Origin of the sequence: Paractinoplanes rishiriensis (assembly GCF_016862375.1) — a bacterium.
Taxonomy (GTDB): domain Bacteria; phylum Actinomycetota; class Actinomycetes; order Mycobacteriales; family Micromonosporaceae; genus Actinoplanes; species Actinoplanes rishiriensis.
On sequence record NZ_BOMV01000102.1, the window covers coordinates 1 to 57,671 of the forward strand.

The window sequence follows — 57,671 nt, forward strand, 5'->3', positions numbered from 1 at the left end:
TATCCGATCGCTACGGACGGTCGCGGTTCCGTTGGTCGACGTCGGCCCAGCACCGAGGCGAGTCGCCGTTACAGTCTTGCGGTGATGCCAGCGCGAACGGGCCGAATCCTGCTGCTCAACGGCGCCTCCAGCTCGGGCAAGAGCAGCATCGGCAGGGCGCTGCTGCCGCTGCTGCCTGACCCGTGGTTCCTTGTTCCCGTTGACGCGATCGGGGCCATGCGCTCCACCGTTCACACGCGGATGCTCGACGACGCGGAGATCACCGAGATGCTCCGGCGGACTCGTCTCGGCTACCACCGGGCCGTGGCTGCGCTCGCCAGCGCCGACAACGACGTGATCATGGACTATCCGCTCAGCGAGCCCTGGCGCGTGACGGACCTGCTCGAGACGCTGGACGGATACGACGTCACCCTGGCCGAGGTCCGCTGCGCACCGGAAGAACTCGCCCGACGTGAGATCGCTCGCGGAGACCGGCCGGCCGGGCTCGCCAGGTCCCAGACGGCGGTCTACGAAGTCGGCGAGGCCGACATCGTCGTGGACACCACAAGCACCAGCGCCGACGACTGCGCTAAAGCGATCGCGCACGCACTCGACACGCTGTCGTACCCCAAAGCGTTCGACCGGCTCCGGAGCCGCCTCCATTCCTGAGCGCATCTTTACCATTCCGCCAGGCCAAGATCGAGTGCGCTCTCATGCCGCGATCCGTCCGCTACGGAGCGTGATGCCGGTTCGCCGGCTCGACTCGCGGACAAGTAGCCGATGAGCGCGAGCGCAGTCCGGGCCGGCCGGAACCGGCGGATGTTCCTCGATGCGCGGATCGTGGTGGGCGGCCGGATCGCGCGAATGCCGGATCACACTGGCGGGCCGGGCGAAACTAGGCGGGTGAGATCGGCAAGGATCGTGGTGGCGCTGGTGGCGGCGCTGTCGGTGGCGGCGTGCACTGGGCTGGCCAGGGAGCCGGCCGCGGGGCCGGTTCCGTCCGCGGCTGCGCTGCCCGCGGGGTGGCGGTGGGAGTCGTACGGCGGGATCGAGGTGGGGGTGCCCGCCGAGTTCGGATACGACAATGGCAGCCAGCGGCTGGGCCAGTGGTGCGTCGGGCAGCGGCGGGCGGACGCCGGCTCACCGCCTGTGGTGGGCCGCCCCGGGCTCGCCACCGCGGCCGGGTGCCCGGAGAGCGTGGACATCGACGACACCGGGCCGCTGGTGTCCTTGGAGCGGGCACTGGACGAGCCTGCCGACGGGGTGACGCGACGCGGCGACCGGACGACCGTGCGGCTGCGCGGCGTCGCGGTGGTCGTGCAGGTGGGGGCGGAACTGCGGGGACGGATCGCGGGCACAGTGCGGGTAGTCGACGGCGTCGATCACCACGGCTGCCCGGTGCGGCATCCGATCACGGAGCATCCCGGGTACCGGCCGGTGCGGGCGCCCGCCGAGGACGCGGTCACGTCGGTGTCGGCGTGCCGGTACCCGCTGGTGGCGGGCGAGTCGATCATCTCCTCGTTGCGGCTGGACGGCGCGGCGGCACAGCGGGCGTGGGCCGCGGTCCGCGTCGAGCCGGTCGGCGGCGGCCCGGACGAGCCGCAGAACTGCGCGCCGGAGGCTTCCTATGGCGACGAGGTGGTCGTGCTGCTGGCCGCAGGTGGCGAGGTCGTGCTGCGCTACTCGGGCTGCGATCACCGGGGCTTCGACGACGGCCGAACCGTGCGACGCCTAGGCGTGACCACGGCGAAACTGTTCCTGACTGGCGCGAACACCGTGTTCGCGGGCGCCGGTGTGGCGCTGTTGCCCGGCGAGTGAGACGGCGAGAGTGAAACGGCGACGGGACGCGGGGGTTGAGGGCCCCGGGGCGCCGCCGACCGACCGTGCCGGGTCAGCAGATGCGGATCCGCATCGCGGTGCCCTACGTGCTGAGCACGCGGACCTTCACGCCCACCGTCGGCAGCTTCACGTCGAACAGCGGGCCGTCCTCGTACCAGAACTGGGTTTTCTCGAACAGGGGCTACTCCAGGCTGGCGACGAGTTCAGCCACACCGTCGACCTCGGCGACAAACTGGCGGCACCAGTGCGCGGTCGACGGCCAAAAGGTGCCCTCGCACGGTGCCGGACCGGCCGCCTTCCTGCACTGTCCGGGTCACTACACCCGGACGAGGATCACGCGATCGGCCGGCACGACATGTGACAGCTCCTTCGCACCGGGCCGGTGGGTTACCGTTTCGCGTGGAAGGCCTCGACGATCGTGGTGGGGATCCGGCCACGCTCGGAGACCTCGTAGCCGTTCTTGACCGCCCATTCCCGGATCGCCTGGTTCTGGTCCCGGTTCGACCTGGCCGGCTGCACCGGACGGGAACCAGTACGGCCGGTGCCGCCGGTCCGGCCGACACGGGTCGCCACCGCCAGATAGGGGTCGAGCGCCTTGCGGAGCTTGCCGGCGTTCTTCTCCGACAAGTCGATGGTGTAATTCACGCCATCGAATCCGAACTCCACGGTCCGATCGGCGTCACCGCCGTCGAGATCGTCGGTGATAACCGTGATTACCTGCTTGGCCATACTGTCGCTCCCGGAATGTCGCCCACCACTACGCACAACTACCTTTGGGCCAACCATAGACACGAATGGCAGACGGTTTCAGCGCACCGACCACGCCACACCGGCACGTTACCGGCGCCGGCTCGCGGTTTCACAGACCGTCACGACATCAAGCTTCCGGGATGCCGGGCGCCGTGCGAGACACCAGCAGGCCAACATCGAGCCAGCCGCGGAAGTGCCACCCGCCGTTGACCGCCGCCGGCAGCAACCGCACGGACATGCCGATGATAATGCGCAGTCAGCCGACGAAACTTACTATGGATACCTCCTCTGACGACAATTTGGCCGTCGCTGCGGTTAGTCGATTGCCGGCATCGCCGAGTCCTCCCACGCTCGGACTGCGGTCGCGACAACTACGTAGCGGGCGGGGGTCTGTCAACGGCAACCGCATATCAAGGACACGGCATGGACGACAAGGTGCTGCTGATCCCGCCGCCTCGGTGGTAGCTCAAGCGATCGATCTGCACACCAGAGCGACCGTCAGCTCCGCATCACCTGCCGCCAACGCAGAACCTATCGGCGTGATGTTAATCACGTTCTCCCGCCGTTCGCGCTGCCGGAGAGCCGCTAGGACGCCGGCCATGCGCCACCAATGCCCAGGAAGAGCGAGCCCCCAGGAAGATCATTCGGCCGCAGCCATCGTCATGACAATAACGATCAACTTCAGAGTGGCGATGGATGACACTTGACATCGAATCGATATAGATCTACAACATTAACCGGTACGAACCGACGGAAATCGCCGCGCGGACGCGGAGAAGATTTCAATGTACCTCTACGGGTCGAGGAACGTTGATGCGGTGACATGCCAACTGCGGCATTCATGGCCTGGGATGAGGCATCCGTAACGAGGCCGAGAGTGAGGCGAATCGGCTGTTGATGAAATCACTTGCAGTTGCTGCACTGAAGCGACACTGATTCCATCTGTCATGCACGGGGAGGTTCCATGACACAGGAATTGCTATATGATCCACTCGAACCCGCCACTCTCGAGGATCCATATCCGCTCTATGCAGAAATGCGAGATAAGGCGCCGGTTCTCTGGCATCCCCAGATGAAGTCATGGATTCTGACCCGCTATCGCGATTGCCGGAATGTCCTGCGCGACCACGATCTGTTTGCCCGGGACCGGCGGCGGGTCGGCGAGGAGATACCCGAGTTCCGACAAAGTCTTCAGTCGCTGGACCCCCCGGAACAGGGACCACTGCGAAGCCTGCTCATGAACTCTCTCCACAGCCGCGACCTCGACGGTATCGGCGTCGGTGCGCGTCAGCAAATCGCGGCCATCTTCGAACGACTCGCCGAACGCGAGGTGTTCGACTTTATGAGCGAGATTGCCGCGCCCATTGCGTTAACCATCACAGCTGACCTCATCGGTGTGCAGGAGCCTGATCTGCAGGCCTATGTCGCGATCTCCGAAGGGATCGCGCAGCGCATGGACGCTGGGCTGCGTCCTGAGGCCGCAGCCTTAGGTGACGCTGCTCGCCGCGAGCTGAATCAGTTGGTGGACAGGTGGTTCGCCGATGTTGAGCGTCCCGGTTTGCTTAACGATGTTCGCCGTTCTGCGCCCCGGGTGGACGTGCCCGACTATTACATCCGCAACACCACTGGCGTCATGTTCAACGCAAGCTACGGCACGGTCTTCGCCACTGCTGGAAATGTCATGAGTACCTTCCTGCACCGCCCTGGAGCGCTTGAGCAACTACGCGACGAGCGGCTGCTGACTACAGGCGTTGACGAGCTGATCAGGTTTGATGGACCGGCACAGGGCACCACTCGGGTGGCGACGAGGCGGACGATGATCGGTGACACGGTCATCGAGCCTCGGCAGCTTGTGCTCACCCTGATGGCAGCCGCAAACCGTGATCCCGAGCAGTTCGCAACCCCCGACGAGCTGGTCCTAGACCGTTCGCCCAACCAGCACCTCGGCTTCGGCTGGGGCCCCCATTCCTGCGTTGGCGCATTGTTCGGGAGAATTGCGATCAGGGAGCTCATTGTCGGTCTGCACGCCGCGCCGACAACGCTTCGTCTCGCGGGTGAGCCGACGCGCCGTCGGACCGCCACAGTGCGCTGCATCGATGTGCTGCCTGTGACTTTTCGAAACTGATGCGGACGGCGCCTCGTCGTCTGGCCTCAGCGGAGGGACTTGTGTGGCCGGTCGTCGACCAAGGTCCAGGTCCCGTGGAGTGCCAACGCGCGGAAGGAGGCAACCATGAGCTACGACCACTGAATGAAATAGTAAACGACGGGTCGGACTCGTTTCATAGCGGGTCCGACCCGCCGCAGAGCGTGCAACATCTATAGGCAGCGAGGTCGCATGTCCACCGTCCCCAGCCGGCAGAGTCCCGATTCGCGCGAATCCACACGCGGTAACCCGCTTCGGCAGCCTGCTTTCCGGTGGTACTTCACCGGTATCACGGTGTCGCTACTAGGCAGCGCCATGGCGCCTGTCGCGTTGGCGTTCTCCGTGCTGGAGCACAGTGACCAAACGCTAGACCTCGGCTGGGTGCTTGCGGCACGCAGCATCCCCCTAGTGACGTTTTTGCTGGTCGGTGGCGCGGTCGCCGATCGGTTCTCGCGCAGCGCCGTTCTCTGGATCGCAAATCTCGGCGCGGCCACGACCCAGGCCATGGTCGCCTGCATCCTGCTTACTGACAATTACAATTTGGGCTTGATCGTCGCGCTGGAGTTTCTGAACGGGACTCTTACCGCATTCACACAGCCAGCCATGCGTGGCATCGTCCCACAGCTCGTTGCCGAGGAGGATCTGCGACGGGCAAATTCACTGCTGGGGTCGGCCCGGAATGCCATCATCGTTCTCGGCCCCACCGTCGCAGGCGTCGTCTTCGTGACAGTCGGAGGCGGCTGGGCGATCGCGGCGGACTCGGCGACCTACCTCGTCGCCGCCTTCTGTATGAGCCGACTCAGCCTGCCTGCGACGACGATGGACCGCGGTCGGCGCGTTCTGACGGACATACGCGACGGTTGGCGCGAGTTCAAGTCGCTTACCTGGGTATGGGCGATCGTAGCGTCGTTGAGCGTCACAAACCTTCTGCGTACTGGGATCTTTAGCGTTCTCGGCCCGATCATCGCCGTCGGCACTATCGGCGCCGCATCGTGGGGCGTGGTACTCAGCGCCCGAGCCGTAGGTGTCCTGGTGATGAGTGTGGTGATGTACAAGCTCGTAGTCAGGCGACTCATCACGTTCGGTCAGCTCTGTCTGGGGCTGGGATCATTGCCGTTGATCGCGTTGGGCACGGACACGGGACTGTGGACACTCATCCCGGCCGCAGTGCTCGCCGGTATGGGCTCGGGCGTCTTCGCTCCGGCTTGGGAGACGACATTGCAGGAGAACGTGCCCAACGCGATGCTGTCCCGGGTTTCGTCGTATGACGACCTTTTCTCCTACGTCAGCGTGCCGGTCGGCATGATCGTGGCGGCTCCGGCTGGTATTGCGTTCGGCAATGAGCGAGTTGCCCTTGTCGGCGGGTTCGTCTTCCTCCTAGCCACCCTACTGCCGCTGCTGTCGCCTTCAGTACGCCGGCTCCGGCACGGGTAGGCGCCGTCGAGGTCAGATGCGGCAGTTTCGCGCGACACCACGACCAATCGAAAGCGACGGGTGATGACCAAGAAGATCCTTATGGTGGGCCTGCATCAGGGCTACGCTGACATGTTTCGCGAAGCCGACGATCTGGCCCTCTACGTGCTGGAGGAAGAGGACCTGTATCAACGTGATCCTGAGGCTTACGCGCAGGTCCACGATGACGGGCTGTTGCTGACGCAGTACCAGCAGAGCGATGCCTATCGGGACGCAGCTGTGGCCTGGCACCGCCAGGTCGGGTTCGATGCGGTCGTACCGGCCTGGGAGTACGGCGTGGACGCAGCCTGGACGCTGGCGGAGTTGCTCGGATTACGCTCGCCGGGCCGTAAGGCAACGCAGGCATGCACCGACAAACTGCAGCTGCGCAGGCAACTCGACGACACATGCATCCGCCAACCACGCTGGGCGCAGGTTTCGAACGTGGAAGAGGTGATGTCTTTCTATCGCGGAGGCGCGATCGTGATCAAGCCGGCGAACCGCCATGCGTCAGTCGGCGTGGTTCGCATCGATCACGCCGCGCAGATACCTGACGCATGGCGTCGGTGCACGACAGCAGGTGAGAGCCGCACGGCGGCCAACCGGGACCGGCAGGTCGAATATATGGCGGAGGACTTCCTAGCGGGTCAGCAGATCTCCGTGGAGAACCTGGTTCGGAACCGCGAGGTTGTCTTCGACAACGTCACACTCATGGCGACCGCCGGTGGGCCGTACTTTCCGATTCTCGCCGTCACGGTGCCCGCGCCGCTGCCCCCGGCGGAGTACACGGCAGCTATCGCCGCTTCTCATCAGCTGGTGAAGACGCTTGAGGTCGCGGATGGCATGATCCATTCTGAGTGGAAGATTGTCGATGGGGTGCCCTTCCTGATCGAGAGCGCGGCCCGAGTTCCAGGCGCTTTTACCGCCGAGCTGGCCGCACGTTCGTATGACGGCTTTAACATGTACGCCGCCCAATCGCGAAGTCTTGCCGGGCTCGACCCGGCGGTGCCGAATGGCGCGTCGTCGATTGCCACGGCTCGATGGTTCCATCCGCCATCGGGCCGTGTTGTCGCCATCCATGGCGTCGAGGTGCTGGCCACGGATCCGGCCGTGTTTTTGCACCGCATCAAGGTTGCTCCGGGCGACGAGATCCCCGTTTGTACCGACGGATGGCATCGCGTCGGCTATTTCGCCACCCACCAGCGGACGCCAGCCGAACTTGAGGCCACCGTGGCACGGCTGCTCGACGCCGTTGCGTTCGAAGTCGAGCCAGCCACTCAGACGATGTGTATCCCAGCAAGCTGAACGGACAGGAGGTGCACGAATGGCAGCAACTTCGACGAGTGCTCTGTCTTTCGCGGAGTGGAGCACCGATTCGCAGTTGAACGACTCTTTGTGCCGACTGTATGCAAAGTACTTGACGGACAACGGGTATGTGCATGCCGTTGACGTGCCGGAGGATTTCGACCACGCCTCGTTTCTATCCCGGTTCGGTGAGTTCCGTCCCGGCCCATCCGGCAAGCTGATTGACGACGTCACACCGGAGGCCGGCATGGACGACGTCTACTACGGTGGCAACAGGCGCCCGCTTCTGCCACACACCGAGGGCTACGAGTTCGCCGGGCTCCCTCCCCGCTACCTTGCTCTGTGGTGTGTCACTCCGCCCGCGGGCGAAGGGGGCGAGACGACGCTGATGGACACGGCCCCGGTGCTGGCGGGGCTCAGCGAACAGACTCGGCATGTGCTGCGTACTCAAAGACTTGCCTTCCACGGCAGCGCTGGGTTGCGGCGGCGGGGCCTAGATCAACACGCGAGCCATCCTATGCTGACCTCCGTGGATGGACTGACAGTCCTTCGGTTCTCCTCTAATAACGTCGATCTGGACGGCGTCAACGCAGCCGTGTCAGCCTTTTTGAACAGAACCACTGAGATGTTCGAGTCCGCACATCTCGCGATCAGGTATCAGCGCAATGATCTGCTGCACTGGGACAATTGGCGGCTTCTGCACTCGCGCACTGCTTTTGAGGACCCTCGACGGCATCTCAAACGCGTCCAGATCAGCTACTCGAGCGACGTCGCTAAGGGGACGATATGAGTCGGCTATTGGTACTGGAGCCCACCGGCGTCGACAGCGAGGACCTCGTGAGGGGTGCGGTTGACATGGGCCACGAAGTCTTCGCCGTCCGCCACCGCGGCCAACCCGCCGCGCAGCCGGCCCAGCCCTTCGTCGATATCACCCACGTCGACTTCGGGGATGTCGAAGCGGCCTGCGATCGGATCATCGATTACGCCCGGGCAAATGCCTTGGAGGGAATCACAACGGCCAACGAGTTTCTGACGCCGATCGTCACGCGTGCATGCGCCATGCTTGGTTTTCCGGGCAACGATCCGGGTCTGGCGACAGCGCCACGCAGCAAGATCATCATGGCGGAGCGGTTCCGTGCCTGTGGGGTACCGATACCCATTACCTTCATTGTGACGAAAGAGTCCGAGGTGGAGCAGCTGCTTCGTGACAGCGTCCTTTCGATGCCCGTGGTGGTCAAGCCGGCCGAGAACGCAGGCTCCAAGGCCGTCAGCATCGTCGAGGATCCCAGCCAGTTGGCGGAAGCCTTCGACCGCGTACGAACGCAGGACGACGCCTATGGCATCCCCCTGGACACACGAACAATTGTGCAGGAATACGTCGAGGGCGAGGAGTTCAGTGTCGAGTCGATCACGCAAGACGGAACCGTTCACCATCTGTGCATCACACGGAAGATTACCACCGCGGGACAGTTCCGTGTCGAGATCGGCCACAGTATCCCGGCTCGGCTACCACCGAACGTGTCCGGGGCGGTGCTGGCAGAGGTGAGCAAGGCAATCAAGGCATTGGGAATCCGCAATAGTGTCTCGCATAGCGAAGTGAAACTGCGACCCGACGGCCGCTGTGTCGTGCTTGAAGTCGCCGCACGTATCGGGGCCGGGCGTATCGCGGTGCTGACGGAGCTGGCATGCGGCATCAGCATTCCGGCTGCAACAGTGGATCTCGCCCTGGGGCGTTCCGTGAATGTGACGCCCACACGTCAGGCTTGCGCCACCGTACGGCTGCTGCTCTCGCCTCGGCACGGGCGGCTGCGGGAGGTACGCAACTTGCCTGAACCGGCCAAGGAAGTAGCCCAGGCTGCGCTGACCCGCCCCGTCGGCGCCGTTGTTAACGGGCCGGAGACGAATGGATGCCGCATCGGATACTTCATCGTCGTCGGCCCAGACGAAGCGACCGCCAACCGGCGCGCCGACGAGCTGCTGTCACACGTCGAAGTCGTAGTGGAGCCGTCCGACGATCTCCAGCGTGTTTGAGGGGTGCCGATGAAGGTGTGCGAGCTTGGTATTGTCGGCGCCTGGGTATTTACGCCTGAGGTGCACACATGGGCTGCGGGTGCGTTTGTGGAGCCGTACAGCGCTCCCGAATTCGCAGAGGTCGTGGGACATCGGCTCGACCTCGGCCACCTCAATGTCTCGGTGGCTCACGCCGGCACCGTGCGCGGGGTCCACTTCGGTGACGTGCCCCCCGGTCAGGCTAAGTACATCACTTGTGTCGTGGGTTCGGTCTGGGACGTGGCGGTCGACCTACGCGTCGGCTCGCCCACGTTCGGGGCGTGGGTGGGCACGCTGCTTGACGATCGCACGAGAAGCGCCGTCTACCTGAGCGAAGGCCTAGGGCACGGCTACATCAGCCTTGAGGACCACTCGACGCTTGTGTACGTGTGCAGCCAGCCGTACGTCGAGGGCAGAGAGCACCGGATCAATCCGCTCGACCCTGACCTCGACATCGGCTGGCCGACAGTCAGCCGTGACGGGAGCGAACTCGACTATGTCATCGGACGCAAGGATCGCGCCGCGCCAATGCTGTCCGAGGCGCTCAAACACGGGATCCTGCCCTCCCTGGCGTCGGTCCTGTCAGGCGGGGGAAACAATTATCTAACGCACTTACGAGAGGGCTGATCAGGGTCCGGCCGACGCGCCTCGGAAACCGTTCGCCGATCTTATCAATTGACCGTATTGCGCTGACCTCTGCCCGCCGGCCAACGAAGATAACTGGTATTTATCAAACCAGGAAGAACGAATCGCAATGCCCCCCGGTCGAGGCCCAAACTGTCCCGCACCGCGGCCGTCTCACCCGGCCAATCACGGTGATTTAATTCGTCAAATGCGAGGATACTTCCCTCGGTGAGATACGGCTGGATCGCGGCGATAGCGGACCGAGTCGGCTCGTACAGGTCAACGTCGAACAGGGCGAGTGCGATGACCGTGTGCGGATTTTCCGAAAGGTAGCGGGGCAATGTATTCCGTACGTCGCCGTCGATGACGACAGTAGGCGATTGATGGCCCACCGCACGCTCGCCCTGATGAACGTCCAGCACTTCGCGCAGATAGTCAACATAACCGCCGGGAAGAGCGAGGTTACCGGCAAAGCCGGTTGGGCTGGTGCGATCCACCTCGGCGACGTCCGGGAAACCGCTGAAGGTGTCGAAGCCAACGATCGGCCGATGCTGCGAATATGGCTCGTAAATGCTGCGGAGCGTTGTGAGCATGCCGAGATGCCGCCCGTGCAGGACGCCGAACTCCATGATCGTCCCGGGTACCGGTAACACCATGCGGTACAAGGTGTCCATCGATAGAAAATCGATCATGGGACGGCGGCGCAGAAAGAGGCCGAGGTTGTCGAGCAGATCCTCATCTCCGATAGGATTGTTCAATAGCAATTCGGTCAGTCTCCGACGGACAGCGGACTCGCGGCTCGAGACCGCCTGCTCTTGCTCACCACTCACGGTCTACGACTCCTTCTATCGAGCGAAACTAACAATTGAGTCGCCCATTCCACTGCCCGGCGATCAATAGAATCTACCGTGATGATCTATAAGAGTCAATCGATCCGATTTGGAAGTAATATTGCCCACGCATATTGACGATCGGCCGAACGCAGGACACGATAAGAAGGTGGCACAGAGAGCATCGTTGCATTCTCGGATCGCTGTTGATCACCTGTGAACAGGCGTTGGGGAGGGCGGTTGGCTTGTCGGGTGACGCGGGGCGGTGTTGGTCTCCCTGCTGTCCGGTGGTAGCCATTGCGGTGTTGCGCAGGGGGCATGATGGCAGGCCGTTGCCGGTACGGGACTTGATATTTCACGGACGTCATATTTCCCGCGTGGGCGAGGCTTCGATCGCGTAGCCGCTCGGTGCGCTGTGAACCAAATCGCATCCCTCATCGAACCCCCGTCACCGACGGTACAACTAAGCATCAAAAGCGCATTGCCGCAGCGTCAAGATCAACTCACTCATTTGCCGCGAACCGCTCGTTACGGAATGTGATTGGCGGTTTGGCGGTTTGATTCGGGTCGTGCCGATGTTCGGATGCCGGGCGCAGCACCGCGCCGCGGTCGGCCACATCCGGACCGCAGGCGAGATCGTCCCTACGAAGAAGTGGGCGGTCTTCTACTACGCCCCGCCCAGCGGCTCACATTTCGCCATCAGCACATGCGACCTGCTGGAGTCGTCCGGCTGCATCACCGACCACACACTGCCGGCCCTGCGCGAACCCCAGATCGCATCCGTCCCGGACTTCGGATCGTGAGGCTCCAGACGCGGCGGGCAGCAGTACTGCTCGCGTGACGCGGCCGGGGCATCGCCCGGGTAGCCTGCGTCGATCTGGCAGGTGTCGATGGAGCGGGGGCTGCGGTTTGATCGACGTGCAGGGGTCTGTCCAGGCGGCCGGATACCACAGCGCCGCTGCGGTCGTAGCCGGCGCGCAGGTGGCTGATCCGGTCTTCCACGGCGGCGCAGGGCTGACCGCGGACAAGTGCGTCTACACCGCTTCGCTGTCGAAACAGATCACGGCCGCTTGCGCTGCGCTACTGGTCAGGCAGGGACGCCTCGATACCGACGACGTCCTCGCGCAGTGGATGCCCGAGTTGCCACCCTGGTCCCGCACGGTGCGGGTGCGCCATCTGATCCACCACACCAGCGGACTGCCGCAGGGCGTACACATCGACGACGTTCTCCGCAACGACGCTGTCCGCACCACCGACAGCGTGGTCCGCGCCCTGGTCCGACGCGACCAACTCGACCGCACGCCGGGAACCGCATACGAATACTGCAACGCCGGCTACGTCTGCCTGGCGGTCGTGGTCTCACGCGCCGCCGGCCAGCCCCTGCCGGAATTCGCCCAGCAGCACGTTTTCGAGCGGCTCGGCATGAACAGCACGCGGTATTGGACCGGCCCGGCGCCGCATCCGCCCGGCGCCACACCGCTCGACCCGAACCATCCCGCCCCGCTATCCCTCGGCGACGGCGGGGTCTGGTCCACAGCGCGAGACCTGCTGCGCTGGAACCGTTCGCTGCTCGTCGACCACCTCGGCATCTCCGAAATCCTGCACACACCGGGACACCTGGAGGACGGCACACCGCTCGACTACGCGTGGGGCGTCGTTGTCGGAAGCTACCGCGGTCACCGGCTCTACCGGCACAGCGGTGGTTGGCCTGGAGTGACGACCCAACTCGTGAGCATCCCCGGAAAGGACGCCAGCCTCGTCGTGGTCGCGTTGGACGACGACAGCGACCGTTCGACTCTGCTGGCCAACATCATGATCTATACGCTCTTGACATCGTGAGTGGCACGCGGACACGCCGATGACAATGCGTCGGACGTCGGGCCGCGCGGATCGGAGAGATGATCACTCACAGTGTGCTGACCTACACAACACCATGCTGGACAAAGGGCATTTATTTGCTCTGCGTATATGATTAGCAGTTGCCCCCAAGGCCCTTCATCGAAGCCGGAAAGCCGTACAATTCGTCCTAAGCGAACATCTAGTCACACGACCTCTAGTCTCATTGCGATCCGAGCCACTGAGCTCCGGATGTATGGAGTGCCCAGAATGGGCGCGGTAATGCCAGATCGGCAACCATTCCCACAAGTGGGTTGCGCTTAGCGCATTAGGCGAGCGTTATCGGCAGCTGCGCGCAAATCGCCGAGTCGCCAATCTCGATCGAGGCGTAGCCGAGACGGGTCAATGGTCATTACCGGCGCGCTCGCCGTCGGCACGACGGCATTGGCCGCCACTGGGCACGAATAAAAGGGCTGCCTATCACAGAGCGTCACCGAACTGGCGAAGGAGGAGGGTTGCGGAATCTGTCCGGTGCGTACAGTGAGCAGCGGTCGACGACAGGAACGTTGATTCCACGGAAGACCGTTCGGTCTCCAATAACTGGTCTTGCTTCTTCAGGTTGTCGATGCAGGGGTGATGAGCATTGTTTACATTGGCTATTACGGGTCGCAGATGGGTGTGTTTGCTTTGGCCGAGCGAGCAATTTGTGACCCTTACGGCGGGCCTTCTGGTTGGAGCGGCTGTCGCAATTCGCGATCCGGGCCATGCGGCGGCCGTCCTCGTGGCGACATCAGCTCTTTTCGCTGCCGCCAACCGCAGTCAAGCTCTGCTGGCTGATCGGTCACCTCGGCTCGACAAGGCGCTCACAACGAAATCTCGCTCATAACCTTGGCAAGAACCCAGTATGGGTATTTGATGGATCAGAGTTCGCCAGATGGACCACGTCTGCAGCGGCACCGTCCACCGGGCCGGGACGCGGGACGGGCTGGCGAACTCCGGTTTCTCGCTATTCACGAAACATCGTCGAGAGCCGTTTCAGTTGCAGGGGGCCGCCGCAGGTGCGGCAATCGGATTCGCTCGGTTGAGTGCCGCCGATCGCGCAGACCGCCTCGGCTGTCTACCTCGGAGCCTCGCGAGTATGCAGATCCTTCTTTGACCGTGGTGATGACGCACCTGGCGTCATCACCACGAGACCGAACCTCTTCGGGCAGCAGGCTCGGGATCCGCGAGCGCGTACAAGCAGGTTGGCGGCGCCCAGCCCCATGCCGTCCTCCTGGCGGAGAGCGGGCCACAGCTGGTGCATGAGGGGTCGGCGGCGGCGAACGGGCAGCGTCATGCGGATTTCGAGCAAGCCAAGCCCGTCGACCCCGGCAGCCGGGTCAGGCCTCGGGCCCGGTAGCCGGGAAGGTGACCACCATCGCGACGCCGGGGTCGCGGGCCTCGGCCGTCGCCATGCCGCCGTGGGCCGCCGCCAGCTGACGGACGATCCACAGGCCCAGGCCGACGCCCTCCGGGCCGCCGACCGCGAACTGGCCGAACAGCCGCGGCCTCAGGTGGTCCGGGATGCCCGGGCCGTGGTCGCGTACCTCGAGCCGGTTGCGGGCGCCGTCGCGGGTCAGCGACACCACCACCGGCCCGCGCCCGTAGCGGGCCGCATTGGTCACCAGGTTGATCAGAATTTGTTCGAAGCGCTGGCGGTCGACCAGCAGCACCAGGTCGTCGTCCACCTCGATCGTCAGCTCGACGTCCAGGTTCAACAGCAGGAGGATCTCGCCGATCAGGGCGCGCGCCGGGTGTTCGGCCAGGTCGAGCTTGAGCTGGCCGGAGCTGTCGATGCGCTGCAGGTCGAGCAGGCCCTCGGCCAGCCGGGAGATGCGGGCCGTCTGGCGCAGCGCCGCGTCGGCCATCCGGGCGGCCTCGCCGGTGGCCTGCTCCTGGAACTCCTCCAGCACGATGCGCACGGTGCTCAGCGGCGAGCGGACGTCGTGCGCCAGGGTGTTGACCATGGCGGCCCGCCACTGCTCGATCCGGGCCAGCCGCTCCCGGTCGTCGCGCAGGTGCCGGGCCTGCGCCTCGATCAGCAGGGCGACCACGATCGCCACCGGCATGAGGACGAAGGCGCTGCTGAGCACCAACGGCGACTGGTGGGTCAAAACCAAGGGGATCACGTACGACAGGAAGGCCGGCACCAGGTATCCAAAGAGCACCCAGCGCGGGAAGTGCAGGCCCGCCCAGGCGTACAGCAGCACCAGGAACGGCCCGGTCCCGGCCGCCACCCCGCCGAACGACCAGGTCGACAGGCCGAGTACGGCGAAGCCGGCCAGCCCGAGCAGGGCCGGCGCCTCGGGGCGGGTGCGGCCCCACGGGAGCAGCAGGCCCGCGGCCGCGATCACGAAGTCGCAGGCGGCGACGATCAGCAGATTCCGGGCCCGCGCCGGGTCGGGGGCCACGCCCACCACGCCGAGCAGGCCGGCGAGCAGGAAGAGCACGCCGGCCTGCCGGGCCGCGGCGCGCGGCCCGGTGCCGAGAAGTCTGAAAGGTCCGGTTGCTGTTACTTGACAACCATATGAGAGCTAATGCGGGGCGTCCACCAGGTCGGCCAGCCTCGCCGTCACCCCGGCCGTGAGGGCGAGAGCCACCAGGCCGTCGCGCTCGACCGCATCCGGCGCCGGCGCGCCGTCCACCGACGTGAGCAACGCGATGGGGCGGCCCTCGGCGTCATCCACCTGGATCGGGCCGGTCGTGCCGCCGAGCCGGGCCGGGCGGCATGTGCTGCGGGCCGCGAACGCCGCCCAGGCCACCGCGTCCTCGATCGCGTGCTGGACGGCCTCGCTGGCCACCAGCGGGCCGCCGGCCGCGGCCGGCGGCCCGACGCAGAGCAGCACCCGCCCCTCCGGGACGTGGGTGACGTGTGCCAGCACCCGGCAGATGCCGGCGTGGCACTGGGGTGGCAGTGACCGGTCCACCGCGGCGACGGTCAGCGGCTCGACGCCGTCGTCCAGCACCAACACCCGTACCCGGTGCGGATCGAGCTCGTCGGGGAGCACGATCCGGGCGCGCCCGGCGCCCGCGCGGATCTCAGTCATGCATGGGATTTATCAGTCGGGAGCGCTCCCAGCCCACACCCGCTGGAAAACCTAAGCGTCCGTTAACCGTTCGCCACCAGGCGGACGATCTCCTCAGCGTCGGCGAAATCGTCGGTCTGACGGTTTTTCACGTACGCCATCGCCAGGCCGGCGGCCGGGTCCGCGTACCCGAACGAGCCGCCCCCGCCGCCGAAGCCGAACGTGCCGTCCGCGGGCGAGCCGCCGAGCCGGCCGAGGGCGAAGCCGAGGCACCAGGCCGCCTCGTTGCCGAAGATCTGGTCGGTGCCTTCGAACCGGTCGGCCAGCACCGTGCGCATCGTCTCGGGGCGCAGCAGGCGCACCCCGCCGACCTCGCCGACCAGCGCCGCGTACATCCGGCTGACCGCGCGCGCGGTCATCTTGCCGGTGGCCGGGATGTCCGCGGCCAGCACGTCGGGCCGGTTGCCGAGCGCTGCGGAGGGCCACACCTCGAACGCGGCCGACCGGGCGATCGGCGAGTCCGGCGGCAGCGCCGGGGGCTGGTCGGAATCGGTCGCCGGGTCGTCCACCAGCCGGGCGAGCCGGTGCTGCTCGGCCGGCGGCACACTGAACCACAGCTCGCCGCGCATCCCGATCGGCTCGGCGACCTCGGTGTGCACCAGCTCGCCGATCGGCGTGCCGGTGGCCCGGCGGCAGACCTCGCCGAGCAGATATCCGAACGTGTACGAGTGGTAGCCGGTCTGCGTGCCGGGCTCCCACCACAGCTCGCTGTCCGCGATCCGGCCGCAGATCAGGTCCCAGTCGCAGAGGTCCGCGGCGGTCGTCTCGGTGCCGATCCCGGGCACCCCGGCGGTGTGGTGCAGCACGTGGCGTACGGTCACCGCGTCTTTGCCCTTGATGCCGAACTCCGGCCACAGCGACGCAATCGTGGTGTCGTAGCCGAAAAGACCCCGCTCGACCAGCCGGTGCACGATCGTCGAGGTGATCGCCTTGCCCATCGACCAGGCGTAGAACGGCGTGCCGGCCCGCACCGGGCGGCCGGTCTCCGGGTCGGCCAGCCCGGCCACCGCGTCCACCACCAGCTCGCCGCCCCGGTACACGGCCACCTGCACGCCGGTTTCCCGGCCGTCAGCCACCTGGGCGTCTATCGCGTCCTGCACCGCCCGCTGCAGATCCGTCATCCGTGCTCCTCACTCACTACCATCGCCAGGACAGACCGGCGCCGTCGGAAAACGTATCGCGACCGGAGCGATGAGTTTCCGGCGCGGCCCCGGTCAATACCGGTATGCAGTGCTTAGAGGAGGTCCTGGCGGTGGACACCGAGTTCGTGGCGGCAGCCGATCCGTATCGGCGAGAGCTGCTGGCCCACTGCTACCGCATGCTCGGCTCGTTCTACGACGCCGAGGATCTGGTGCAGGAGACGTACGTGCGGGCGTGGCGCTCGTACGACCGGTTCGAGGGCCGGTCGTCGATGCGCACCTGGCTCCACAAGATCGCAACGAACGCGTGCCTCAACGCGCTCGAGAGCCGCAGCCGCCGGCCGCTGCCGGTCGGCTTGGGCGCGCCCAGCTCGGACCCGGCCGGCCCGCTGGACGAGCAGAAGGAGGTGCCCTGGCTCGAGCCGATCCCGGACAGCCTGCTGGACAACGACCCGGCGGCCGTGGTGACCGGCCGGGAGAGCATCCGGCTCGCGGTGGTGGCCGCGATGCAGTACCTGCCGGCCAAGCAGCGGGCCGTGCTGATCCTGCGCGACGTGCTGCAGTGGCCGGCCGCCGACGTGGCCGAGATGCTCGACCTGACCGTCGCGTCGGTGAACAGCGCTCTGCAGCGGGCCCGCGCCCAGCTGCAGCAGGCCACCGTGTCGGCCGAGGAGGTGACCGAGCCCAGCGAGGCGGACAAGCGCGAGCTGCTGGACCGGTTCGTGGCCGCGTTCGAGGCCAAGGACATCGCGGCCATGGTGCAGATCTTCACCAAGGACGCGGTCTGGGAGATGCCGCCGTTCGCCGGCTGGTACCAGGGCGGCGAGGACATCTCGCGGCTGATCGACCTGAACTGCCCGGCGAAGGGCCCGGGCGACATGAAGCTGGTGCCGACCATGGCGAACGGCCAGTACGCGTTCGGCCTCTACATGCGCGACGGCGACACCTACTACCCGTTCAACCTGCCGGTCCTGACGCTGACCGCGGGCGGCGTGAGCCACGTGTCGGCGTTCTTCGACAAGCGGCTGTTCGGCACGTTCGGGCTGCCGGAGTCGATCCCAGTCCAGCCGGGGCCGTCCTGATGGACGCCGCCCTGCGGGCCGGGGTGTCCGTGCTGGAACGGGCGATCGCGTACGCCCTGGGCAGTCTCGCCCTGGTGACGCCCCTCCGGCTGGCCGGACCCACCCCGTGCGACCGCTGGGACCTGCACGAACTGCTGCTGCACCTGGCCGACTCGATGGCCGCGCTACAGGAGGCGGCCGAGAGCGGCGTCGTGGCGATCGACCCGGCCGACGAGCCGTCCGCCGTGATTCCGCTGGTCCGGGACCGGGCGGTGCGGCTGCTCGGGGCCTGGGCCAACGGACCGGCGGCCGGCAGCGTCCTGGTCGAGGAGGCGGAGCTGTCGGCACCGCTGGTGGCCGGGGCCGGCGCCCTCGAGGTGACCGTGCACGGCTGGGACGTGGCCCGGGCCTGTGGCGACGACCGGCCGATCCCTGCCGAGCTGGCCGACGAGCTGTTCGACCTCGCGGTGCTGATGGTGCGGCCTGGCGACCGGGTGGGCCGCTTCGCCCGGCCGGTCACCGTGCCGGGCGACGCTCCGCCGGACGCCAAGCTGCTGGCCTTCCTGGGGCGAAAGAGCCTCGGGCGTACGACCTAAATCGTGCGCAGGTCGAGCGCGTGCCGGACGAACGACTCCTGGGTGCCGGTGGTCCACCACAGCACCCCGGCGTGGAACTCCACCCCGCTGGCGTCCGGGCTGATCTCGACGGTGCGGCGGGTGGCGATCTCGTAGAGCAGGATCTGCGCGTTGCCGGTCAGCGTCGCGTTCGCGTCGACCTTGGCGTAGACCTCGAACCGGTCCATGATCGCGATGTCCGGGATCTGGGTCTCCACCTCGCCGGTGGCCACCTCGCGGCGTTCCGAGCCGTCCGGGTGCATGAGCTCGATCCGCGGGAAGCCGTCGTCGTCGAACGAGACCACCCGGCACCAGGTGGGGCTGCAGTTGGTGACCGACCGGTCCGGAGCGGCGATCCGCACGTCCTGCCGGGTGCTGAGGTTGCGCAGCGTGGTGGCGCCCGACGCGGCGGCCACGCCGTCGACCAGCCAGGGCCACGCGGACAGCTGCCAGGTGCCGGGCTCGGTGCGCACCGCGACCGGGCCGCCGGTCAGCGCCACCGACCGGATCTCGGTGCCGCCGCCCGGCGCGTCGCCGGCCCAGTGCACCCGGCCCTCGGCGATCACCAGGTCGTACTGGGACTGGTAGAAGCGGGCCACGCCGGTGTCCGCGGTGAGCTGCCGCGGGGCGGCCTTCCCGGCCAGGTCGGCGGTCCAGACCCGCATGGCGTCGGCCGCGTTCTCGACCCAGGCCAGCGTCGTGCCCTGGGACGCCACGGCGGCCACCGACGGGTTGCCGGCCGTCGGCAGGCGCCGCAACTCGCGCAGCGCGCCGCCACCCTGCCGCACCACCAGCCGGAGGAATTTGCCGTCCGGGGTGGGTGCGGTGCCGATCGCGGTGCGGGCGTCGGCGAACGTCTCGGGGGTGAACGCGGTGCCGTCCGGCAGGTCTGCCGGCAGCACGGTCCGGCGCGCCGCGGGCCAGACCAGGGCGGCCGCCTGCGGGCCGGGCGGCTCAGGCTGGGGCGGCGGGGTGAACAGCAGCACGCCGGCGGCGGCCAGCGCGGTGGCCAGGCCGGCGGCGCGGGCGAGCCCGCCCGCCGCGCGGAGACGGTCGATCATCGGGTTGGATGGTAGCGCGGTGACCTCGACTACACTGCGTTGCCGGATCGGGGCGAGCGGTTATGGTGGAAGGGATGCCGCCACCGCGGCCATCCCGGACGAGAGCGCGTCGTACCCGGCCTGAAAAGACGACCGTACGAAGGTGGTGCGGTCGACCATGACCTGGTGTGTTCTCGTCGTCTCCGGCCTGCTCGAGTCGGTCTGGGCGCTGGCCCTCGGCAGATCCGCAGGCTTCACCCGGCTCGTCCCCTCGCTGATTTTCGTGGCCGCCCTGGCGCTCAGCATGGCCGGGCTCGGTTACGCACTGCGCACGCTGCCGGTCGGCACCGCGTACGCGGTGTGGGTCGGCATCGGCGTCACCGGCACCGCGGTGGCCGGGATCCTCTTCTACGGCGAGGGCGCGAGCCTGCCCCGCCTGATCTCGTTGTTGCTGGTGGTCGCGGGTGTGATCGGTCTCAAGCTGTTCCACTGACCTGAGAGTTTGCGTCCATTTGCGAGTGTCTATCGGGAGCCGGGAAATTCCCGGCACGGGGAGGCACCGCATGCAACGACTACGATTGCCCGCACTGGCGATCGCCGTCACCGTCGTCCTCAGTGGGCTCCAGGCGCCGGCCGCGGCCGCGCCGCCCGCCGCGCTCGCCGGCAAGCCGGTGAATTCGACGACGGTCACGCTGATCACCGGTGACCGGGTGACGATCCAGGGCACGAACGCCGCCGTCCGGCCGGGACCCGGCCGGGCGAAGGTTCCGTTCCTGAGCCAGACCGTCGAGGGGCACCGGCTGGTGATCCCGCACGACGCGCTGGCCCTGATCCGCGACGGCCGCCTCGACCGGCGGCTGTTCGACGTGACCGAGCTGATCAAGCTGGGCGCCACCAGGACCCTGCCGCTGCTGGTCACCTACCCGAAGGGCGGCGCACCGGCCGCGCGGACCGCGGTCGCCGCCGGCGACGCGAAGGTGACCCGGGACATCCCGGCGCTCGGCACCCTGGCGGTCAAGGCGAACGCCGAGGGACGCAAGTCGGTCTGGGCCGCGCTCACCGCCGGGAGCGCGAACGCGCGTACCCTGCGCGCCGGCGTGCAGAAGGTCTGGCTGGACGGCAAGCGCAAGGTCAACCTCGACCACAGCGTGCCGCAGATCGGCGCGCCCGCGGCGTGGCAGGCCGGCTTCGACGGCACCGGCGTGACCGTGGCGGTGCTCGACACGGGCATCGACGCGACCCACCCGGACCTGGCCGGGCAGATCGCCGCGTCGGAGAACTTCACCACCACGGCGACCGCGGACGACGAGGTGGGCCACGGCACCCATGTGGCCTCGACCATTGCCGGCACCGGCGCCGCGTCGGGCGGCCGCTACAAGGGCGTCGCGCCCGGCGCCAAGCTGCTCAACGGCAAGGTCTGCGAGACCGAGTGGTGCGAGGACTCGGCGATCCTGGCCGGCATGGCCTGGGCGGCCGAGAACGCCAAGGTGGTCAACATGAGCCTCGGCGGCACCGACACCCCCGAGATCGACCCGCTCGAGCAGGCCGTGACCGACCTGACCGCGCAGCACGACACGCTGTTCGTGATCGCGGCCGGCAACGCCGGCGGCGCCGGCACGGTTGGCTCGCCGTCGACCGCGGACGCCGCGCTCTCGGTCGGCGCGGTCGACCGGGACAACCAGCTGGCGCCGTTCTCCAGCCGGGGCCCGCGCGCCGGTGACAGCGCGGTCAAGCCGGAGATCACCGCTCCCGGCGTGGACATCGTGGCCGCCAAGGCCGCGAACGGCTTCATCGGCGACCCGGCGCCGGTCGAGGGCTACACCAGCCTCTCCGGCACCTCGATGGCGACCCCGCACGCGGCCGGTGCCGCCGCCATCCTCACCCAGCAGCGCCCGGCCTGGTCGGCCAAGCTGCGCAAGAACACGCTGATCGCGTCGGCCCAGCCGACCGCGGACGTCAACGCGTTCGACCAGGGCGCCGGCCGGGTCGACCTGGCCCGGGGCATCACCCAGACGGTCAGCACCGACGAGGGTGTGCTGAGCTTCGGGCTGCAGGCCTGGCCGCACGACGACGACCAGCCGGTCACCCGGACCGTCACATACCGCAACTCGGGTACCGCGGCGGTCGCCCTCACGCTGGCCGCGCCGGGTGCGCCGTTCACGGTGGCGGACACCTCGCTCACCGTGCCGGCCGGCGGCACCGCCAGCACCACGGTCACCGCGGACACCCGCGGCGACGCCCAGCCGGACAAGCCGCTGGGCGGCTTCCTCACGGCCACCGCGGCCGGTGGCGTCCGGGTGGAGACCCCGCTCGGCGTCAACAAGGAGGAGGAGAGCTACGACGTGGCCGTCGAGGTCCTCAACCGGGACGGCTCACCGAGCACCGACCACCTGACGGTGCTCTTCAACCTCGACGACTTCCGCTTCTACGAGGTGTTCGGCGAAGCCGGCGGCGACGGCACCGCGAAGCTGCGGCTGCCCAAGGGCCGGTACGGCATGTTCGCCTGGATCTTCGTGGGCGAGGACGACGCGACCATGCTGACCGACACCGAGTTCGTGGTCGACGAGGCCGGCACGCTGTCGGTGGACGGCCGCAAGGCCCGCCCGGTCCGGGTGACGCCGCCGCAGGCCGGTGCCGCCACCACGCTGGCCGCGGTCACCGGCGACTGGATCATGCCGGAGAGCGGCCTCAGCGCCAGCCTGGTGATGGACCGCTTCGAGACGCTGTACGCGGCCTCGCTGTCGGCCACCGAGCGGGACTACTTCACGGCCACGGTGAACGGCTCGTTCGCCCGGCAGAACGCCGACAAGACGTTCACGAACAGCCCGTACACCTACGACCTGGCGTACTTCAAGCCGGGCCGGATGTTCGACGGACTGACCAAGGCGCCGAAGAAGTCCGACCTCGCGGCGATCCAGTCGTCGTTCGCCACCGAGGCGACCGGCGTGGTGGGCGCCAAGGGCAACCTGGCCCAGTACGCCGAGAACAGCGGCGGCTGGTCGGTGTTCCTGGAGTTCGGCCTGCCGTTCCGCCGCACCGAGTACGTGAACCCCGGGGCCCTCTGGACCGGGGACTTCGTGCAGCAGATCCCGCCGGCCGACGAGGACAGCTACCCCGAGTTCGTCAGCGAGTCGATGTCCGGCGCGCAGACGTACCGGGCCGGGCGCACGTACCAGCAGGAGTGGAACCGGGCGGTCTTCGGCCCGTCGGTCAACCACCCGCCGTTCGAGGCGCTCTGGGTGACCCGCCAGGGCGACCTGATGATCGCCAGCGTGCCGCTGTTCGGTGAGGGCACCGGCAACCCGGGCTGGTCGTCGACCGAGGAGCAGACCACGACGCTGTACCGGGGCAGCACCAAGGTCGGCGAGGGCACCGAGTACACCGACCTGCCGCCGGGCGCGGCCACCTACCGGCTCGAGTCGGTGGCCAGGCGCGGCGCGCCGCACACCCTCTCGACCGAGGTGCGCGGCGAGTGGACGTTCCGCTCGGGGCACGTCGAGGGCGAGGCCTTCAAGCGCCTGCCGCTGTCCACGGTGCGGTTCAGCCCGCACCTGGACCAGCACAACACGGCACCTGCCGGCCGGTCGTTCGACATCCCGGTGACGGTCGACCAGCAGGCCGGCTCGACCGCCGGGACGGCGCGCAACGTCCGCGTCGACGTCTCGTACGACGACGGCAAGACCTGGCAGAAGGCCGGGCTGCGCGGCAAGGGTGACCACCGGATCGCCACGGTCCGGCACCCGCAAGGTGCGCAGTTCGTCTCGCTGCGGGTGACCGTCGACGACAGCCGGGGCAACAAGGTGGCCCAGACGGTGATCCGGGCGTACGCGCTCCGCTGATCCGCGAGGGATGAACAGATCGGCACGGCCGGGTCGTACGGCCGTGCCGATCTGACCGTTCGGAGCAGGGCGCCGGACCCGCCCGCCATTACTGTGGGTAACCATGCAACCCGATCGCGACCGGTATTTCGATACTCTCCGAGCGGTCGCCATCGTCCGCGTGATCCTCTTCCACGCGTTCCCGTTCGCGGCACTGGAACTGATCTTCCCGTCCATGGGCGTGATGTTCGCGCTGGGCGGCTCGCTGATGGTCAGGTCGCTGGACCGCAACGCGCCGCGCGCGGTGGTCAACCGGATCCGGCGGCTGCTGCCGGCACTGTGGGTGATGGCGCTGATCCTGGTGCCGGTCATGCTGCACCACGGCTGGTCGGACCGGCCGTCCTGGCCCAGGCTGCTGCTCTGGATCATCCCGATCGCCGACCCGCCGGCCAGCGAGTTCGGCTGGTCCGCGGCGGGCGTGCTCTGGTATCTGGTCACCTATCTCTGGCTGGTGCTGCTGTCGCCGCTGCTGCTGCGCCTGTACCGCCGCTGGAACCTGCCGACCGTGCTGCTGCCGCTGTTCGGGCTGCTGCTGCTCACCGCGTACCCGGCCACGTTCGGCGACACCGCCGGCTGGGTCGTGCAGAACGTGCTCGCGTACGGCACCTGCTGGGTTCTGGGCATGGCCCACCGCGAGGGTGACCTCGCCAAGCTCAAGCCGGCGCTGGTGATCGGCATCGCGCTGGCCTGCGTGACCGGCGGGCTGGGCTGGGCGTACACCCATCCGGGCGAGAACGGCGTCGACCTGACCGGGCTGCCGGTGGCGTACGCGATCTACTCCATCGGTTTCGTGCTGGCGCTGCTGCGCTGGTCGCCGAGCATGGCCTGGCTGGGCCGGGTACGCCCGGTGGACGGCTTCGTCTCGATGGTCAACAACCGGGCGGTGACCGTCTACCTCTGGCACAACGTGGCGATCACCTTCGCGGTGGCGCTGTTCGACCCGCTCAAGCTGTGGCGCATCCCGACCCAGGGCCTGGAGTACCTGGCCGACTTCTCGCTGGCCATGGCGGCACTCGCGGTCGCCGTGCTGGCCCTCGGCTGGGTCGAGGACCTGGCCGCCCGGCGCCGGCCGCGGATCTCACCGTTCGTGAAACGGGTCGGGTATCCGCCGGCGCGGGGCCGGGCGTCGGTGCCGGTTACCGCCGCCGGCTGAACGGCGCGACCGTGACCCGGTCGATCAGCGGGGCGTAGGCCGAGCGCAGCAGCACGTCCGGCCAGGTGTCCGAGGCGTAGGTGGTGCCGTCGAAGTTGGGCAGTTCGGCCGAGGCGAACCGCACCGTGTTGGTCCCGCGCTTGAGCTGGACCGGCACGGTGAGCTCCCAGAAGTTGTTGTCGTGGAAGCTGTGCGGGAACGACACCCGTTGCGGCGCTCCCCCGTTGATCGTGAGGTCCGCGTGCCGGACCAGCGGGTCCGGGTTGTAGTGGGTGGCGACCGCCTGCTCCGGGTTGGCGTAGCGGACGCGCAGCGCATAGGTGCCGGTGGACGGCGCGGTCACGGTGAAGGTGAGCGTGTTGGCGTTGCCGGGTTCGCCGCCGACGCCGGTGACCACCTTCTGCCCGTCCGCGAGCGACCTGGCCGCCACCGCGGCGGTGCCGGCGAGTTGGGCGTCCTCGGCCTGGTAGACGGTGGCCGGCAGATCGGCCGGCCGCACGTCCAGGCGGTCGAGCACCGCACCGCGGGCCGAGCCGGTCACGGTGATCTTGTTGATACCGCCGGAGAGCGAGACCGTTCCGGACACCGCGATGCCGTTCACCGTCACGACGGCCGTGCCGCTCCGGAGCCGGGCCTTCAGCAGCGCGCCGGCGTCGGCCTTCGAGTACACCCAGAACGTCGCGGTGCCGCCGCGGCCCAGCTCGACGCCGCCGGGCACCGTCCTGGCCCCGCGGGCCAGGTCGGCCAGCTCGGCCTCGTAGCTCGTGGTGGCCGGCTCGGGCTGGGCGAGGGTGATCCGGTCGACGATCGCGTCACCCTTGGTGACCCGGGTGCCGTCCAGGCTCTTCGCGGCCAGCGAGATGACATGCCGCCCGGCGGTCAGCTCGACCGTCGTGCCGGCGTGGTCCCAGACCACCCACTTGTAGCCGAGCGGCAGGTGGATCTCCTGCTCGGCGGCGCCGTCGACGCGCAGGAACACGTTCGTCGGCCCCTGCTCCTTCACCGGGTCGAAGGTGTTCAGCGAGTTCGCGAACACGCTGAGGTCGTAGCGGCCGGTGGCGGGCACGTCGACCGTGAAGTCGAGCACGCCGTCGCTGCCGGTGCGCAGGCCGCCGACGTTGAAGCCGCCCGAGGTGTAGAACTTCGAGACGTCCGCCGGCGAGCCCTCCGGTCCGTTGCGGCTGTACCCGCCGCCGGTCCAGGTGGCGTCCTCGGCCTCGAAAGACCCGCGCCACAGCGCCGGGACCTGCTCTTTCTCCCTGCCCGGCGCCAGGATGATCTCGTACGCCGAGGACTCGGTCAGTTTCGGCAGGTCTCCCGTGCCGAACTCCAGCACCACCGCGCCGTCGACGACCTTGAGATTCTGCTCGGCGAGCAGCCGCGGCTGGGCCGAGTCGCCGATCTGGCCGGTCCACGGGATCTCCCGGATCCAGGCGTGCACGCCGCGGCCGAACACCTTGGCCGGCACGTTCGCGAACCGGACGTAGCCGGCGCTGGTGGCGCCGCCGATGATCGCGCGGGCCTGCTTCTTGGCCCGGTCCAGCGTCGCCACTCCCTGCAGGGTGTAGTTCTGGCCCGGGTACGGCGGGGTGACCCGCACGGTGTGGCCGGTCATGCCGCCGTACGCGTTGTACAGCCACCACTGCCCGTTGCCCCGGTTGGCCTGCACCGCCGAGTCGGACAGGTTGCCGTCGATGTTCCAGTACGCGATGTCGGCGTCGACCTTGGACTCCTCGATCGCCGAGATCCACTGGATCATCTGGCCGGGCACCGACGTGTGGTAATTGAAGGCGTACTCGTTGATGTTGATCGGCAGTTGGCGCCCGTCGAGGATCTCGGCCTCCCAGGCCCGGTACTGCGCCACGCTCTCGCGCACCTTCTCGGGGTGGCTCAGTTCGTGCCAGGTCATCACGTCGGGCACGGTGCCGGCCGCCACGGAGTGCTCGAGGAAGCCCTTGACCTGGCTGTAGAGCACGCTGGTGTTGGGGCCGGCGATCCGCGCGTCCGGCATCCTGCTCTTGATCAGGCGGTAGAAGTCGTCCCAGGCGGCGAAGTAGTCGGCGGGGTCGGTGAGCCAGCTGACCCCGTTGTAGCTCCACTCGCCGGTGCCGAACATGTTGCCCTCGGGCTCGTTGAACGGCACGAAGACGACCCGCTGCTGGTACTTCTCGTCCAGGGTCAGCACCTGGTCGACCTGCTTGACGATCTTTTCCCGGTACGTGGCCAGCTTCTCCTGCGGCGTGCTGCCCGGCCACTGGTACGGGAAGCCGCGGTGGATGTCGGTCATGTAGATGTACGTGTCGCCGCCGGTGCTGTCGGCCAGCGGCTGCACCACCTCGAGCGCGTCGGCGCCGGGGTGCTGCGGGCCGTCCTGCGCCTTGGTCGAGACGGTGCGCAGCCGCATGCCCTCGATCAGGTTGTTGGTCGGCACGCCCGGGCCGTACAAGCCGTACAGCGACCCGGACGCGCCCCCGTGGAACGCGCCGGTGTCGGTGGCCAGGTCGACGGTGAGCTCGCCCTCGCGGATCACCGTGACGGTGGCGGTCACCGGGGTGTCTGCCGCGCTGCCGGTCACGGTGAAGGTGCCGCGCTGCGCGTACTGCGCCGGGTCGACGGACGGCCAGGTGATCGGCACGTCGCGGTCGTAGTCGTCGGAGAACCGCGCGCGGACGGTCGCGGGCAGGTCGGGCGCGGTGCCGATGGTGGTGCGCACCGCGAAGGAGGTGGAGGCCAGTCCGGTCACGGTCGGGACCTTACCGCCGTACTCGGTGGCCACCTGCTCGGCGGTGAGCGCGGCGGCGTACACCCGGAAGTCGTCCACCGCGCCGTCGAACAACGGGTCCGGATAGAACGAGCGCCCGATGAAGCCGGCGCCGGTCTCGCCGCCGGCGAGCAGGCTCGCGGCGGTCACGGTGGTGGCGGCCGAGGCGACCGCCACGCCGTCCAGGTACGTGGTGACCCGCCCGGCCGCGGTGTCCAGGGTGACCGTGATCGTCTTCCAGGCGTTCGCGGGCAGCGCCGCGGCGCCGGTCACCTGGGCCTCGCCGCCGGCGAAGCTGGCGGTCACCGCGGTGCGCAGCCGGCCGTCGCCGTTGTACGGCGTGGTGAACAGGTAGCGGCTGGTGTCCTTGCCGAGCGCGTAGATCCACTGCCAGGGCGCGGTGGTGCCGTCCCAGCGCACCCGCGCCGAGACGGTCAGGTCGGTGCGTCCCTCCAGGACCGCCCGGGGCAGAGAGACGTACGCGCCGGTGGAGGTGGGCGCCCCGCCGGGAAGTTGCAGGGCCTGCCCGTCGCCGGCACCGTCGACCACCGAGGCCGTGGCGCCGTTGACGATGGTGCCGTCCAGCCCGTTGCCGGACCGGTCGGTGACCACTCCGGAGGCCGGGTCGACGCCGTTGAAGTCGTAGGCGAGTACCGGTTCCGGAACCGCGGGGGCCGCCCGGGCCGGCACGGCCGGTGTCAGGGCGACCAGCAGGGCGGCGGCGAAGGGCAGGAGACGTCGTGGCATGCAGCTCTCTCCAACGCGAGGAGGCAATCGATTTCCTCGCCATTGCGGGGGCGAGCGTCGGCCACGTTACGGTTGCGAAACAGCGCACGTCAATATAGTCGGAAAAGGTTTTCCTGTGCGCCGGGGACGCGGACCCACCTGAACCTCCCCCGCTGGTTCAGACGGGTCCGTCCCCGGCTACTACCACCGTGGCGGATCCCACCGGAACCGGCCAGGACGCGAACCGGAACTTCTTCGGTACTTTGCAGTCTGGAGGTGTTCCGTGTTCGGTGAACTGGTCCGTACCCATCGGCGCCGGCTCGGCATGACCCAGGAGGATCTGGCTGAGCACGCCGGGGTGAGTGTGCGCAGCGTGGGCAAGTGGGAGAGCGGGCGGATCGCGGCGCCGCGCCTGTTCACCGTGCGCCTGCTCGCCGACACGTTCGGGCTGCAGGGCGAGGAGCGCGACCGGTTCTGCCGGTCCGCGACCGACGAGCAGCCGGAGACGGACATCGCGCCCGCCCAGCTGCCACCCGACCCGGCCGGGTTCACCGGCCGCGACGCCGAGATGGACAGGCTGACCCGGCTGCTCTCCGCCGACCAGCCGCTGGGCGTCCTGATCTCGGCCGTCTCCGGCACCGCGGGCATCGGCAAGACCGCTCTCGCCGTGCATTGGGCACACCGGGTCCGGGACCGCTTCCCCGACGGGCAGCTGTACGTGAACCTGCGCGGCTTCGACCCGGCCGGCACCCCGGTGCCGCCCGGCGAGGCGCTGCGCGGCCTGCTGGACGGGCTGGGCGTGCCCCCGCTGCGGGTGCCGGAGCCGCTGGCCACCCGGGCCGCGCTCTACCGCAGCGTGCTGGCCGGCCGCCGGATGCTGATCCTGCTCGACAACGCGGCCGACGCCGAGCAGGTGCGCCCGCTGCTGCCCGGCGTACCCGGCTGCCTCGTGGTGGTGACCAGCCGCGACCGGCTCACCGGCCTGACCATCTCGGACGGCGCCCAGCCGGTCCTGCTCGACGTGCTCAGCCCGGCCGACGCGCGCGGCCTGCTGGCCCGCCGGATCGGCACGGCCCGGGTGCAGGCCGAGCCCGGGGCCACCGACCAGATCGTCGACGCCTGTGCCCGGCTGCCGCTGGCCCTGGCCGTGATCGCCGCCCGGGCCGCGGCCAACCCGCACTTCCCGCTGTCCGCGATCGCCGGCGAGCTGCGGGCCGGCGACTCCCGGCTGGACGTGCTGGCCGGCCCCGACCCGGTCACCGACGTGCGGGCGGTGTTCTCCTGGTCGTACCGGCGGCTCAGCCCCGGCGCGGCCCGGCTGTTCCGCCTGCTCGGCCTGCACCCGTCGCCGAACATCGGCACCGCCGCCGCGGCCAGCCTGGCCGGCCTGCCGCCCGCCGAGGTCCGCCCGCTGCTTGCCGAACTCTGCGCGGCCAGCCTGCTCACCGAGCCGCAGCCGGGCCGGTTCGAGAGCCACGATCTGCTCCGCGACTACGCCCGCGACCTGAGCGACGTCGACGACGAGGCCCTGCTCCGGATCGTCGACCACTACCTGCACAGCGCACTCCGGGCCGACAAGCTGCTCAAGTTCGACCGGGTCCGGATCGGCGCCGAGCCACCCGAGCCCGCCGCGGGAGTCACCCCGGCCGTGGTGACCGACAACGTGGCCGCGATGGCCTGGTTCACCACGGAGCGCGCCACCGCCCGGTCCACCCTGGAGGCCGCGGTGGCGGCCGGCCTCGACCTGCGCGTGTGGTGGCTGGCCTGGGGGATGAACAGCTACTACAACCGCCTGTGGGACAAACACGACTGGCTGGACTGCCAGCGGGCCAGCCTGGCCGCGGCGCGCCGTGCCGGCCAGCCGGCGCTGCTGGCCAACAGCGAGTACACCCTCGGCTACGCCAGCCACGAACTGGGCGACGTGGTCAGCTCGCGCCGGCACCTGACCGCGGCGCTGGCGCTGTACGAGCAGCTCGGCGACCTGAGCGGCCGGGCCATGGTGCACCTCAACCTGGGCATCGTGGCCCGCAAGGAGGGCGACTACGCCGAGGCCCTGGCCCAGGGCGCCAAGGCCGGCGAGCTGTATCGCGCCGCGGGCTCCCGCGTCGGCGAGGCCCGCTCGCTGAACAACATCGGCTGGTGCTACCTGACCATGGGCGAGTACGAGAAGGCGCTGGACCACTGCCAGCGCGCGGCCGAGATTCACGAGTCCGGGGGCAGCCTGCTGGGCGCCGCGCACACCTGGGACAGCGTCGGCAAGGCGCATTACCACCTGGGCGACATCGACCAGGCACTCGAGTGCTACCAGCGCTCCCTGGACATCTTCGTCAGCCAGTGCGACCGCCAGTACATCGCGATCATCCTGGACCACATCGGCGACGCCCACCAGGCCGCCGGCAACCACAAGGCGGCCCGCGAGGCGTTCGTCGAGTCCCTGGCCATCCTCACCGACCTGGAACACCCGGACGCCGAGTCGGTCCGCGCCAAACTCTCGGTCCGCGAGTTCCGAGCCCGCCCGATCCCCGGCACCCGGAAGGCAGTGGTCCCCCAGGCAGCCGACAGCTGAAAGGCTTCCGGGCGGGGCTCGGATCGGACGCCGGCTCTGTCGGAGTGAGGTGGGTGGGGTGGGGCGGTCGCCCGGCGTTCCGCTGCGCCGGGCGACCGCGACTCAATCAGGGACGGGTACCGCCGGTCGTCGCCGTGCCGGCCGTGGTCGTCGCCACCTGGGTGCCCGACAGGGTGCCGCCGGTGTACAGGTTGCCGCCCAGCGCGGTGCCGGACGTCGAGCCGCCCGTGTAGATCGCGTACGTCGTCCCCCGGCTGATCTGGTTCGACGAGAAGAAGACGCCGCGGAAGGTCTTCGCGGGCTGGAACGACGCGATCTGCTGGCCGCCCGTGGTGGCCACGTGCACCACCGTGTTGGCCGCCGTGTTGGCGCTCAGCGTCACCGACACCCAGCCCTGGCCCGAGCTGGGCAGCCGGGCCGTGGAGGCGCTGATCCCGGTGGACAGCACCGTGCCGCCGGTGATGGTCAGCGCGCCGCTCGCGTCGATGCCGCCCTCGCCGCCGCCGCGGGTGGCCGAGCCGCTGCTCACCGTGGTGCCGCCGGTGATCGAGATGGCACCGTTGGAGTCCAGGCCGTCGGTGCCGCCGCTGGCTGTCAGCACGCCGCCGCTCACCGAGATCAGCGCGTTGGCCGAGGTGCCCTCGCCGACCGCCGGGTCGGAGGCGTTCACCGCGTCGTCGGTGGACGTGGCCGCGATGGAGCCGCCGGTCACGAACACCTTCAGTCCCTCGACGCCCTCGTAGGACCGGGTGACCGTGGTGGTGCCGCCGTTGACGTTGACGTTGACCTCGGCGTGCACGCCGTCGTCGCCGGTGGCCACCGTGGTGGTGCCGCCGTCGATGGTCAGCGACGCGTCGGAGTGGATGCCGTCGTCGGAGGCGTCGATGGTGTTGCGGCCCTCGCTGATCACCACGAGGGTGCCGGCCTTGAAGCCCTTCGCCGACGTCTCGCCGGGGGTGACCGTGCTGCCGCCGCCGGACTTGGCCGTGGTGGTGCCGCCCGAGACGATCACGTCGGTGAAGCCGTAGACCGCGTCGCCGGTGGCCGTCGCGGTGACCGTGCCGTTCGCGATCGACACGTAGCCGCGGGTGGCGTCCTCCTCGTTGTCCGCCTTCAGGCCGTCGCCGCCGGCCGTGGCGTTGACCGTGCCGCCGTTGACCACGACGTAGTCCTTGCCCCGGATGGCGTCGTCCTTGGCCGTCGCGGTGATGTTGCCGGCCGCGATGACCAGGCCGTCCTCGCTGGTGATGCCGTCGTACGCGTTGCCCGTGACGACCAGCGTGCCGTTGCCGAAGATGGTCAGGTCGGCCGCCGAGAACAGCGCCGCGTTCGGCTCGGTCACCCCGGGCGGGTAGACGTACGTGGTCGCGTCGGTGAGCCGGTTCGTGGTGCCGTCCTGGAGCACCACCATGGCCTCGTCCGCCGCCACGATGTTGATCGCCGAGGACGTGTTGTTGGTGATCGTGACGCCGTTCAGGATCAGTCGCACCATGCCCGTACCGGTGCTGTTGACCACGATCTGGCCGTTGGTGAGCGTGCCCGAGAAGCGGTACGTGCCGGCCGCGTTCACCGTGACCGTGCTGCCCGAGACCGTGACGTTCGGACTGGTCGTGGTCGCGCCGCTGCCGGTCAGGGTGACCGCCGCGACGGACGACTCGGTCCAGGTGTGGTCGGCGGCCTCGTCGTGGTGCGCCTGGTTGGCGGCCAGCGCCGCGGCCGCCGCCGGCCCGGCGAGCAGCGTCGTGACCGGCGGCGCTTCGGCCGCACCGGCGATCGTGGTGCCGCCGACCCAGGCGGCCAGGGCCGCGGTGGCGGTGAGCACGGCGGGCGCGACCACCCGGGGTGAGCGGCGGGGCGAGGTGCTTGACATCGTTGTGGTGTCCTCTGATGGGTGGGGGTTTCCTGCCGCGGGAGGCGCCGGGCAGGGTGGATCACCGCCCCGGGTCTGCGTTCGGCGGGGCGGGATGGAGCGATTTATCTATAGGGCGGCGACGGGCACCGGGACGAAATGCCGGCGTAGCGTGCGCCGCCAGGGCGCGGCGGGCAGGTCCGGGCGCAGCGCGGCCAGTCCGGTGGCGTACTTGCTGATGCTGACCGGCCGGTGACCGCGCGCCCACAGCATCCGGTCGACCGGCGAGGCGGCCGAGCCGGTCTTGGTCTCGACCACCGCGATGTCCGGCACGCCGAGCATGCGGCCGTCGACGTCGGTCCAGGTCAGGTCGGTGTCGATGGTCGCCCGGGAGTGGCCGGCCGGCTGATAGAGCGTGGTGCGCCGGTAGTGGGTCAGCAGGGTGGGCGCGAAGTTGAGGTCGGGCCGCTCGCCGAGCACGCTGTCCACGAACGACCGGCCGGGTTCGACGGTCTCCTCGTGGCTCATGTGGTAGGGCAGCCGGCTCTTGACCGTACCGCCGCGATAGCCCTCGGTTTTGACCTCGAGGAAGCACAGCTCCGAGTCGAGGTAGGTGCGGGTGCGGACCTTGAAGCGGCGCCGCCGCCGGTGCGCGGTGAGCCGGAAGCTGACCAGGTCGGGGGTGTCGAAGTAGACCGACTTGTAGTTGAAGATCCGCATCCCGGCGATCTCCAGCACCCGGGTGGCCCGGTCCAGGTGCGGGATCAGCGCGTGCGCGGCGGCCAGCGGCAGCACGTACTTGCGATCCACCCGGACCTGGAGTTCCGCTTTCTCGGTCAGTTCGGTTAGCGAGATCGGGTCGAGCCGGGCGAGCGCGTTCACCGGGCGACCCCGGCGAACTCGGCCTCGCGGGTGGCGGCGTGCTTGCGGTCGATGGAATACCGCACCTCGACCGTGGTGGTCTCGTTGACCAGGTCGATCCGTTCCACCGTGGCGGCGTGCACCCGGGCGCCGAGGATCCGTTCCAGCTGGGCGACCAGCGCCACGTGGTCGGTGATCGCGGTGTCCAGCACCAGGATCTGCCGGCGGTACGAACGCAGCAGCCGGGGATGGTCACCGAAGTACATCACGACCAGGATCAGGCCCATCAGCGCCGGGCAGAGCCAGGCCGGCCCACCGCTGAGCGGCCCGAGGATGCCGAGGGCGAGCGCCGAGAAGTAGTACGCCACCTCGTGCTGATCGAGCTCGGTGGACCGCAGCCGGATGATCGACAGCACACCGAACAGGCCTAGCCCCAGGCCGGCACCGACCGTGCTGGAGCTCAGCGCCCCGGCCACCGCGAGCACACCGACGTTGACTCCGAGGTAAGCCACCACCAGATCCCGGCGGCGGTGCCGGGGAAAGTAGAGGCCGAAGACCAGGATGGTCACCGCGACGAGATCGATCGCGAACAGCGCGAGCCGGGGCATGTGGGGGCATCCTCCTGGGCGGCGGACCGGCGGCGCGGGAGTGAATCACCGCCGGACCGTGGGTAACGAATAGATGAACGTAAATCTACGGTAAGCCCTCCCGACCCCGAATGAACCTCATAAACAGCTCATAACTTTCTGTGGTTGTCCTTTTCTGGAGGCCGGTCAGCCGCGGCTCAGCGCGGAATGCCGCCGGCTGTACGCCAGGTAGATGATCAGGCCGATCAGGAACCACACGCCGAACCGCAGCCAGGTGACCGGCGACAGGAACGTGATCAGCCAGAGTGAGAAGATCACCCCGATCACCGGCACCACCGGCATGGCCGGCAGCCGGAACGCCCGCGGCGCCTCCGGCCGGGTGTAGCGCAGCACGATCACCGCGATGCAGACCACCACGAAGGCGAGCAGGATGCCGATGTTGGTGAGCTCGGCCGCCTCCCGGATCGGCAGGAACCCGGCGATCACCGCCGACGCGACACCCGCGATCCAGGTCACCCGGGCCGGCACCCGCCGCACCGGGTGCAGGTGGGCGAACCAGGACGGCAGCAGCCCGTCGCGGCTCATCGCGTACCAGACCCTGGTCACTCCGAGCATGAAGGTGAACATCACGGTGAGGATGCCGACGATCGCACCCACCGCGATCACGTCGGCCAGACCGGCCAGACCGACCGAGAGGAACGCCGTGGAGAACCCGCTCTCCGGGTCGATGTCCTGGTAGTTCTGCATGCCGGTGAGCACCAGCGTGGCCAGCACGTACAGCACCATCGAGATGGCCAGCGACCAGAGGATCGCCTTGGGCAGGTGCCGCCGGGCGTCCCGCGACTCCTCGGCCGCCGTGCTCATCGCGTCGTACCCGAACACCGCGAAGAACACCGTGGCCGCGCCGGTGATCGCCCCGCCCACGCCGAACGGGAAGAACGGCGTGTAGTTGTCGGTGTTCACATAGAAGACGCCGACCCCGATCACCAGCAGCACCACCGCGACCTTGATCGCCACCACCACGGTCTCGAAGCGCGCCGCCGCCCGGATGCCCATGTTCAGCAGGAACGCGATGAACAGGCAGAGCAGCAGCGCGAACAGGTCCACCACGTGCCCGTCCCCGGTCCCCGGCGCGCCCAGCATCCAGGCCGGCAGATCCAGACCCAGCTCGCCGACCAGGAACGAGAAGTAGCCCGAGATGCCGATCGCCACCACCGACACGATCGCCGTGTACTCCAGCAGCAGGTCCCACCCGATGAACCAGGCGACCATCTCACCCAGCACCACGTAGCCGTAGGTGTAGGCCGAGCCCGCCTTCGGGATCATGCCGGCGAACTCGGCGTAGGACAGCGCGGCCGCCGCCGAGGCCACCCCCGCGATCAGGAAGGACAGCACCACCGCGGGCCCGGCCGTCTCGTTGGCCACCGCGCCGGCCAGCGCGAAGATCCCGGCCCCGATGATCCCGCCCACGCCGATCGCGGTCAGCTGGAACAGCCCCAGCGTCCGGGTCAGACCGCCCTCACCCTCGTCCGAGACGTCCTCGATCGGCTTCCGCCGGAACATCCCCTGCGTCGACATTGCCCTCTCCCCTCGACAAACCGATAGAAGACCGCAAATCCATTAGAGGTACGCATGACGGCCGGGACAACCGCAGCGGCCGCGAACCGTGGCGCACGGCCGGCTCGCTGCAACGCCGGGCCGCACCCCGCCGCCGGGCCGGCGGGACGCCCGGCCGAACCTGATAGCGTCGGCCCGGCCGCCGAAGGGATCTCCATGAAAATCGCCGACTGCCGGGTAATCGTCACCTGCCCGGGCCGCAACTTCGTCACCCTCAAGATCGAGACGGACGAGGGAGTGACCGGCATCGGCGACGCCACCCTCAACGGCCGCGAACTGGCCGTCGCCACCTACCTCACCGAACACGTGGTCCCGGCGCTGACCGGCCGCGACCCGGCCCGGATCGAGGACACCTGGCAGTACCTCTACAAGGGTGCGTACTGGCGGCGCGGGCCGGTCACCATGTCGGCGATCGCCGCGGTGGACATGGCGCTGTGGGACATCAAGGGCAAGGTCGCCGGCCTACCGGTCTACCAGCTGCTCGGCGGCCGCTCCCGGGACGGCGTCACGGTGTACGGGCACGCCAACGCGGAGACCGTCGACGAGGTGCTGACCGAGGTCGACCGGTACGTCCAGCTGGGTTACCGGGCGGTGCGCGTGCAGACCGGCGTACCCGGCCTGGCCACCACGTACGGCGTCTCGAAAGATCGTCTCTTCTACGAACCGGCCGACGCCGCCGTCGCCAGCGAGGCCACCTGGGACACGGCGAGCTACCTCGCGCACACCCCGGGGGTCTTCGCCCGGGTGCGCGACGCGTTCGGCCCCGGCCTCAAACTGCTGCACGACGTGCACCACCGGCTCACCCCGATCGAGGCGGCCCGGCTCGGCAAGAGCCTCGAGCCGTACGCGCTGACCTGGATGGAGGATCCGGTGCCGGCCGAGCTCCAGCAGGGGTTCCGGCTGATCCGGCAGCACACCACCACGCCGGTGGCGGTGGGCGAGGTGTTCAACACGGTCTGGGACTGCCAGCAGCTGATCACCGAGCAGCTCATCGACTACGTCCGGACCACGGTCGTGCACGCCGGCGGCATCACCCACCTGCGCCGGATCTTCGACCTGGCCGCGCTCTACCAGGTGCGCAGCGGCTCGCACGGGGCCACCGACCTGTCACCGGTGTCGATGGCCGCGGCACTGCACGTCGACCTGGCGATCCCGAACTTCGGCCTGCAGGAGTACATGCGGCACACCGAGGAGACCGACGCGGTGTTCCCGCACGGGTACCGGTTCGAGAACGGCTACCTGCACCCGGGCGAGCAGCCGGGACTGGGCGTGGACATCGACGAGGAGGCGGCCGCGCGGTACCCGTACCGGCCAAAAGCTCTGCCCGTGAACCGTCTCGTCGACGGGACCCTGCACGACTGGTGATCAGCCCGTGGTTTCTTTGACCCAGGGCAGCAGGATCAGCTCGATCAGCACCAGGATGTAGTACAGGACGATGCTCATGGCGGCCACCAGCGCGATGGCCGCGAACGACAGCGCGGTGTCCGAGCCGGCCGTGGTGATGATGTAGCCGAGGCCGGCGCCGGCGCCGAACAGCTCGCCGAGCAGCGCGCCGATCACCGCGAGCGGCAGGCCGACCTTGAGGCCCACGAAGATCTGCGGCAGCGCGCTGGGGAAGCGCACCTTCAGGAAGGTCTGCAACCGGCCGGCCGACAGCGACCGGGCGAGCTCGGCGAGCTCGGCGGGCGTCCGGGACAGGCCGGTGATCACCGCGAGCACGATCGGGAAGAAGCAGAGCAGCACCGCCATCACGACGCTGGGTGCCCGGCCGACGCCGAGCCAGACCAGCAGCAGCGGTCCGAACGCCATCTTGGGCACCGCGTTGAGCGCCACCAGCGACGGCATGAACGCGCGTTCCAGGGTGCGGGAACTGCCCAGCACCCCGCCGATGACCAGGCCCAGCACGATGGTGATGCCGAAACCCTGCACGGTGGCGAGGAAGGTGATCCACGCGTTGTCGAACAGGTAGCCGGGCATCCGGCTGAACGCCTCGACCACCTCGGGCGGCGTCGGCGCGGTGTAGGACTCGATCTCGAAGACGATGATGGCCAGCCACCACAGTCCGATGCTGACGGCGCCGCCGATCACGGCCAGTGCCACCGCACCGACCGGGCCCCGCCGCCGGGTGCCGGGTTGCTCGGCCGTCGCGACCACCTGTCGTATCCTCCGCGATCAGACGGTGCGCCCGGCGTCATCGCGACGCCGGACGCACCCCGTTGTTCAGCTCTTCGGCAGGAAGTCGACCGACACCACGTCGAGCGGGTCGAACACCGACGGGATGACGCCGGCGCCCTGCACGATCGCGATGTTACGGGCAACGCGCTGCGGGTCGAGAGCGCCCACCGCCGCACCGCCGGCCGCCGACTTCACGTACGGCACCATGAGGTTGTTCTCGGCGATGGCCACCGGCTCGGGCTGGATCTTCTGGTACTTGGCGTAGATCTTGCCGGCCTCGGCCGGGTTCTCGATCGCGTCCCGCAGGCCCTTGAGCAGCGCCTCGTTGAAGCGGCGGATCCGGTCCGGGTTCTCGGTGACCTGCTTCTTGGCCACGCCGACGCCCACGCCGTACAGGTCGGTGAGGAAGTCGGTGTACGGCAGGACCACGGCCTTCTTGCCCTTGCCGACCCGCTCGATGCCGGGCTTGCCGACCGCGAACTGGGTGGCGGCGTCGACCGTGCCGGCCGCGACGTTCTGCGGGTGCTGCTCCAGCGGGATGTTGACCCACTGGATCTTGGACTCGTCGATGCCGGCCAGCTTGGCGTACGCCGGGAACAGCGTCTTGGCCACACCGCCGGGCAGGTACGCGATCTTCTTACCGGCCAGGTCCTTGGGACTGGTGATGCCGCGGCCCTCGAGCGTCATGATGCACTGGAGGTTCCGCTGCTGGATCGCGTTGACGATGGTGAAGTCCTTGAACGTCCCCTTGCCGTACTCGATCAGCGCGGCCGTGATGTCCAGGGCGGCGAAGTCGACCTTGCCGCTCTGCAGCAGGGTCAGGTTGGGGGCGGTGCCCTTGCCCGCCTGCACCTCGACCTCGAGGCCGGCCTGCTTGAAGTAGCCCTTCTCGATGGCTACGAAGACGAAGGCCTCACGGCCCAGGATGCTGGCACCGGTCAGGTACGTGACCTTCTCGGTGCCGCCGCCGCTGGCCTTGCCCGCGGACGACGGGTCGTCCGAATCATTCGTGCAGCCCGCACTGAGGACCAGAGCCGCCACCGCGGCGACCGTGCCCAGCACGCGCGTCATTCTCTTCACGCGAAGTTCCTTCCGAGGGGGATATGGAGGAGTCAGCGCGGCTTGTAGCCGACGGTCGAAAGCATGTGGATACCGCGCAGCACGAGCCGCGGGTCGAGGGCGAGGCGGCGCAGGTGGTCCAGGTCGTCGAGCGACATGCCGGCCTCGACGAGGCGGTCCTGCAGCTCGTGCGACCCGGAGTAGGCGAGCAGGCAGACACCGGTGCCGCCCGGGAACGAGCCCTGCCAGCCCTGCGTCTCCACGCCGTCCAGTCCGAGGTCGAGCATGGCCTGGTGCTTCATGCGGTTCCAGGTCTGGTCGTTGCCGGCCGAGACGAGAACGGCGGTCAGGGCGCGCTCGTAGGCCGCGAAGATCTCGTACGCGCGTGGGTCGGGCGTCGCCAGCACCGCCCGGCTCCAGCCCGCCTCGAGCTCCTCGATCACCAGCGCTCCGCCCGGCCGCAGCGCACCGGCCAGCTTGGCGAGCACCTCGCGCCGCTGCGGCAGGTGCTGCAGCACGGCCCGCACGTGGATGACGTCGAACGGCCCCTCGGGCAGCGGATCGGTCACCACGTTGTGCTGCAGGGTGGTCAGCTGCGGGTGGTCCGGGACGTGCTGCGGCTTGAGGTCGGTGGCGATGACGGAACCGGTCGGCCCGACCTGCTCGGCCAGCCAGACGGCGATCGTGCCGGCACCCGCGCCGATCTCGAGACAGCGAGCACCTGGGCCGACTCCCGCCGCGAGCAGCCGAGCGGTGCTGAATTCGTCAAGCGTGGCGCCGAGCGCCCCGAGCATTTCCGCCGCGGTGGGCTCATCGTTGTCGAACGCGTACGGGACATCGGGCTCCCTGACCGCGGTCATGAAATCTCCTGACGGGTCGTAGCGAGGCGAAGCTTTCATGATCGCCGTGGAGCACGATAGCGAACGCAGCGTCTTGATCGGAACGATGGATGTCGATCTTTATCACAACTTTCCCCGCGTGTCCCGACATGCCCACATAGGACATCGACGGGCGGCCTAGCGCCCGCGAGGTGGCGCAAACGATAGCAGGGCGCCCACCGCACTCCCTTCCGCCCCGGGGTCCACCAAAGACCCGAGCTTCCCTCGCCCCACCCACCCCCCGCATCACCCGTCCGAGTGCCCATTGACCACGGCAAACGTCTGCCCCCCACCCCCGCCACCCACTCGAACCCCCACCGCCAACCCAAACGCCCGCTAAGAAATCCCCCAATTTCCCAGGTCAAGACATTGACACAAGTCGATCATGAGAGAAACCCCATAATCGACCCCATCAAGCCAGCCCCCACTCCCCCACCTTCCGACAGCCACCACCGCCTCCGGCCACACCGCCCTGCCACACCGCCCTGCCACACCGCCCTGCCACACCGCCCTGCCACACCGCCCTGCCACACCGCCCTGCCACACCGCCCGGCCGCACCGCCACAGGCCGCCCGCAGTCCGCACCCCCATCACCGCAACCGCCTCCCACCCGCAGCCGCACCCCTCCTATCGGGGCCATGCCGCACAGCGACCACCCGCCGACCGCAGTCGCACCGCTCCAAAGCAGCCGAGCGGGCTCCACGTAACCGATATGTCGCAGTTGACGGACATGCGACGCGAACCCGCCCTGCCATCAGCGCGCTCCTGCCGTGCCCGCCCGCACCGCCCCGCCCCGCCCCGCCCCGCGCGACAGTGCGGGCGCCGCCGCTCCCAGCCGATCTGGATAGAAATGAAGCCCAGCCCGTGAAAAAGCTGCAGGTGACTGTGGCCATGACGCGAGGCTCGCCCGATCTCGCGGGGCTCAAGGGCACGATGACGCCTGCCCGCACCCATTTTCTTAGATCATGGGCAGGCGCGCAGCGCCCCGGAAGACTTGCGGACATCCCGCACAGCCCGGACACGAACTCGACGACCTCGCGACACCTCCGCGCACCGAACGCGCGATCTTGGCGACTGCTTGCTCCGCGAACAGGAACTGGACAACTTCGCCGCCATCGGCCGCAGGCTGACGGAGAGCGGCGGAGAGCACGGCACAGAGCACGCCCACCTCGAGCGGTGCCGTGCCGGCGCCCGCGGGGTCCGCGGGGTCCGCGCCAAACCCTCCAGGTCCGACATATCTGGGTTTTTACGGCCTTCGGATGAGAAAGCGGGGGCCTGATCTGCTGTTCCTCTGGTGCATCCGATCGGCAGCGAGCGCTGCGCACCGTGGCCCGCGCACCGTGGCCCGCGCACCGTGGCCCGCGCACCGGATCGATGAGGTCGCCGACGGCTAGTGTTTGCGGCCTATCGCGGCGTAGATGCCCAAGTCCTGGCAGGCGGTGCGCTCGGGGATGGTGGCCTCGGGGCGCCAGTCAGATACCGCGACTATGCCGGGGGTTACTATCTCGAGGCCGGTCAGCCAGGCGTTGATGGAGTCTTTGGGGCGGCAGCGGACGTCGATCGCGCCGGTGGCGAACATCTGCTCGTAGGCGGCCACGCCGGCTGGGCTGCCGAAGTCCAGCGTGCTGTGGCTCATCGCGAGGAAGCTGCCTGGTGGGAGTGCGTCCAGGAGAGCGCGCACGGCGGCCGTCGCGGTGGCGTCGTCCTTGATGAAGTGCAGAACTGCCACCAGGAGCAGGCCCACCGGCTGGCGCAGGTCCAGGGTTTCGCGCACGGTCGGGTGGGCCAGGATCGCGCCGGGGTCGCGCAGGTCGGCCTCCACGCACGCGATGCGGCCGCGGGTGTCGCCGCGGAGCAGGGCCCGGGCGTGCGACATGACTACCGGGTCGTTGTCGACGTAGACGATGCGGCACTCGGGGGCGACGCGCTGCGCGACCTCGTGGGTGTTGTCGGGGGCGGGCAGGCCGGTGCCGATGTCGAGGAACTGGCGTACGCCCGACTCGGCCAGGAAGCGGACTCCCCTGCGCAGGAATGCGCGGTTTGCCCGGGCCAGGTCGACCACCACGGGGAACACCTCGGCGATCCGGTCACCCGAGGCACGGTCGGCGGCGAAGTGGTCTTTGCCGCCGAGCCAATAGTTGTAGCGGCGGGCAGGATGCGGCACGGACGGGTCGATCCGGCTGCTCTTGCTGCCCTCGCCCACGCAGGATCTCCCCCCGGCCGACCGCCACCGTCCGTTCAGGAAAGAGCTTACCTGTGACCGTCCGGTGTGGATGTCCGGAATCGCGGGAGACTTACGGGCAATGCCCGGACGGGCTGTCGAACCGCACACCACCCGCCGCACCGCCCCACTTCACGCAGGTCTCGGCCGACTTCACCTTCACCGGGCCGGCGTAATACTCGAACTGCCCGCTGTCGGCCACCCGGTCGGCGCCCTCCGCCTCGAGATAGGCGGACGTCGCCGTCGCGGTGCCGACATCGGCGGCCTTGAGCGTCGTCGTGCAGTTCCGCCCGGAAGTCGCGTTGTAGAGCAGGTACACCCGGCCCTGCAGGGTGCCGTCCCCGGCCAGCAACGGCGCCGAGTCGACCACCGCAAATTTGTTGCCGCAAACCTCACCAGGCGTGTACGGATTACCGGCCCCTCCCCCGGTGGGCGCCGGAGTGACCCCGGTCGGCGCCGCCGTCGGAGCCGGCACACCGGCAACGGGCGCACTGCTGGCCGCCCGCGACGGCCCCACCACCGGCGTGCGTCCCGGATTTCCCGGGCGGCTCGACGAGGGCACCGCACCGGGCACCGCCGGCGCACCGGCAGACGGCACGCGGCTCGCACTGGGCCCGGCGGCCAGTCCACTGTCCCCGTCGCCCGGGTTCTGCGCCTCGCCGAGACCCGGCCGCACCGCCAGCCCGACCGCAACCCCACCGGCGGCGATCACCACAGCAGCCGCGACCAGCGCCAACGCGGTGCGCACCCGCCGCTTACCCCGGCCCGCCGTGGGGGGAGGGGTGGTGGAGGAACGGGCGGCGGAAGAGGGGACCGCGGGCGAGGAAGGGGTAGCGGAAGAGGACGGGGCGGCGGAATAAGGGGTGGCGGAGGAAGACGGGATCGCGGAAGAGGAAGCGGACGAGGTGTCGGAGGAGGAAGGCGTCGCGGCAGAGGAAGACGAGTTGGTGGAGGAAGAAAGAGAGAAGGAGGAGGGGGCGTCGGTGGATGAAATGCCGAAGCTTCCCGTCGGCAGCGTCTCCAGTACCGCGCGGGCCGCCTCCGCCAGCGCGGCCGCTGTCGGGTAACGCTGGGCCGGATCCTTGTCGAGGGTTCGCAGCAGCAGTTCCGCCGCGGCGAGTGGGAGGTCGTCGGGCAGCTCCGGCGGGTCGCCGTTGACCAGTTGGTTGAGGACGTATACCGGGTTCTCGCCCACGTAGGGCGGGCGGCCCACCAGGCAGAAGTACGCCACCGTGCCGAGCGCGTACACGTCCGACACCGGGGTCACCGGCTGGCCCTCGGCCTGTTCGGGTGCCATGTAGTGCACCGAGCCCATCACCACGTTCGGGCTGGTGATGCCGGTTATGTCGACCGAGCGGGCCACGCCGAAGTCGACCAGGACCACCCCGCCGCCGGGGCGGATCAGCAGGTTGCTCGGCTTCACGTCGCGGTGGACTATGCCGGCCTCGTGGGCCACCTGGAGCGCGTCGGCCGCCTGGGCCACGATCGTCAGCGTCTCCGGCACCCCGAGCCCGCCGGCCGCGCGGACCATGGTGGACAGCGGGATGCCGTCGACGTACTCCATCACCAGGTAGTCCGGTGCGCTCTCCGCGTAGTCGTAGACCTGGACGATGCCGGGGTGGCGCAGCGCCGCCATCATCCGGGCCTCGGTGCGGAAGCGGGTGATGAACTCGGCGTCCGCCATCAGCTTCGGCAGCAGGACCTTCACCGCTACCCCGCGGTGCAGCAGGACGTCCGTCCCGCGCCACACCTCGCCCATTCCGCCCGCCGCGATGCGCTCGTCGAGCCGGTAGCGGTCGTTCAGCAGTTGTCCGGGGGCAAGCACCGGATCATGCTACTCACGTTCGACCCGCGCGCCAGTTCAGCGATGTTCGAGCGCGACCTCCGGCAGGCGTCTGGCCAGCGGTTTTGGCAGCCACCACGCATACTTTCCCAGCATTTGCATGATGGCCGGCAGGAGCAGGCAGCGGATCACCACGGCGTCGAGCAGGACCGCGGTGGCCAGGCCCAGGCCGAACTGCCGGAGCATGCGGTCGGGGCTGAGCAGGAACGCGCCGAAGACCACCACCATGATCGCAGCCGCCGCGGTGACCACCCGGCCGGTCGTGGCCAGACCCTCGGTGATCGCGGCCGACGGGTCGGGTCGTTTCTGCCAGGCCTCGTGCATGCGGGCCAACAGGAACACCTCGTAGTCCATCGACAAACCAAAAACAATGGCAAAAATCATGACAGGCACGTACGCCTCGACAGGGCCCGGTTGTTCGCCGAGCAGACCCTCCTGGAAAATCAGGGTGACCACGCCCATCGCCGCCGCGACGCTGAGCAGGTTGAGCAGGGCCGCCTTGACCGGGATCAGCACCGAGCGGAAGACCACGAGCAGCAGCAGCGCGGACAGCCCGACCACCGCCGCCACGAAGATCGGCAACCGGTCCGCCACCGCGCCGGCGAAGTCGACCACCGCGGCCGTGCTGCCGCCGACCAGGAATGTCGCACCGGTCGACGCGGCCACCGGCGGCAACACCTCGTCGCGCAGGCGCTTCACCAGGTCGGACGTCTCCTCGGCCTGCGGTGCCGAGTCCGGGAAGATCAGGATCGTGCCGGCGCCGGCGGGCTGCACCGCGGCCACCCCGGGCACCCCGGTCACGGCCTGCTGCCCGGCCGCGGTGGCCCGGTCGTCACCGTCCACGACGATCACCAGCGGCCCGTTGAAGCCCGGCCCGAACCCCGCACTGAGCAGGTCGTACGCCTTGCGGCTGGTGGCCTCGGCCGGATCGGTGCCGGAGTCGGCGAAGCCCAGCCGCAGGTCGGCCAGCGGGACGCTGAGCGCCACCAGCGCGACCACCGGCACCACCGCGGCCAGCACCGGACGGCGCTGCACGGCCCCTGACCAGCGCCGCCACCCGGCCCCGTCCCGGCCGGCCGCCTCCCGGCCCGCCCTCGCCGCCCGCTTGCGCACCGAGCGCTCGATCCGGTTGCCGAAGATCGCCAGCAGCGCCGGCAGCAGCGTGAGCGCCGCCAGCATCGTGACCAGCACCGTCGCCGCCACCGCGACCGCCACCCCCTGCAACGAGCCGAGGCCGAGCACGACCAGGCCGAGCAGCGCGATGATGACCGTGAGGCCGGCGAAGAACACGGTTCGGCCGGCCGTGTCCAGCGCCCGGCGTACGGCCTCCGCCCGCTCCGCGCCGCCGACCAGTTCGGACCGGAAGCGCGAGAACACCAGCAGCGCGTAGTCGATGCCGACGCCCAGGCCGACCAGGATCATCAGCGGCGTGGTGAAGTCGGCGACCGTGGCGACGTGCGAGGCCAGCGCGACCAGGCCGATGGCACTGCCCACCGCGAACACCGCGATGATGATCGGCAGGCTGGCGGCCAGCAGCGACCCGAACATGAGCACCAGGATGACCAGCGCCGCGAGCAGTCCGATCCCCTCGGCGGCGCCGCCCTCGGACTCCTCGGCGCCGCGCACCGGATCGCCGCCGAGTTCCACCTGGAGCCCGTCGGCGGCGACGGCCTGCGCGGTGTCGATGATCCGGCGGACGTCCTCGACCGGCACGTCGGTGGCCGGTGCGTCCAGCGCCACGGTGGCGTACCCGATGGTGCCGTCCGCGGAGATCGATCCGGGGGTCTGGTACGGGCTGCGCACCGCCACCACGTGCGGCAGTGTGCCGAGTTGCGCCAGCATCGGTTCGACCCGCGGGCGCTGGCCCTCGACGCCGCCGGGTGCGGCCAGCACGACCTGGACCGTGGCGCCGGCCTCGACCGGCGCGCGGGCCTGGAGATGGTCGAGCGCCTGCTGCGATTCGGTGCCGGGCAGCGAGAAGTCGTTGCGGTAACTGGCGCCGACGACCTGCGCCGCGGCGGTCACCGCGATCAGCACCAGCACCCAGGAGGCCAGCGCCTGCCAGCGCCGGCGATAAGCCCATTGAGCGATTCGTTCGAACACGGCGGGAAACGTACGACCCGGATCCGTCCCGCCGGATCCCGCCACGGTACGAGATCCTTCTCCCCCCGGGGAGGGAGAGCCGCCTCATCCCGCGGCGGGATCCGGCTGGTCCGGCGCCCTTCTACGCTGGATGCCATGTCGAACAAGCGGCGGTGGGTGGCCGACGGTGCGCTGGCCGGCGCGGCCCTGGCCGGCACCCTGCTCATCCTCGGCGCGCGCGGCCTGGGACCGCCGTCGCCGGGCACCCCGGGCCTCGACCCGGTCGCCGTCGCGCTGGCCGTGCTGACCGCCGCACCACTCGCGGTCCGCCGGCAGTTTCCGGGTACGGCTTACGCGGTGAGCGCCGTGGCCAGCCTCGCCCTGCTGCGCCTCGGCTACCCGCTGGACATCCCGGTGGCGACCGCGCCCGCGGCATACACGCTGGCCGTCGCGCGCGCCGGGGCACCGCTGCCGCGCCGGTTGCCGGCGTTGATCGCGGTGCACGCCTTCGTGCCCGTGGCGGTGCTGCTCTACGCGTCCGACGGTTACCGGGTCTGGGACCTGTTCACCGAAATGTTCACCTGGGCGGTGCTCTTCGCCGGTGCCTGGCTGGCCGGCGACCGGAGCCGGCTGCGGGAGTTGCGGCTGGCCGAGGCGAGGGCGTATGCCGAGCGGGTCCGCCAGGACGCCGAACGCGAGCGCCGGCTGGCCGCCGCCGACGAGCGCACCCGGATCGCCCGCGAACTGCACGACTCGGCCGGCCACGCGATCAACGTGATCCTGGTGCAGGCCGGCGCGGCCCGGCTGCTGCAGGAACGCGACCCGGAACGGGCCCGGGCGGCGCTGACCGCGGTCGAGTCGGTGGCCCGGGACACGATCACCGACATCGACCGGCTGGTGCGGGCCCTGCGCGACGACCGGGACGTGCCGGCCGACCCGGGCGCGCTGGACGCCCTGATCGAGCGGCACCGGGCCAACGGGTTGCGGATCGCGGCCGACCTGCCGGAAACGTCGGGCCCGCTGCCCCGGAGCGTGGCCTGGGCGGCGTACCGGATCCTCCAGGAAGCCCTCACCAACGCGGCCCGGCACGGAGCCGGCAGTGCGGAGGTCGCGGTGCGGTTCCGCAGGGACCGCGTCGAGATCGACGTGACCAACCCGGCGCTCTCCGAGATCGAGCCGGAGACCCGCACCGGGCACGGCATCGTCGGGATGCGCGAGCGGGCCACGCTGCTCGGCGGCACGCTGCGGGCCGACCACGCCGCGGACGGGTTGTTCCGGCTCTCCGCGACGCTGCCGGTCACGTGAGCGCCGAGTTGCTGCGGGTGCTGGTGGTCGACGACGACCACCTCATGCGGGCCGGGCTGTGCGCGGTGCTCTCGGCCGACGACAGCATCCGGATCGTGGGCGAGGCGGCCAACGGCGCCGAGGCGGTCGAACTGACCGCGCGGCTCTCCCCCGACGTCGTGCTGATGGACATCCGGATGCCGGTGCTGGACGGGATCGAGGCCACCCGCCGGATCGTCGCGTCGGGTGCCGCCGTCCGCATCCTGATCCTGACGACGTTCGAGGACGACGACTACGTGCTGGGGGCGCTGCGGGCCGGCGCGGCCGGTTTCGTGCTCAAGCGGATCCAGCCGGAACAGCTGATCGCCGGCATCCACACGGTGGCGGACGGCGACAGTCTGCTGGCGCCGCAGGTCACCGCGACCGTGATCGGGCAGTTGGCCGGACAGGGCGCGCCGGACACGCGTACCGCCAAGAAGTTGCAATGCCTGACCCCCCGCGAGCGGGACGTGCTCACCCACATCGCGCACGGGTTGTCGAACGCGGAGATCGCCGGGGCGCTCGTGGTCGAGGAGTCGACCGTCAAGACGCACGTGAAGCGCATCCTGGCCAAACTCGCCCTGCGCGACCGGGTGCACGCGGTGATCCTGGCCTACGAGACGGGTCTGGTACGCCCCGGCGGGTGAGTCGGTTCACTGAACAATCCGCTCAGTCCTGCCCGCCGGCCGCCGAAGTTTCCGTCATGCCGCCCATCCCCGGACGGTGTGCGACGGAAGGGCAACGATGGCCGAAGACGATGGCAACGCTGCCGCGTCCCGCCAGCTGGAGAAACCCACCCTGGCGGACGCCCGGACCGCGCTGGAGCGGTTGTACGGCCCACATTTGAACGACGTATGGGCAAGCCTGCTGGTTCGCGCGGGCCTGACCGGTGAGGAGAACGACCTGAACTCGTTCCATCGGCTGGTGACCTGCATGTGCGCCGGCGAACCGATAACCCGGATCTGCGGCCGCTCCCTGGAGATCAGGGCGGCCACCTACAGCCGCCTCACGGCCGCCGCAGCACAGGGGAAGGCGGCATGATCGACGATCCCGGTCGGCTGGCCGTCCTGGGCCGCATCGACCTAGACAACCCCGAACTGCGCCGGCGCCTCAACGACATCACCGAACGCACCGCGGCGCGCCTCGGTCAACCGGTGAGCCTGGTCAGCATGGTGCTGGACACGGCGCAGTTCTTCATCGGCGAGCACGGCCTGGCGGGCTGGATCAAGGACGTGGGCGGCACGCCGGTCGAGTGGTCGTTCTGCGCCAACGTAGTCCGGAGCCGAGAGAAATACGTGGTGCCGGACGCCGCCGCGGACGACCGGCACGCGACGAACCCGCTGGTGGCGGTGGACGGCTTCCGCACCTACGCGGGCGCGCCGATCGTGGTGGACGGCGAGGTGCTGGGCGCTCATTGCGTGCTGGGCTTCGGCGCCTACACCTTCGGCGACGAGGAACTTGAAGAACTACGCCACAGCGCCGAAGAGATAGCCGCGCTGTTGTGCACCTACCAACTGACAGAACCCGCAACATAGCCACAGCGGCCCGGAACCCGGCATGGGGTTCCGGGCCGCCGGCTTTTGTCCGCCCGCGCTGCTCGCGCGTACCTTATGCGTTTTTTGCGCCTTTTAGGACCGCATCCACCAGGGTCTCGGCGAAACCCTCGTCCGCTACCCGGGGGTTCCAGTTGAGCATGTTCTGGAGCATGGACGGGCCGGAGATCATCAGGAGGGTCAGTTCCACGTCCAGGTCGGGGCGCAGTTCGCCGGAGGTCATGCCTCGGCGCAGGACCTGGCGCATCACGTCGCGGCGGGGCTCGATGACCTTCTGGTACATGCCGCGCAGGTGGTCGTCCTTGAGCAGCTCGGGCAGCAGGCAGGCCGTTACGGCGCCGTAGCGCAGGGCCCGGCCGGTGCGGTTGGCCTGGACCAGCATGACCAGGTCGTCGCGGACCGAGAGACCGGCGGGCTCGGGCAGCGGGCCCTTCATGGCGGCCACCGCGTCGATGAGCAGGGCCTCCTTGTTGGGCCAGCGGCGGTAGATGGTGGCCTTGCCGACGCCGGCCCGGGACGCCACCGCCTCGATGGAGATCGCCGCGAAGCTCTGACCGGCGGCCAGCATGGCCAGCACCGCATCGAGGATCGCCTCGTCGGCCTGGGCGTTGCGGGGCCGGCCGGGTGCCTTACGGTCCTGGCCGGCGCCGCTCACTGCGGTGGTCATGGGCGCCATTGTCACCGACGGCTCACGCCTCGACCAATTCCGGTGCGGGTGTGGCCTGAGTGTCGGCGGCGGGCTTGCCGGGCATCCAGAGCGCGGCCACCACGAGGCCCAGCAGCGCGAACAGCGAGCTGCCCATCGCGGCGTAGTGCATCGCGGTGAGGAACGCCTCGTTGGCGCTGTCGAGCAGCGCGGGCGCCGCGGGACCCAGCTGGCCGGCCACGCCGTAGGCACCGGAGATGGACTCGCGGGCCGCCTCGGCCGCGGCCGGTGGCAGGGCGTCGGCGGCAGTGCCCAGGTTTGTCCGGTACGCCGAGGACAGGATGGCGCCCAGCGTGGCCACCCCGAGCGCGCCGCCCAGCTGGCGGATCGTGTTGCTGACCGCGGAACCCACGCCGGCCTTCTCCCTCGGCAGGGCCGCCATGATCGACTCGGTGGCCGGCGGCATCACGTTGGCCATGCCGGCGCCCATCACGAGGAACGCGGCGCCCACCACCCAGATCGGCGTGGTGGCGCCGACGAACAGCCACATCGCCAGGCCGGCCGAGACCAGCAGCAGGCCGACCGTGCTGACCGCGCGCGGGCCGTAGCGCTTGACCATGGTGGCGCTGCGCGGGGCGAACACCATCTGGCCGATCGCAAACGGGACGAACAACGCGCCGGATGCGAGCGGGCCGTAGCCGCGCACCAGCTGCAGGTAGAACGCGCCGAAGAACATCGCACCCATGGCCGCGAAGAAGACCAGGCCGATCATGCCGGTGGACGCGGAGAACTGGCGATTCGCGAAGAGCCGGACATCCAGGGACGGGTACGCGATCCGGCGCTCCCACAGGACGAACAGCGCGATCACCACGACGCCGCCCAGAATGGTGGTCCACGCCAGGGTGTCGCCGAAACCGTGCTCGCCGCCGCGGATCACGCCGTAGGTGAACAGCGTGACGCCGACGATCGAGAGCAGCACGCCCGCCACGTCGATACGGCCCGGCCTGGGGTCGCGCGACTCGGCACCAGGGCGGCCACCAGGATCACGCCGGCCGCCGCGATCGGGACGTTGATCAGGAAGACCGAGCCCCACCAGTAGTTCTCCAGCAGCAGGCCGCCGATGATCGGGCCGATCGCCACGCCGAGGCCGACCGCGCCGGCCCAGATGCCGATGGCCCGGCCGCGCTCGTGCGGCTCGAACACGTTCGCGATGATCGACAGGGTGGCCGGCATCACCGCGGCGGCGCCCAGGCCCATCAGCGCGCGGGCGGCGATCAACTGGTTCGCGGTGTCCGCGTAGGCCGAGATCAGCGACGCGATGCCGAAGACGGCGAGCCCGGCGATCAGCGCGACGCGGCGGCCCAGGCGGTCGGCCAGGATGCCGGCGGTGAACATCAAACCCGCAAAGACCAGGGTGTACGAGTTGATGGCCCACTCGAGTTCGCTCTGCGTCGCGCCGAGCCCGGTGGCCGGGTCGGCGATGGTGCGCAGCGCGACGTTCAGCACGGTGTTGTCGAGCACGACCACCAGCAGGCTGATCACGAGTACGCCGAGGATGGCCCAGCGCCGGGGATGCCCAGCGGGTGCGGTTTCGTCCATGAGTTCCCCCCGATAGTTGAGGCAGAGCCTATGCGATACGGAACGGGTCCGTATCGGAATGTGCCCGCCGTCACGCGCAACTAAGCCGCTACCACCTCCGGGCTGGATTGGGCGCCGCGTCCGCCGATCAGTCGCACGTGTTGACCGCGCTGAAAGGCTGGATGCCCACCGGGGGTGGGCTCCGCGACGAGGACTGGGCCGGCCGGCACCGTCTGTTGACGGTGATCCTGGGCCTGTCCGTCGTCGCCCTGACCGTGTTCGGTGCCTTCCAGGAGGAATCCGGCCAAGCCTGGCTGTACACCGCCCTGCTGGTGCTGCCGTGCCTGGTAGCGGCGGTCAAACTGCCCGGTCACCGGCTGCCGTCGATCGCCGTGTCGCTCGGGTTCACGGTCGCGTGCGGCGGCTTCGTGGCCCTGTCGCACGGCCTCACCGAGTCGCACTTCACGTTCTTCATCATCGTCGGCGCGCTCGCCCTCTACCGGGACTGGGCGCCGTTCGGGGTGTTCCTGCTCGCCACCACGTTCCACCACGCGGTCTTCGGCCTGATCGTCAGCGAGCGCACCTACGACCACCGCGAGGCCATGGTGCACCCGCTGCTGTGGGCCGTGCTGCACGGCGTCGCGGTGCTGTTCGCGGCCGGCTTCCAGGTGGTCTCCTGGAAGCTCACCGAGGCCGAGGAGAAGCGGGCCCAGGCGAACCTCGACGAGAGCCAGGCCCAGCTGAGCATCGCGTTCGACGAGACGCCGATGCCGATGGCCATGATCGCACCGGACGGCACGCTGCTGCGCACCAACACCGCGTACCGCACCTGGCTCGGCCTGCCGGACGACCTCCCGGCCGGCTTCGGCATCGCCGACCTACCGCTCCGCGAGGTCGACGAGACGCTGCCGTCGACGTTCGACGAGCTGGTGTCGGTCGGCTCCAAGGTGCTGACCCGCCAGTACCGGCACCTCAACGGCTCCATCATGTGGGTCGAGGTGCACAGCACCGCGCTGCACGACCGCGACGGCCGGCTGCGCCTGCTCTTCGTGCACCTGCTGGACGTCACCCAGAACCGCAAGCACCAGGAGGAACTGCGCCGCCAGGTGCGGCACGACTCGCTCACCGGGCTGCTGTCCCGCGCGGCGTTCGAGGCCGACCTGCTGCGCCTGCTGGCCGCCCAGAACGAGCCGGTCAGCGTGATCTACCTGGACGTGGACCGGTTCAAGACGATCAACGACGGCGCCGGGCACGGCGCCGGCGACGCCGTGCTGCGGGCCATCGCCCACCGGCTGTCCGCCATCGTCCCGGACGGTGCGCTGATCGCCCGGCTCGGCGGCGACGAGTTCGTGGTCGCGCTGCCCGGTTCGCTGGGCACCGGCGAGCGGGTCGGCCTGACCATCCAACAGGCGTTCGGCGAGCCGCTGCCGGTCGGCGGCAACCAGCTCCAGGTGTCGCTCAGCTCCGGCCTGGCGTCGGCGTACGGTGCCGAGTACGCGGAGGACGTGGTCATCGCGGCCGACACCGCGATGTACGCGGCCAAGCGCGCCGGCGGCAACCGCATGCAGGTCTTCAGCGACGAGATGCGGGTCTCGGTGCACGAGCGCATCGCGGCCGAGCAGCGGCTGCGCGAGGCGCTGGCCGGCGACCGGGAGCAGACCCTGCCGGTCTGGTTCCAGCCGATCGTGTCCGGCGAGACCGGCCAGGTGGTCGGCGCCGAGACGCTGGTCCGGATGCGCACGCCGGAGGGCAAGATCCTCGGGCCCGGCGCCTTCGTGCCGGCCGCCGAGGAGACCGGGCTCATCGTCCCGCTCGGCGAGCACGTGCTGACCATGGCGCTGCGGCACCTGGTGGCGTGGCGCGACGAGCTGGGCTACGTGTCGGTCAACGTCAGCCCGCGCCAGCTCGCCGAGCCGGACTTCGTACCGCTGCTGGCCGGCCTGCTGGCCCGGATGCCCGGCCTGAACCCGGCCCGCCTGGTCCTGGAGATCACCGAGACCGCCCTGCTCGGCTCGTCGGCGGACGTCCAGCAGCGACTCGAGATGATCAAGAGCCTCGGCGTCCGGATCGCGCTGGACGACTTCGGCACCGGGTACAGCTCGCTGACCTGGCTGCAGTCGGTGCCCGCCGACGTGGTGAAGCTGGACCGCTCGTTCGTGGCCGGCCTCTCCGCCGACCCGCGCAAGTCGTCGATCATCTCGGCCGTGCTCTGGCTGGCCCAGTCACTGGGCATGTCGGTGGTGGCCGAGGGCGTCGAGGAGGAGGCGGACTGGCACGCGCTGGTGGCCGCCGGGTGCCCGGCCATCCAGGGCTACCTGTTCGGCAAGCCGGTGCCACCGGCCGAGTTCGCGGCGGCGCACCTTCACCGTTCCAGGATGGCCACCACGCCCTGACCGCCGGCCGCACAGATCGAGATCAGCCCGCGACCCTCGCCCTTCGACTTCAGCAGTTTGGCGAGGGTCGCGACGATCCGGCCGCCGGTGGCCGCGAACGGGTGCCCGGCCGCCAGCGACGAGCCGTTGACGTTGAGCTTCGCCCGGTCGATCGCGCCTAGCGGGGCGTCCAGGCCGAGCTTCTCCTTGCAGAACTCGGGCGACTCCCAGGCCGCGAGCGTTGCCAGCACCTGCGACGCGAACGCCTCGTGGATCTCGTAGAAGTCGAAGTCCTGCAGGGTGAGCCCGTTGCGGGCGAGCAGCCGGGGCACCGCGTAGGCGGGGGCCATCAGCAGGCCCTCCTCGCCGTGCACGAAGTCGACCGCGGCGGTCTCGGCGTCGACGAACCAGGCCAGCGGCTCGAGCCTGTTGGCGGCGGCCCACTCCTCGGCGGCGAGCAGCACGGTCGACGCGCCGTCGGTCAGCGGCGACGAGTTGCCGGCCGTCATGGTCGCGCCGTCCGTGCCGAACACCGGCTTGAGCTTGGCGAGCTTCTCCAGGGTGGTGTCGGCGCGCAGGTTCTGGTCGCGGGTCAGCCCCAGGTAGGGGGTCAGAAGATCATCAAAAAAACCTTGGTCGTACGCGGCGGCCAGGCGCTGGTGTGAGGCCAGCGCCAACTCGTCCTGGGCCTGCCGGTCGACGTTCCAGCGCAGCGCGGTGATCGCGGCGTGGTCCCCCATGGACAGCCCGGTGCGCGGCTCGGCGTTGCGCGGGATCTCGGGCTGGAACGGCTGGAGCGGGCGCAGCTTGGTGGCGGCGCGCAGCCGGCCGCCCAGCGAACGGGCCCGGTTGAGCTCCAGCAGGGTGCGCCGCATGTCCTCGTTGAGCTGCAGCGGGGCGTCCGAGGTGGTGTCCACCCCGCCGGACACCCCGGCGTCGATCTGACCGAGCGCGATCTTGTTGGCGACCAGGATCGCGGCCTCCAGGCCGGTGCCGCAGGCCTGCTGGATGTCGTACGCCGGGGTGCGCGGGTCGAGCCGCGAGCCGAGCACCACCTCGCGGGTCAGGTTGAAGTCGCGCGAGTGCTTGAGCACGGCACCGGCGACCACCTCGCCCAGCTGCCGGCCGGCCAGCCCGAACCGGGCGACCAGGCCGTCCAGCGCGGCGGTCAGCATGTCCTGGTTGGAGGCCGCGGCGTACCGGCTGTTGGAGCGGGCGAACGGAATGCGGTTGCCGCCGAGGACGGCGACGCGACGGGGTTTCGGCACGGCTTCCTCCACTCACAAGCTACTCGGCGGTAGCTTAGCAGTTCGGTCCGGATGCGAGTTTTGTACCGATATTTTGGTTCATATGAAGCGAATCTTCTTTGCCACGCTGACTGCCGGGCTCGCCGGTTCCCTGGCCACCCCGGCGGTCGCGACCGGACCAGTATTCCGCGACGGGCTGGAGAAGCGGGTCGCCAACGCGAGCTTCGAGCGGATCGGCACCGGCAGTGCGATCGGGCCGTGGACCGTCACCAGGGGCGACGTCGACCTCAGCCGGAACAGCCTGTGGCAGGTGGCCGAGGGCACGCAGAGCCTCGACCTGGACGGCGGGCGGCCCGGCGCGGTCGCCACCACCGTCCGGTCGCAGCCGGGCAAGACGTACCGGATCACCTTCAAGCTCGCCGGCAACCCGGCCGACCCGCTCGGCACCAAGCAGAAGATCAAGACCGGCGAGCTGCGCGCAAACGGCAAGCTGCTGCAGCAGTTCTCGTTCGACACCACCGGCAAGAGCCTCACGAATATGGGCTACGTGACGCGCACCGCAACCGTGGTCAGCACCGGCACGCTCCTGGAGATCGAATTCGCCAGCACCATGCCGCCCGGCAAGGCCGGGTGGGGTCCGGTCATCGACGACGTACGGGTGTCCCTGCGATAGCTACTCGTGAGTAAGCTACCGCCATGGGTGACAGGTACGCGAACTTCGCGAACTCCGGTGTGGGCCGGGGTGTGGTCAAGCGGCTCGGGCTGCCCGATCCGCCCCGGCTCCGCCGCTACCGGCCGGGCGACCCGCTGACCGATGGACCGGTGCTGGTCGGCGAGACTCCCGGCGGCCGGCTCGCCGACCCGGTCCGCAAACTGCTGGCCGCAGCTGGCGCCACATCGGACGGTGATCGGTACGCAGGTCTGATCCTGGATGCGACCGGCATCAATGACTCGACCGGCCTGCGGCAGCTCTACGATTTCTTTCACCCGGTGGCCCGCTCGCTGCGCCCGTCCGGCCGGGTGATCGTGCTCGGCACCCCGCCCGAGGACGCCGGCTCGCCCCGCGAGGCCACCGCGCAGCGGGCGCTGGAAGGGCTGACCCGCAGCATCGGCAAGGAGTTCGGCCGGGGCAGCACCAGCCAGTTGGTGTACGTGGCGCCGGGCGGCGAGTCCACCGTGGAGTCGACGCTGCGGTTCCTGCTCAGCGGGCGGTCCGCATACGTGTCCGGCCAGGTGATCCGGATCGGCGCCGGCACCGCGGCCGCGCCGGCCGACTGGGACCGTCCGCTCGACGGCAAGACCGCGCTGGTAACGGGTGCGGCCCGGGGCATCGGGGCGGCCATCGCCCGGGTGCTGGCCCGGGACGGCGCCACGGTGCTCGCGCTGGACGTGCCGGCCGCCGGCGACGCGCTGGCCGGGGTCGCCAACGACATCGGCGGCCGGGCCCTGCAACTCGACCTGACCGCGGCGGACGCCCCCGAGCGGCTGGCCGGTCACCTGTCCGGGCCGCTCGACGTGCTGGTGCACAACGCCGGCATCACCCGGGACAAGACGATCGGCCGGATGGACGAGAGCCGCTGGGACTCGGTGCTCGACGTCAACCTGTCCAGCCAGGAGCGCATCAACGACCTGCTGCTGGAGCGCGGCCTGATCGCTGCGGGCGGCCGGCTGGTCGGGGTGGCGTCGATCGCGGGCATCGCCGGCAACCGCGGCCAGACCAACTACGCGACCAGCAAGGCCGGCGTGATCGGCCTGGTCCAGTCGATGGCACCGGTGCTGGCCCCGCAGGGCATCACGATCAACGCGGTGGCGCCCGGCTTCATCGAGACGGCCATGACGGCGAAGATGCCGGTGTTCCTGCGCGAGGCGGGCCGCCGGATGAACAGCATGTCCCAGGGCGGCCTCCCGGTCGACGTGGCCGAGACGATCGCCTGGTTCGCCTCCCCCGGATCGGCCACCATCAGCGGCAACGTGGTGCGGGTCTGCGGCCAGAGCCTGCTGGGAGCGTGACCCGGTGCTCTATCTGCGCGCCGCGGCGGGCCTGTTGCCGACCCGCCGTCCGTCCACGCTGCCGGACCGCACCCTGACGCAGAGCGGCGTCCGGGTGGACCTGGCGCACCTGGCCGCCTACGACCGGGTGTGCGGGTTCCGGCTGAGCGACACACTGCCGGCGACGTATCCGCATCTGCTCGCTTTTCCGCTGGCGATGCGGTTGATGGTGGGATCGGACTTCCCATTCCCGGTGATCGGGCTGGTGCATGTGGCCAACCGCATCACGGCGCGGTCCGTGCGAGCCGACGCGGAGCTGGACATCGCGGTCCACGCGGACAATTTGCGGCCGCACGCGAAGGGGCGGCAGTTCGACGTGGTGGCGGTGGCCTCGCACGGGGGTTCGGAAGTGTGGCGGGGAGTCTCGACGTATCTGTCGCGCTCCGCTTCCTCCGCGGGCGCTTCCCCCGCGGGCGCTTCCCCCGCGGGCGCTTCCCCCGCGGGCACTTCCCCCGCGGGCACTTCCCCCGCGGGCACTTCCCCCGCGGGCGCCTCTCCCGCCGCTGGCGGTGGGCGCGGCCCCGCCAGCACTTTCCACCCGCCGCCCGCCTCCGCCATCTGGCGGGTGCCGCCGCGCACCGGCACGGATTATGCGGAAGTTTCCGGCGACCACAATCCCATCCATACCTCGCGGATCGGGGCGCGCCTGTTCGGCTTCCCGAAACCGATCGCGCACGGCATGTGGACCAAGGCGCGCTGCCTCGCCGCCCTGGAGGGGCGGCTGCCCGGCGAGTACACCGTGGACGTTGCGTTCAAGCAGCCGATCCTGTTGCCCGCCCGGGTTTCGTTCCACGCCGCGCCGACCGGCACCGGGTGGGAGTTCCGGGTGGACGGCAAGCGACCGCATCTTGCGGGCGTGGT

General features: G+C 69.5%; 44 protein-coding genes, 1 pseudogene and 1 riboswitch (1 of these 46 running past the window's edge). Of the genes and pseudogenes, 25 read left to right on the plus strand and 20 right to left on the minus strand.

All coding sequences use genetic code 11. The features are described 5' to 3' along the window. Together Ari01nite_RS43945 and Ari01nite_RS43950 are read left to right on the plus strand one after the other, a co-directional pair. On the plus strand, positions 1-648 hold a 648-nt coding region (locus Ari01nite_RS43945; protein ID WP_203790042.1), incomplete at its 5' end, for a chloramphenicol phosphotransferase CPT family protein. A gap of 234 nt (positions 649-882) precedes the next feature. Then, a complete protein-coding gene (locus Ari01nite_RS43950) occupies positions 883-1,797 on the plus strand; it encodes a hypothetical protein (protein WP_203790044.1) in 915 nt (304 codons plus the stop codon). A 408-nt stretch (positions 1,798-2,205) separates the two neighbouring features. Here Ari01nite_RS43950 and Ari01nite_RS43955 read toward each other — a convergent pair whose 3' ends face one another. Next, positions 2,206-2,547, minus strand: coding sequence for a histone-like nucleoid-structuring protein Lsr2 (locus Ari01nite_RS43955; RefSeq protein WP_203790046.1), 342 nt, complete (start codon positions 2,545-2,547; stop codon positions 2,206-2,208). A gap of 985 nt (positions 2,548-3,532) precedes the next feature. On the opposite strand from Ari01nite_RS43955, the gene Ari01nite_RS43960 reads away from it, so the two are divergent. The 6 genes from Ari01nite_RS43960 to Ari01nite_RS43985 all read left to right on the plus strand — a co-directional run bounded on the left by Ari01nite_RS43960 (position 3,533) and on the right by Ari01nite_RS43985 (position 10,144). After that, a complete protein-coding gene (locus Ari01nite_RS43960; protein ID WP_203790048.1) occupies positions 3,533-4,693 on the plus strand; it encodes a cytochrome P450 in 1,161 nt (386 codons plus the stop codon). Between the two features lie 210 nt (positions 4,694-4,903). Further along, positions 4,904-6,145 carry an MFS transporter gene (locus tag Ari01nite_RS43965; RefSeq protein WP_203790050.1) on the plus strand — a complete coding sequence of 414 codons (1,242 nt, stop codon included), beginning with the start codon at positions 4,904-4,906 and terminating at the stop codon, positions 6,143-6,145. Between the two features lie 63 nt (positions 6,146-6,208). Then, complete coding sequence (locus tag Ari01nite_RS43970) at positions 6,209-7,468, plus strand: ATP-grasp domain-containing protein (protein WP_203790052.1); 1,260 nt, start codon at positions 6,209-6,211, stop codon at positions 7,466-7,468. A gap of 112 nt (positions 7,469-7,580) precedes the next feature. Further along, positions 7,581-8,258: a TauD/TfdA dioxygenase family protein gene (locus Ari01nite_RS43975; RefSeq protein ID WP_203790054.1), complete on the plus strand. Its 678-nt coding sequence runs from the start codon at positions 7,581-7,583 to the stop codon at positions 8,256-8,258. Between the two features lie 65 nt (positions 8,259-8,323). Continuing rightward, positions 8,324-9,499, plus strand: a complete 1,176-nt coding sequence (locus Ari01nite_RS43980; protein ID WP_203790056.1) for an ATP-grasp domain-containing protein — start codon at positions 8,324-8,326, stop codon at positions 9,497-9,499. 9 nt (positions 9,500-9,508) lie between these two features. Beyond that, positions 9,509-10,144: a dTDP-4-dehydrorhamnose 3,5-epimerase family protein gene (locus tag Ari01nite_RS43985; RefSeq protein WP_203790057.1), complete on the plus strand. Its 636-nt coding sequence runs from the start codon at positions 9,509-9,511 to the stop codon at positions 10,142-10,144. A 44-nt stretch (positions 10,145-10,188) separates the two neighbouring features. Here the strand turns inward: Ari01nite_RS43985 and Ari01nite_RS43990 are convergent, their stop codons facing one another. Continuing rightward, positions 10,189-10,971 carry a class I SAM-dependent methyltransferase gene (locus Ari01nite_RS43990; protein WP_203790059.1) on the minus strand — a complete coding sequence of 261 codons (783 nt, stop codon included), beginning with the start codon at positions 10,969-10,971 and terminating at the stop codon, positions 10,189-10,191. A 569-nt stretch (positions 10,972-11,540) separates the two neighbouring features. Between Ari01nite_RS43990 and Ari01nite_RS43995 the strand changes: the two genes are divergently transcribed. After that, a complete protein-coding gene (locus tag Ari01nite_RS43995) occupies positions 11,541-11,774 on the plus strand; it encodes a hypothetical protein (RefSeq protein ID WP_203790061.1) in 234 nt (77 codons plus the stop codon). Positions 11,775-11,889: 115 nt separating this feature from the next. Continuing rightward, complete coding sequence (locus Ari01nite_RS44000) at positions 11,890-12,810, plus strand: serine hydrolase domain-containing protein (RefSeq protein WP_239163541.1); 921 nt, start codon at positions 11,890-11,892, stop codon at positions 12,808-12,810. 1,376 nt (positions 12,811-14,186) lie between these two features. Here Ari01nite_RS44000 and Ari01nite_RS44005 read toward each other — a convergent pair. The 3 genes from Ari01nite_RS44005 to Ari01nite_RS44015 form a co-directional block, all read right to left on the minus strand. Beyond that, positions 14,187-15,296: a sensor histidine kinase gene (locus Ari01nite_RS44005; protein ID WP_239163533.1), complete on the minus strand. Its 1,110-nt coding sequence runs from the start codon at positions 15,294-15,296 to the stop codon at positions 14,187-14,189. Between the two features lie 84 nt (positions 15,297-15,380). Beyond that, positions 15,381-15,893: a hypothetical protein gene (locus Ari01nite_RS44010; protein ID WP_203790065.1), complete on the minus strand. Its 513-nt coding sequence runs from the start codon at positions 15,891-15,893 to the stop codon at positions 15,381-15,383. Positions 15,894-15,955: 62 nt separating this feature from the next. After that, the gene (locus Ari01nite_RS44015) at positions 15,956-17,053 is read right to left on the minus strand and encodes a serine hydrolase domain-containing protein (protein ID WP_203790067.1); all 1,098 of its coding nucleotides are present in this window, start codon (positions 17,051-17,053) and stop codon (positions 15,956-15,958) included. A 104-nt stretch (positions 17,054-17,157) separates the two neighbouring features. Here Ari01nite_RS44015 and Ari01nite_RS44020 point away from each other — a divergent pair, with 104 nt between their 5' ends. Together Ari01nite_RS44020 and Ari01nite_RS44025 are read left to right on the plus strand one after the other, a co-directional pair. Next, positions 17,158-18,153, plus strand: a complete 996-nt coding sequence (locus Ari01nite_RS44020) for a sigma-70 family RNA polymerase sigma factor (RefSeq protein ID WP_203790069.1) — start codon at positions 17,158-17,160, stop codon at positions 18,151-18,153. Next, positions 18,153-18,728, plus strand: coding sequence for a TIGR03086 family metal-binding protein (locus Ari01nite_RS44025; protein ID WP_203790071.1), 576 nt, complete (start codon positions 18,153-18,155; stop codon positions 18,726-18,728). Before Ari01nite_RS44020 ends, Ari01nite_RS44025 begins: the two co-directional genes overlap by 1 nt. Here Ari01nite_RS44025 and Ari01nite_RS44030 read toward each other — a convergent pair. After that, a complete protein-coding gene (locus Ari01nite_RS44030; protein WP_203790073.1) occupies positions 18,725-19,807 on the minus strand; it encodes a TolB-like translocation protein in 1,083 nt (360 codons plus the stop codon). The genes Ari01nite_RS44025 and Ari01nite_RS44030 overlap by 4 nt on opposite strands. A 71-nt stretch (positions 19,808-19,878) precedes the next feature. Then, positions 19,879-19,945: riboswitch (guanidine-III (ykkC-III) riboswitch) on the plus strand. Positions 19,946-19,964: 19 nt separating this feature from the next. On the opposite strand from Ari01nite_RS44030, the gene Ari01nite_RS44035 reads away from it, so the two are divergent. From Ari01nite_RS44035 to Ari01nite_RS44045, 3 genes are all read left to right on the plus strand, one after another. Then, complete coding sequence (locus Ari01nite_RS44035; RefSeq protein WP_203790075.1) at positions 19,965-20,279, plus strand: SMR family transporter; 315 nt, start codon at positions 19,965-19,967, stop codon at positions 20,277-20,279. Positions 20,280-20,349: 70 nt separating this feature from the next. Continuing rightward, positions 20,350-23,625: a S8 family serine peptidase gene (locus tag Ari01nite_RS44040; protein WP_203790077.1), complete on the plus strand. Its 3,276-nt coding sequence runs from the start codon at positions 20,350-20,352 to the stop codon at positions 23,623-23,625. Between the two features lie 103 nt (positions 23,626-23,728). Beyond that, positions 23,729-24,817 carry an acyltransferase family protein gene (locus Ari01nite_RS44045; RefSeq protein WP_203790079.1) on the plus strand — a complete coding sequence of 363 codons (1,089 nt, stop codon included), beginning with the start codon at positions 23,729-23,731 and terminating at the stop codon, positions 24,815-24,817. On the opposite strand, the gene Ari01nite_RS44050 is transcribed toward Ari01nite_RS44045, so the two are convergent. Then, on the minus strand, positions 24,801-28,325 hold the full coding sequence (locus Ari01nite_RS44050) for a LamG-like jellyroll fold domain-containing protein (RefSeq protein WP_203790081.1): 3,525 nt from the start codon (positions 28,323-28,325) through the stop codon (positions 24,801-24,803). The genes Ari01nite_RS44045 and Ari01nite_RS44050 overlap by 17 nt on opposite strands. 262 nt (positions 28,326-28,587) lie before the next feature. Between Ari01nite_RS44050 and Ari01nite_RS44055 the strand changes: the two genes are divergently transcribed. Then, complete coding sequence (locus Ari01nite_RS44055) at positions 28,588-30,870, plus strand: ATP-binding protein (protein WP_203790083.1); 2,283 nt, start codon at positions 28,588-28,590, stop codon at positions 30,868-30,870. Between the two features lie 106 nt (positions 30,871-30,976). Here the strand turns inward: Ari01nite_RS44055 and Ari01nite_RS44060 are convergent, their stop codons facing one another. The 4 genes from Ari01nite_RS44060 to Ari01nite_RS44075 form a co-directional block, all read right to left on the minus strand. After that, a complete protein-coding gene (locus tag Ari01nite_RS44060) occupies positions 30,977-32,740 on the minus strand; it encodes a carbohydrate-binding domain-containing protein (RefSeq protein ID WP_203790085.1) in 1,764 nt (587 codons plus the stop codon). 108 nt (positions 32,741-32,848) lie between these two features. Beyond that, positions 32,849-33,601 (minus strand): polyphosphate polymerase domain-containing protein, encoded by a 753-nt coding sequence (locus Ari01nite_RS44065; protein WP_203790087.1) that lies wholly within the window; start codon positions 33,599-33,601, stop codon positions 32,849-32,851. Continuing rightward, positions 33,598-34,188 carry a DUF4956 domain-containing protein gene (locus Ari01nite_RS44070; RefSeq protein ID WP_203790088.1) on the minus strand — a complete coding sequence of 197 codons (591 nt, stop codon included), beginning with the start codon at positions 34,186-34,188 and terminating at the stop codon, positions 33,598-33,600. Before Ari01nite_RS44070 ends, Ari01nite_RS44065 begins: the two co-directional genes overlap by 4 nt. Before the next feature lie 165 nt (positions 34,189-34,353). After that, complete coding sequence (locus tag Ari01nite_RS44075) at positions 34,354-35,745, minus strand: amino acid permease (protein ID WP_203790090.1); 1,392 nt, start codon at positions 35,743-35,745, stop codon at positions 34,354-34,356. A gap of 195 nt (positions 35,746-35,940) precedes the next feature. On the opposite strand from Ari01nite_RS44075, the gene manD reads away from it, so the two are divergent. Beyond that, positions 35,941-37,149, plus strand: a complete 1,209-nt coding sequence (gene manD / locus Ari01nite_RS44080) for a D-mannonate dehydratase ManD (RefSeq protein WP_203790092.1) — start codon at positions 35,941-35,943, stop codon at positions 37,147-37,149. On the opposite strand, the gene Ari01nite_RS44085 is transcribed toward manD, so the two are convergent. The 6 genes from Ari01nite_RS44085 to Ari01nite_RS44110 form a co-directional block, all read right to left on the minus strand. Further along, complete coding sequence (locus tag Ari01nite_RS44085) at positions 37,150-37,938, minus strand: ABC transporter permease (protein WP_203790094.1); 789 nt, start codon at positions 37,936-37,938, stop codon at positions 37,150-37,152. A gap of 66 nt (positions 37,939-38,004) precedes the next feature. Continuing rightward, positions 38,005-39,030, minus strand: coding sequence for an ABC transporter substrate-binding protein (locus Ari01nite_RS44090; RefSeq protein WP_239163542.1), 1,026 nt, complete (start codon positions 39,028-39,030; stop codon positions 38,005-38,007). A gap of 41 nt (positions 39,031-39,071) precedes the next feature. Continuing rightward, positions 39,072-39,878: a class I SAM-dependent methyltransferase gene (locus tag Ari01nite_RS44095; protein ID WP_203790098.1), complete on the minus strand. Its 807-nt coding sequence runs from the start codon at positions 39,876-39,878 to the stop codon at positions 39,072-39,074. Between the two features lie 1,408 nt (positions 39,879-41,286). After that, a complete protein-coding gene (locus tag Ari01nite_RS44100) occupies positions 41,287-42,099 on the minus strand; it encodes an SAM-dependent methyltransferase (RefSeq protein WP_239163535.1) in 813 nt (270 codons plus the stop codon). Between the two features lie 91 nt (positions 42,100-42,190). Further along, complete coding sequence (locus Ari01nite_RS50505) at positions 42,191-43,942, minus strand: serine/threonine-protein kinase (RefSeq protein ID WP_239163536.1); 1,752 nt, start codon at positions 43,940-43,942, stop codon at positions 42,191-42,193. A 36-nt stretch (positions 43,943-43,978) separates the two neighbouring features. Then, a complete protein-coding gene (locus Ari01nite_RS44110; protein ID WP_239163537.1) occupies positions 43,979-46,063 on the minus strand; it encodes an MMPL family transporter in 2,085 nt (694 codons plus the stop codon). 135 nt (positions 46,064-46,198) lie between these two features. On the opposite strand from Ari01nite_RS44110, the gene Ari01nite_RS44115 reads away from it, so the two are divergent. The 4 genes from Ari01nite_RS44115 to Ari01nite_RS44130 all read left to right on the plus strand — a co-directional run bounded on the left by Ari01nite_RS44115 (position 46,199) and on the right by Ari01nite_RS44130 (position 48,900). Next, positions 46,199-47,347, plus strand: coding sequence for a sensor histidine kinase (locus Ari01nite_RS44115; protein WP_203790101.1), 1,149 nt, complete (start codon positions 46,199-46,201; stop codon positions 47,345-47,347). Beyond that, complete coding sequence (locus tag Ari01nite_RS44120; RefSeq protein WP_203790103.1) at positions 47,344-48,012, plus strand: response regulator; 669 nt, start codon at positions 47,344-47,346, stop codon at positions 48,010-48,012. The genes Ari01nite_RS44115 and Ari01nite_RS44120 overlap by 4 nt, the downstream gene beginning before the upstream one ends. A 97-nt stretch (positions 48,013-48,109) precedes the next feature. Then, entirely contained in the window at positions 48,110-48,406 is a 297-nt protein-coding gene (locus tag Ari01nite_RS44125) for a hypothetical protein (RefSeq protein ID WP_203790105.1), read from the plus strand. Further along, positions 48,403-48,900: a GAF domain-containing protein gene (locus tag Ari01nite_RS44130; protein ID WP_203790107.1), complete on the plus strand. Its 498-nt coding sequence runs from the start codon at positions 48,403-48,405 to the stop codon at positions 48,898-48,900. The genes Ari01nite_RS44125 and Ari01nite_RS44130 overlap by 4 nt, the downstream gene beginning before the upstream one ends. A 73-nt stretch (positions 48,901-48,973) precedes the next feature. On the opposite strand, the gene Ari01nite_RS44135 is transcribed toward Ari01nite_RS44130, so the two are convergent. Next, positions 48,974-49,594 carry a TetR/AcrR family transcriptional regulator gene (locus Ari01nite_RS44135; RefSeq protein ID WP_203790124.1) on the minus strand — a complete coding sequence of 207 codons (621 nt, stop codon included), beginning with the start codon at positions 49,592-49,594 and terminating at the stop codon, positions 48,974-48,976. Between the two features lie 13 nt (positions 49,595-49,607). Beyond that, positions 49,608-51,163, minus strand: a pseudogene (locus Ari01nite_RS44140) (MFS transporter). Positions 51,164-51,300: 137 nt separating this feature from the next. Here Ari01nite_RS44140 and Ari01nite_RS44145 point away from each other — a divergent pair. Further along, positions 51,301-53,535, plus strand: a complete 2,235-nt coding sequence (locus Ari01nite_RS44145; protein WP_239163538.1) for a putative bifunctional diguanylate cyclase/phosphodiesterase — start codon at positions 51,301-51,303, stop codon at positions 53,533-53,535. Here the strand turns inward: Ari01nite_RS44145 and Ari01nite_RS44150 are convergent. Further along, positions 53,505-54,782 (minus strand): acetyl-CoA C-acetyltransferase, encoded by a 1,278-nt coding sequence (locus Ari01nite_RS44150; RefSeq protein WP_203790109.1) that lies wholly within the window; start codon positions 54,780-54,782, stop codon positions 53,505-53,507. The genes Ari01nite_RS44145 and Ari01nite_RS44150 overlap by 31 nt on opposite strands. A gap of 82 nt (positions 54,783-54,864) precedes the next feature. On the opposite strand from Ari01nite_RS44150, the gene Ari01nite_RS44155 reads away from it, so the two are divergent. The 3 genes in view from Ari01nite_RS44155 to Ari01nite_RS44165 are tightly spaced (at most 23 nt apart) and all read left to right on the plus strand, a layout consistent with a single transcriptional unit that may run on beyond the window. Further along, positions 54,865-55,434, plus strand: a complete 570-nt coding sequence (locus Ari01nite_RS44155; protein ID WP_203790111.1) for a DUF642 domain-containing protein — start codon at positions 54,865-54,867, stop codon at positions 55,432-55,434. A gap of 23 nt (positions 55,435-55,457) precedes the next feature. After that, positions 55,458-56,771, plus strand: a complete 1,314-nt coding sequence (locus Ari01nite_RS44160; RefSeq protein WP_203790113.1) for a 3-oxoacyl-ACP reductase — start codon at positions 55,458-55,460, stop codon at positions 56,769-56,771. 4 nt (positions 56,772-56,775) lie between these two features. Further along, a protein-coding gene (locus Ari01nite_RS44165; RefSeq protein ID WP_203790115.1) for a MaoC family dehydratase crosses the window boundary here: on the plus strand, positions 56,776-57,671 show its 5' portion. Its footprint extends 13 nt past the window's final position; 896 of the gene's 909 nt are visible here — the first part of the coding sequence; it begins with the start codon at positions 56,776-56,778; its stop codon lies beyond the right edge, outside the window.

What these genes read in the sequence shown, in the direction of transcription:
- Ari01nite_RS44015 (WP_203790067.1), bottom strand. Translation starts at nt 17,053, where the DNA reads ATGACGGATCTGCAGCGGGCGGTGCAGGACGCGATAGACGCCCAGGTG.
- Ari01nite_RS44045 (WP_203790079.1), top strand. Translation starts at nt 23,729, where the DNA reads ATGCAACCCGATCGCGACCGGTATTTCGATACTCTCCGAGCGGTCGCC.
- Ari01nite_RS44010 (WP_203790065.1), bottom strand. Translation starts at nt 15,893, where the DNA reads ATGACTGAGATCCGCGCGGGCGCCGGGCGCGCCCGGATCGTGCTCCCC.
- Ari01nite_RS44060 (WP_203790085.1), bottom strand. Translation starts at nt 32,740, where the DNA reads ATGTCAAGCACCTCGCCCCGCCGCTCACCCCGGGTGGTCGCGCCCGCC.
- Ari01nite_RS44075 (WP_203790090.1), bottom strand. Translation starts at nt 35,745, where the DNA reads ATGTCGACGCAGGGGATGTTCCGGCGGAAGCCGATCGAGGACGTCTCG.
- Ari01nite_RS44130 (WP_203790107.1), top strand. Translation starts at nt 48,403, where the DNA reads ATGATCGACGATCCCGGTCGGCTGGCCGTCCTGGGCCGCATCGACCTA.
- Ari01nite_RS43955 (WP_203790046.1), bottom strand. Translation starts at nt 2,547, where the DNA reads ATGGCCAAGCAGGTAATCACGGTTATCACCGACGATCTCGACGGCGGT.
- Ari01nite_RS44040 (WP_203790077.1), top strand. Translation starts at nt 20,350, where the DNA reads ATGCAACGACTACGATTGCCCGCACTGGCGATCGCCGTCACCGTCGTC.
- Ari01nite_RS44125 (WP_203790105.1), top strand. Translation starts at nt 48,110, where the DNA reads ATGGCCGAAGACGATGGCAACGCTGCCGCGTCCCGCCAGCTGGAGAAA.
- Ari01nite_RS44090 (WP_239163542.1), bottom strand. Translation starts at nt 39,030, where the DNA reads ATGACGCGCGTGCTGGGCACGGTCGCCGCGGTGGCGGCTCTGGTCCTC.
- Ari01nite_RS44135 (WP_203790124.1), bottom strand. Translation starts at nt 49,594, where the DNA reads ATGGCGCCCATGACCACCGCAGTGAGCGGCGCCGGCCAGGACCGTAAG.
- Ari01nite_RS44025 (WP_203790071.1), top strand. Translation starts at nt 18,153, where the DNA reads ATGGACGCCGCCCTGCGGGCCGGGGTGTCCGTGCTGGAACGGGCGATC.
- Ari01nite_RS43985 (WP_203790057.1), top strand. Translation starts at nt 9,509, where the DNA reads ATGAAGGTGTGCGAGCTTGGTATTGTCGGCGCCTGGGTATTTACGCCT.
- Ari01nite_RS43960 (WP_203790048.1), top strand. Translation starts at nt 3,533, where the DNA reads ATGACACAGGAATTGCTATATGATCCACTCGAACCCGCCACTCTCGAG.
- Ari01nite_RS44035 (WP_203790075.1), top strand. Translation starts at nt 19,965, where the DNA reads ATGACCTGGTGTGTTCTCGTCGTCTCCGGCCTGCTCGAGTCGGTCTGG.
- Ari01nite_RS43970 (WP_203790052.1), top strand. Translation starts at nt 6,209, where the DNA reads ATGACCAAGAAGATCCTTATGGTGGGCCTGCATCAGGGCTACGCTGAC.
- Ari01nite_RS44155 (WP_203790111.1), top strand. Translation starts at nt 54,865, where the DNA reads ATGAAGCGAATCTTCTTTGCCACGCTGACTGCCGGGCTCGCCGGTTCC.
- Ari01nite_RS44050 (WP_203790081.1), bottom strand. Translation starts at nt 28,325, where the DNA reads ATGCCACGACGTCTCCTGCCCTTCGCCGCCGCCCTGCTGGTCGCCCTG.
- manD (WP_203790092.1), top strand. Translation starts at nt 35,941, where the DNA reads ATGAAAATCGCCGACTGCCGGGTAATCGTCACCTGCCCGGGCCGCAAC.
- Ari01nite_RS44160 (WP_203790113.1), top strand. Translation starts at nt 55,458, where the DNA reads ATGGGTGACAGGTACGCGAACTTCGCGAACTCCGGTGTGGGCCGGGGT.
- Ari01nite_RS43980 (WP_203790056.1), top strand. Translation starts at nt 8,324, where the DNA reads ATGGGCCACGAAGTCTTCGCCGTCCGCCACCGCGGCCAACCCGCCGCG.
- Ari01nite_RS44030 (WP_203790073.1), bottom strand. Translation starts at nt 19,807, where the DNA reads ATGATCGACCGTCTCCGCGCGGCGGGCGGGCTCGCCCGCGCCGCCGGC.
- Ari01nite_RS44070 (WP_203790088.1), bottom strand. Translation starts at nt 34,188, where the DNA reads ATGCCCCGGCTCGCGCTGTTCGCGATCGATCTCGTCGCGGTGACCATC.
- Ari01nite_RS44115 (WP_203790101.1), top strand. Translation starts at nt 46,199, where the DNA reads ATGTCGAACAAGCGGCGGTGGGTGGCCGACGGTGCGCTGGCCGGCGCG.
- Ari01nite_RS43965 (WP_203790050.1), top strand. Translation starts at nt 4,904, where the DNA reads ATGTCCACCGTCCCCAGCCGGCAGAGTCCCGATTCGCGCGAATCCACA.
- Ari01nite_RS44020 (WP_203790069.1), top strand. Translation starts at nt 17,158, where the DNA reads ATGCAGTGCTTAGAGGAGGTCCTGGCGGTGGACACCGAGTTCGTGGCG.
- Ari01nite_RS44095 (WP_203790098.1), bottom strand. Translation starts at nt 39,878, where the DNA reads ATGACCGCGGTCAGGGAGCCCGATGTCCCGTACGCGTTCGACAACGAT.